This window comes from Vagococcus sp. WN80Y, assembly GCF_059621045.1.
This window is the reverse complement of record NZ_JCAQHY010000169.1, coordinates 1-57,671: the sequence shown is the minus strand read 5'-3', so window position 1 is coordinate 57,671 and position 57,671 is coordinate 1. Positions and strand designations below refer to the sequence as shown.

Annotated in this window: 60 protein-coding genes (1 of these 60 running past the window's edge); 30 read left to right on the top strand and 30 right to left on the bottom strand. The window is 38.4% G+C overall.

Annotated features, from left to right (window positions below):
- The 4 genes in view from AC5KOD_RS17490 to AC5KOD_RS17475 are tightly spaced (at most 4 nt apart) and all read left to right on the top strand, a layout consistent with a single transcriptional unit that may run on beyond the window.
- Window positions 1–346 carry the end of an ABC transporter ATP-binding protein gene (locus tag AC5KOD_RS17490; protein ID WP_496915871.1) on the top strand. The gene continues 374 nt to the left of window position 1, outside the view, so the window shows 346 of its 720 coding nt (coding positions 375–720); its start codon lies off the left edge, out of view; its stop codon occupies window positions 344–346.
- The gene (locus tag AC5KOD_RS17485) at window positions 343–1,041 is read left to right on the top strand and encodes an ABC transporter permease (RefSeq protein ID WP_496915870.1); all 699 of its coding nucleotides are present in this window, start codon (window positions 343–345) and stop codon (window positions 1,039–1,041) included. The genes AC5KOD_RS17490 and AC5KOD_RS17485 overlap by 4 nt, the downstream gene beginning before the upstream one ends.
- Window positions 1,042–1,045: 4 nt before the next feature.
- Window positions 1,046–2,296, top strand: a complete 1,251-nt coding sequence (locus tag AC5KOD_RS17480; RefSeq protein WP_496915869.1) for an MFS transporter — start codon at window positions 1,046–1,048, stop codon at window positions 2,294–2,296.
- A complete protein-coding gene (locus AC5KOD_RS17475) occupies window positions 2,297–2,539 on the top strand; it encodes a hypothetical protein (RefSeq protein WP_496915868.1) in 243 nt (80 codons plus the stop codon).
- A gap of 45 nt (window positions 2,540–2,584) precedes the next feature.
- Here AC5KOD_RS17475 and AC5KOD_RS17470 read toward each other — a convergent pair whose 3' ends face one another.
- Window positions 2,585–3,886 carry an NCS2 family permease gene (locus AC5KOD_RS17470; protein ID WP_496915867.1) on the bottom strand — a complete coding sequence of 434 codons (1,302 nt, stop codon included), beginning with the start codon at window positions 3,884–3,886 and terminating at the stop codon, window positions 2,585–2,587.
- A gap of 178 nt (window positions 3,887–4,064) precedes the next feature.
- Here AC5KOD_RS17470 and AC5KOD_RS17465 point away from each other — a divergent pair, with 178 nt between their 5' ends.
- From AC5KOD_RS17465 to AC5KOD_RS17455, 3 genes are all read left to right on the top strand, one after another.
- The gene (locus AC5KOD_RS17465; protein WP_496915866.1) at window positions 4,065–4,493 is read left to right on the top strand and encodes a MerR family transcriptional regulator; all 429 of its coding nucleotides are present in this window, start codon (window positions 4,065–4,067) and stop codon (window positions 4,491–4,493) included.
- Between the two features lies 1 nt (window position 4,494).
- The gene (locus tag AC5KOD_RS17460; RefSeq protein WP_496915865.1) at window positions 4,495–5,055 is read left to right on the top strand and encodes an NAD(P)H-dependent oxidoreductase; all 561 of its coding nucleotides are present in this window, start codon (window positions 4,495–4,497) and stop codon (window positions 5,053–5,055) included.
- Window positions 5,056–5,129: 74 nt separating this feature from the next.
- Window positions 5,130–5,567 (top strand): hypothetical protein, encoded by a 438-nt coding sequence (locus AC5KOD_RS17455; protein WP_496915864.1) that lies wholly within the window; start codon window positions 5,130–5,132, stop codon window positions 5,565–5,567.
- Window positions 5,568–5,597: 30 nt separating this feature from the next.
- Here AC5KOD_RS17455 and AC5KOD_RS17450 read toward each other — a convergent pair whose 3' ends face one another.
- The 6 genes from AC5KOD_RS17450 to AC5KOD_RS17425 all read right to left on the bottom strand — a co-directional run bounded on the left by AC5KOD_RS17450 (window position 5,598) and on the right by AC5KOD_RS17425 (window position 11,583).
- Window positions 5,598–5,981, bottom strand: a complete 384-nt coding sequence (locus AC5KOD_RS17450) for a VOC family protein (RefSeq protein ID WP_496915863.1) — start codon at window positions 5,979–5,981, stop codon at window positions 5,598–5,600.
- Window positions 5,982–6,047: 66 nt separating this feature from the next.
- On the bottom strand, window positions 6,048–6,659 hold the full coding sequence (locus AC5KOD_RS17445; protein WP_496915918.1) for a sugar O-acetyltransferase: 612 nt from the start codon (window positions 6,657–6,659) through the stop codon (window positions 6,048–6,050).
- A gap of 621 nt (window positions 6,660–7,280) precedes the next feature.
- Complete coding sequence (locus tag AC5KOD_RS17440) at window positions 7,281–7,892, bottom strand: NAD(P)H-dependent oxidoreductase (RefSeq protein ID WP_496915862.1); 612 nt, start codon at window positions 7,890–7,892, stop codon at window positions 7,281–7,283.
- 221 nt (window positions 7,893–8,113) lie between these two features.
- Window positions 8,114–9,319, bottom strand: coding sequence for an NAD(P)/FAD-dependent oxidoreductase (locus tag AC5KOD_RS17435; protein ID WP_496915861.1), 1,206 nt, complete (start codon window positions 9,317–9,319; stop codon window positions 8,114–8,116).
- Window positions 9,320–9,672: 353 nt separating this feature from the next.
- The gene (locus AC5KOD_RS17430) at window positions 9,673–10,848 is read right to left on the bottom strand and encodes an MFS transporter (protein ID WP_496915860.1); all 1,176 of its coding nucleotides are present in this window, start codon (window positions 10,846–10,848) and stop codon (window positions 9,673–9,675) included.
- Window positions 10,849–11,007: 159 nt separating this feature from the next.
- Entirely contained in the window at window positions 11,008–11,583 is a 576-nt protein-coding gene (locus tag AC5KOD_RS17425; protein ID WP_496915859.1) for a hypothetical protein, read from the bottom strand.
- Between the two features lie 334 nt (window positions 11,584–11,917).
- Between AC5KOD_RS17425 and AC5KOD_RS17420 the strand changes: the two genes are divergently transcribed.
- Together AC5KOD_RS17420 and manA are read left to right on the top strand one after the other, a co-directional pair.
- Window positions 11,918–12,934, top strand: a complete 1,017-nt coding sequence (locus AC5KOD_RS17420; protein ID WP_496915858.1) for a serine hydrolase domain-containing protein — start codon at window positions 11,918–11,920, stop codon at window positions 12,932–12,934.
- A 153-nt stretch (window positions 12,935–13,087) separates the two neighbouring features.
- A complete protein-coding gene (gene manA / locus AC5KOD_RS17415; RefSeq protein ID WP_496915857.1) occupies window positions 13,088–14,065 on the top strand; it encodes a mannose-6-phosphate isomerase, class I in 978 nt (325 codons plus the stop codon).
- A gap of 85 nt (window positions 14,066–14,150) precedes the next feature.
- Here the strand turns inward: manA and AC5KOD_RS17410 are convergent, their stop codons facing one another.
- Entirely contained in the window at window positions 14,151–16,223 is a 2,073-nt protein-coding gene (locus AC5KOD_RS17410; protein ID WP_496915917.1) for a KUP/HAK/KT family potassium transporter, read from the bottom strand.
- Window positions 16,224–16,693: 470 nt separating this feature from the next.
- On the opposite strand from AC5KOD_RS17410, the gene serC reads away from it, so the two are divergent.
- The 6 genes from serC (at window position 16,694) to AC5KOD_RS17380 (ending at window position 25,338) form a co-directional block, all read left to right on the top strand.
- Window positions 16,694–17,785 (top strand): 3-phosphoserine/phosphohydroxythreonine transaminase, encoded by a 1,092-nt coding sequence (gene serC, locus AC5KOD_RS17405; RefSeq protein ID WP_496915856.1) that lies wholly within the window; start codon window positions 16,694–16,696, stop codon window positions 17,783–17,785.
- Window position 17,786: 1 nt separating this feature from the next.
- On the top strand, window positions 17,787–18,974 hold the full coding sequence (locus AC5KOD_RS17400) for a 3-phosphoglycerate dehydrogenase family protein (RefSeq protein WP_496915855.1): 1,188 nt from the start codon (window positions 17,787–17,789) through the stop codon (window positions 18,972–18,974).
- 2 nt (window positions 18,975–18,976) lie between these two features.
- Window positions 18,977–20,224, top strand: a complete 1,248-nt coding sequence (locus AC5KOD_RS17395) for a DUF1015 domain-containing protein (protein WP_496915854.1) — start codon at window positions 18,977–18,979, stop codon at window positions 20,222–20,224.
- Between the two features lie 117 nt (window positions 20,225–20,341).
- A complete protein-coding gene (proB, locus tag AC5KOD_RS17390) occupies window positions 20,342–21,169 on the top strand; it encodes a glutamate 5-kinase (protein WP_496915853.1) in 828 nt (275 codons plus the stop codon).
- The gene (locus tag AC5KOD_RS17385; RefSeq protein WP_496915852.1) at window positions 21,169–22,413 is read left to right on the top strand and encodes a glutamate-5-semialdehyde dehydrogenase; all 1,245 of its coding nucleotides are present in this window, start codon (window positions 21,169–21,171) and stop codon (window positions 22,411–22,413) included. The genes proB and AC5KOD_RS17385 overlap by 1 nt, the downstream gene beginning before the upstream one ends.
- A gap of 252 nt (window positions 22,414–22,665) precedes the next feature.
- A complete protein-coding gene (locus tag AC5KOD_RS17380) occupies window positions 22,666–25,338 on the top strand; it encodes a YfhO family protein (RefSeq protein WP_496915851.1) in 2,673 nt (890 codons plus the stop codon).
- 73 nt (window positions 25,339–25,411) lie between these two features.
- Here AC5KOD_RS17380 and AC5KOD_RS17375 read toward each other — a convergent pair whose 3' ends face one another.
- The 4 genes from AC5KOD_RS17375 to mprF all read right to left on the bottom strand — a co-directional run bounded on the left by AC5KOD_RS17375 (window position 25,412) and on the right by mprF (window position 30,553).
- Complete coding sequence (locus AC5KOD_RS17375; protein ID WP_496915850.1) at window positions 25,412–26,170, bottom strand: ABC transporter permease; 759 nt, start codon at window positions 26,168–26,170, stop codon at window positions 25,412–25,414.
- Window positions 26,167–26,937 carry an ABC transporter ATP-binding protein gene (locus AC5KOD_RS17370; RefSeq protein WP_496915849.1) on the bottom strand — a complete coding sequence of 257 codons (771 nt, stop codon included), beginning with the start codon at window positions 26,935–26,937 and terminating at the stop codon, window positions 26,167–26,169. The genes AC5KOD_RS17375 and AC5KOD_RS17370 overlap by 4 nt, the downstream gene beginning before the upstream one ends.
- On the bottom strand, window positions 26,921–27,880 hold the full coding sequence (locus tag AC5KOD_RS17365) for an ABC transporter substrate-binding protein (RefSeq protein ID WP_496915848.1): 960 nt from the start codon (window positions 27,878–27,880) through the stop codon (window positions 26,921–26,923). Before AC5KOD_RS17365 ends, AC5KOD_RS17370 begins: the two co-directional genes overlap by 17 nt.
- Window positions 27,881–27,973: 93 nt before the next feature.
- Entirely contained in the window at window positions 27,974–30,553 is a 2,580-nt protein-coding gene (gene mprF / locus AC5KOD_RS17360; RefSeq protein ID WP_496915847.1) for a bifunctional lysylphosphatidylglycerol flippase/synthetase MprF, read from the bottom strand.
- 177 nt (window positions 30,554–30,730) lie between these two features.
- Between mprF and proC the strand changes: the two genes are divergently transcribed.
- On the top strand, window positions 30,731–31,534 hold the full coding sequence (proC, locus tag AC5KOD_RS17355) for a pyrroline-5-carboxylate reductase (protein ID WP_496915846.1): 804 nt from the start codon (window positions 30,731–30,733) through the stop codon (window positions 31,532–31,534).
- A gap of 219 nt (window positions 31,535–31,753) precedes the next feature.
- Window positions 31,754–32,524: a helix-turn-helix domain-containing protein gene (locus AC5KOD_RS17350; RefSeq protein WP_496915845.1), complete on the top strand. Its 771-nt coding sequence runs from the start codon at window positions 31,754–31,756 to the stop codon at window positions 32,522–32,524.
- 44 nt (window positions 32,525–32,568) lie between these two features.
- Here the strand turns inward: AC5KOD_RS17350 and AC5KOD_RS17345 are convergent, their stop codons facing one another.
- The gene (locus AC5KOD_RS17345) at window positions 32,569–33,543 is read right to left on the bottom strand and encodes an NADPH:quinone reductase (RefSeq protein WP_496915844.1); all 975 of its coding nucleotides are present in this window, start codon (window positions 33,541–33,543) and stop codon (window positions 32,569–32,571) included.
- 327 nt (window positions 33,544–33,870) lie between these two features.
- Here AC5KOD_RS17345 and lplA point away from each other — a divergent pair, with 327 nt between their 5' ends.
- The 4 genes from lplA to AC5KOD_RS17325 are packed head-to-tail and all read left to right on the top strand — an operon-like array spanning window position 33,871 to window position 37,138.
- Window positions 33,871–34,896, top strand: a complete 1,026-nt coding sequence (gene lplA / locus AC5KOD_RS17340) for a lipoate--protein ligase (protein WP_496915843.1) — start codon at window positions 33,871–33,873, stop codon at window positions 34,894–34,896.
- Window positions 34,889–35,623 (top strand): methionine ABC transporter ATP-binding protein, encoded by a 735-nt coding sequence (locus tag AC5KOD_RS17335; RefSeq protein ID WP_496915842.1) that lies wholly within the window; start codon window positions 34,889–34,891, stop codon window positions 35,621–35,623. Before lplA ends, AC5KOD_RS17335 begins: the two co-directional genes overlap by 8 nt.
- Window positions 35,620–36,297, top strand: coding sequence for a methionine ABC transporter permease (locus AC5KOD_RS17330; protein ID WP_496915841.1), 678 nt, complete (start codon window positions 35,620–35,622; stop codon window positions 36,295–36,297). Before AC5KOD_RS17335 ends, AC5KOD_RS17330 begins: the two co-directional genes overlap by 4 nt.
- A 13-nt stretch (window positions 36,298–36,310) precedes the next feature.
- A complete protein-coding gene (locus tag AC5KOD_RS17325) occupies window positions 36,311–37,138 on the top strand; it encodes a MetQ/NlpA family ABC transporter substrate-binding protein (RefSeq protein WP_496915840.1) in 828 nt (275 codons plus the stop codon).
- A gap of 42 nt (window positions 37,139–37,180) precedes the next feature.
- Here the strand turns inward: AC5KOD_RS17325 and AC5KOD_RS17320 are convergent, their stop codons facing one another.
- The 9 genes from AC5KOD_RS17320 to zapA all read right to left on the bottom strand — a co-directional run bounded on the left by AC5KOD_RS17320 (window position 37,181) and on the right by zapA (window position 45,421).
- Window positions 37,181–37,666, bottom strand: a complete 486-nt coding sequence (locus AC5KOD_RS17320; protein WP_496915839.1) for a Dps family protein — start codon at window positions 37,664–37,666, stop codon at window positions 37,181–37,183.
- 173 nt (window positions 37,667–37,839) lie between these two features.
- Entirely contained in the window at window positions 37,840–38,772 is a 933-nt protein-coding gene (gene efaA / locus AC5KOD_RS17315) for an Mn/Fe ABC transporter substrate-binding lipoprotein EfaA (protein ID WP_496915838.1), read from the bottom strand.
- The gene (locus AC5KOD_RS17310) at window positions 38,759–39,616 is read right to left on the bottom strand and encodes a metal ABC transporter permease (protein ID WP_496915837.1); all 858 of its coding nucleotides are present in this window, start codon (window positions 39,614–39,616) and stop codon (window positions 38,759–38,761) included. Before AC5KOD_RS17310 ends, efaA begins: the two co-directional genes overlap by 14 nt.
- Entirely contained in the window at window positions 39,616–40,404 is a 789-nt protein-coding gene (locus AC5KOD_RS17305) for a metal ABC transporter ATP-binding protein (RefSeq protein WP_496915836.1), read from the bottom strand. Before AC5KOD_RS17305 ends, AC5KOD_RS17310 begins: the two co-directional genes overlap by 1 nt.
- 189 nt (window positions 40,405–40,593) lie before the next feature.
- Window positions 40,594–41,223: a fumarylacetoacetate hydrolase family protein gene (locus AC5KOD_RS17300; protein ID WP_496915835.1), complete on the bottom strand. Its 630-nt coding sequence runs from the start codon at window positions 41,221–41,223 to the stop codon at window positions 40,594–40,596.
- 128 nt (window positions 41,224–41,351) lie between these two features.
- Window positions 41,352–41,660, bottom strand: coding sequence for a thioredoxin (trxA, locus tag AC5KOD_RS17295; protein WP_496915834.1), 309 nt, complete (start codon window positions 41,658–41,660; stop codon window positions 41,352–41,354).
- A 167-nt stretch (window positions 41,661–41,827) separates the two neighbouring features.
- Window positions 41,828–44,194, bottom strand: a complete 2,367-nt coding sequence (locus AC5KOD_RS17290) for an endonuclease MutS2 (protein ID WP_496915833.1) — start codon at window positions 44,192–44,194, stop codon at window positions 41,828–41,830.
- Between the two features lie 181 nt (window positions 44,195–44,375).
- Window positions 44,376–44,924, bottom strand: a complete 549-nt coding sequence (locus AC5KOD_RS17285; protein ID WP_496915832.1) for a CvpA family protein — start codon at window positions 44,922–44,924, stop codon at window positions 44,376–44,378.
- 44 nt (window positions 44,925–44,968) lie between these two features.
- Complete coding sequence (gene zapA, locus AC5KOD_RS17280) at window positions 44,969–45,421, bottom strand: cell division protein ZapA (RefSeq protein WP_496915831.1); 453 nt, start codon at window positions 45,419–45,421, stop codon at window positions 44,969–44,971.
- Window positions 45,422–45,631: 210 nt separating this feature from the next.
- Between zapA and rnhC the strand changes: the two genes are divergently transcribed.
- Window positions 45,632–46,549, top strand: a complete 918-nt coding sequence (gene rnhC / locus AC5KOD_RS17275) for a ribonuclease HIII (protein ID WP_496915830.1) — start codon at window positions 45,632–45,634, stop codon at window positions 46,547–46,549.
- Between the two features lie 66 nt (window positions 46,550–46,615).
- Here the strand turns inward: rnhC and AC5KOD_RS17270 are convergent, their stop codons facing one another.
- The 6 genes from AC5KOD_RS17270 to AC5KOD_RS17245 all read right to left on the bottom strand — a co-directional run bounded on the left by AC5KOD_RS17270 (window position 46,616) and on the right by AC5KOD_RS17245 (window position 49,840).
- Entirely contained in the window at window positions 46,616–46,942 is a 327-nt protein-coding gene (locus tag AC5KOD_RS17270) for a DUF1292 domain-containing protein (protein WP_496915829.1), read from the bottom strand.
- Between the two features lie 69 nt (window positions 46,943–47,011).
- A complete protein-coding gene (gene ruvX / locus AC5KOD_RS17265; RefSeq protein WP_496915828.1) occupies window positions 47,012–47,434 on the bottom strand; it encodes a Holliday junction resolvase RuvX in 423 nt (140 codons plus the stop codon).
- Entirely contained in the window at window positions 47,431–47,700 is a 270-nt protein-coding gene (locus tag AC5KOD_RS17260; RefSeq protein ID WP_496915827.1) for an IreB family regulatory phosphoprotein, read from the bottom strand. Before AC5KOD_RS17260 ends, ruvX begins: the two co-directional genes overlap by 4 nt.
- Before the next feature lie 176 nt (window positions 47,701–47,876).
- Window positions 47,877–48,896, bottom strand: coding sequence for a peptidylprolyl isomerase (locus tag AC5KOD_RS17255; protein ID WP_496915826.1), 1,020 nt, complete (start codon window positions 48,894–48,896; stop codon window positions 47,877–47,879).
- Window positions 48,897–49,061: 165 nt separating this feature from the next.
- Entirely contained in the window at window positions 49,062–49,412 is a 351-nt protein-coding gene (locus tag AC5KOD_RS17250; RefSeq protein ID WP_496915825.1) for a YtxH domain-containing protein, read from the bottom strand.
- Window positions 49,409–49,840 carry an HIT family protein gene (locus AC5KOD_RS17245; RefSeq protein ID WP_496915824.1) on the bottom strand — a complete coding sequence of 144 codons (432 nt, stop codon included), beginning with the start codon at window positions 49,838–49,840 and terminating at the stop codon, window positions 49,409–49,411. The genes AC5KOD_RS17250 and AC5KOD_RS17245 overlap by 4 nt, the downstream gene beginning before the upstream one ends.
- A 238-nt stretch (window positions 49,841–50,078) precedes the next feature.
- Here AC5KOD_RS17245 and AC5KOD_RS17240 point away from each other — a divergent pair, with 238 nt between their 5' ends.
- The 4 genes from AC5KOD_RS17240 to trmB all read left to right on the top strand — a co-directional run bounded on the left by AC5KOD_RS17240 (window position 50,079) and on the right by trmB (window position 53,785).
- Window positions 50,079–50,819, top strand: a complete 741-nt coding sequence (locus AC5KOD_RS17240) for an ABC transporter ATP-binding protein (protein ID WP_496915823.1) — start codon at window positions 50,079–50,081, stop codon at window positions 50,817–50,819.
- The gene (locus AC5KOD_RS17235; RefSeq protein WP_496915822.1) at window positions 50,819–52,039 is read left to right on the top strand and encodes an ABC transporter permease; all 1,221 of its coding nucleotides are present in this window, start codon (window positions 50,819–50,821) and stop codon (window positions 52,037–52,039) included. The genes AC5KOD_RS17240 and AC5KOD_RS17235 overlap by 1 nt, the downstream gene beginning before the upstream one ends.
- A gap of 178 nt (window positions 52,040–52,217) precedes the next feature.
- Window positions 52,218–53,003, top strand: a complete 786-nt coding sequence (locus AC5KOD_RS17230) for a phosphotransferase (protein WP_496915821.1) — start codon at window positions 52,218–52,220, stop codon at window positions 53,001–53,003.
- 134 nt (window positions 53,004–53,137) lie between these two features.
- The gene (gene trmB, locus AC5KOD_RS17225; protein WP_496915820.1) at window positions 53,138–53,785 is read left to right on the top strand and encodes a tRNA (guanosine(46)-N7)-methyltransferase TrmB; all 648 of its coding nucleotides are present in this window, start codon (window positions 53,138–53,140) and stop codon (window positions 53,783–53,785) included.
- 47 nt (window positions 53,786–53,832) lie between these two features.
- Here trmB and AC5KOD_RS17220 read toward each other — a convergent pair whose 3' ends face one another.
- Together AC5KOD_RS17220 and AC5KOD_RS17215 are read right to left on the bottom strand one after the other, a co-directional pair.
- A complete protein-coding gene (locus AC5KOD_RS17220) occupies window positions 53,833–54,168 on the bottom strand; it encodes a peptidase (protein WP_496915819.1) in 336 nt (111 codons plus the stop codon).
- 161 nt (window positions 54,169–54,329) lie between these two features.
- Entirely contained in the window at window positions 54,330–54,887 is a 558-nt protein-coding gene (locus tag AC5KOD_RS17215) for an NUDIX hydrolase (RefSeq protein WP_496915818.1), read from the bottom strand.
- A 152-nt stretch (window positions 54,888–55,039) separates the two neighbouring features.
- On the opposite strand from AC5KOD_RS17215, the gene pepA reads away from it, so the two are divergent.
- The 4 genes from pepA to ytpR are packed head-to-tail and all read left to right on the top strand — an operon-like array spanning window position 55,040 to window position 57,564.
- A complete protein-coding gene (gene pepA, locus AC5KOD_RS17210; RefSeq protein WP_496915817.1) occupies window positions 55,040–56,116 on the top strand; it encodes a glutamyl aminopeptidase in 1,077 nt (358 codons plus the stop codon).
- Between the two features lie 8 nt (window positions 56,117–56,124).
- Entirely contained in the window at window positions 56,125–56,436 is a 312-nt protein-coding gene (locus AC5KOD_RS17205) for a thioredoxin family protein (protein ID WP_496915816.1), read from the top strand.
- Between the two features lie 19 nt (window positions 56,437–56,455).
- Entirely contained in the window at window positions 56,456–56,917 is a 462-nt protein-coding gene (locus tag AC5KOD_RS17200) for a universal stress protein (protein WP_496915815.1), read from the top strand.
- 20 nt (window positions 56,918–56,937) lie between these two features.
- Window positions 56,938–57,564, top strand: a complete 627-nt coding sequence (gene ytpR / locus AC5KOD_RS17195) for a YtpR family tRNA-binding protein (RefSeq protein ID WP_496915814.1) — start codon at window positions 56,938–56,940, stop codon at window positions 57,562–57,564.
- The last annotated feature ends 107 nt before the right edge of the window (window positions 57,565–57,671 follow it).

Below are 57,671 nucleotides of genomic sequence, written 5' to 3'. Positions count from 1 at the left end.
AAAACCTGTTAAGAGCTATTCAACAGGGATGAAACAACGATTGGGAATTGCCCGAGCGTTATGTCACAATCCTGAGTTGTTGATTTTAGATGAGCCTATTAATGGATTAGATCCAACGGGAATCAAAGAGATGCGTCAGTTATTTATCGAACTTGCTAAAGAACAAGGAAAGGCTTTGTTGATTTCTAGTCATATTTTAACTGAGATAGAGCACACTGCGGATCGTGTTGCAGTGTTAGTTGATGGCAAGATTGCGTTAGATGCTAGTATAGAAGAATTGAAAGAAGCTCACGGAACTGACTTAGAAACGATGTTAATTCAAAAAATGGAGGGAATGAAAGGATGAAATTATTTAGATTAGAGTGTCAAAAAGTTAATTGGAGACCTTATTTATTGAGTGTTCTTGGAATAGCAGGTTTTTTATTAGGAATGATGTATTTAGTTAGTTTTGTATCAGGACAAGCGTTTATCGAGGTGCCTGGAGCGCCGGAATTTGAAACACTGGATGATTTATTTATGTTAGTTAGTATCACTGCAGCAGTCATCTTTAGCGTGTTGGCTGCAGTCTTGTTCTCAAGAACTGTGATTGAACCCTATGGAGGCCGTCAAGTTCAGTTGTTGTTTTCATATCCTGTGAAGCGTAGCCGCATTATTTGGCTTAAAATTGGTCTAGTTTATGGATTTGTGATGGTCACGCTAGTGGTTTCTTTAGGAATTAGCTTAGGTATTTTCTATCTGACTGAACAGTTTGCGCCTATTTTGACAGATAATACGATTCACTTAGGATCAATACTTAGTCAAACATTCTTGGCGCTATGTGTGGCGATTGCTATTAGTAGTATTGCTTTAAGCATTGCCTTTAAGAAGAAATCCGTTCAATTGACTATTGTTCTTACTATTATTTTTGCGGTGATTATCAGTAATGTTCTACAACTTAATGACACTTATTTAAATCTTGGTGCTGCGGTTTTTCTGATAGCCGGGACTGTGGTTGCACTTCTACATGTTGTTAGGCAAGTAAAAGTGATGGAGGCGAGCTAAGTATATGGATCAAAGTTTAAGTCAACCTTTATGGCATACGAATTTTAAACGAATTATTAGCGGACAAATGCTGTCAGTCTTTGCAACGTCAATCTTAAGATTTGCCCTCTCTCTTTATTTACTTGATCTTACTCAATCAGCCAGTACCTTTGGCTTTTTGATGGGAATCTCCTTGATACCGATGGCGATTTTATCACCACTTGCTGGTGTGTTAGCAGATCGCTGTCACAAACAAAAAATGATGGTCGCCATGGATTTGACTTATGGCATATTGGGGCTTTTACTTATTTTAGCTGTCGTATTGAAAAGTTCAGTTCCTGTATTTGCGGTGATTCTGATTGTTTTGTCAATTGTTAGTACCTGTGAAACCCCAGTCGTACAGTCGAGCTTACCTTTGATTCAAGCGGAAAGTAATCTAGTTAAGGCTAACGCACTTGTAAGTCAGGTGGGAATGCTAGGAAATTTAATCGGACCAATTTTGGCAGGTATTCTCTACGGCATGATGACCATTAAGTATATCTTTTTCTTCAGTGCGTGTTTATTTTTTCTGGCAGCATTGATAGAATTATTCATCAAAATTCCTTATGAAAAGCGGGCTTCTAGTGGGTCAGCTATTACGAGTATTAAATCTGACTTATCAGATTGTTGGACTTTTCTAACGAAAAAAGAGAAACCTATTTTAAATACGATTGTGATGATTGCAAGTATTAGTTTTTTCACTTCAGGATTGGTAACGGTTGGGGTCCCTTATATTGTTCGCTTGGTCTTTCAATTAGAAAGTCAGTATCTCGGACTAACAGAAGCTATGCTAGCATTAGCCGGCATTATTGGTGGCATACTAGCAGGAATTTTTGGTCGTAAATTTAGTAGCAAACGATTAAGTGGCTTGATGGTATTTGCTAGTGCGTGTTTATTAACTCTAGCGGCCCTCTTTCATTTTCAAAGCGGAACGAATTTGAACTATTTTGGCATGACAGGTGTGTTTATGGTGATGCAGTTAATCTTCACTATTTTCTCCATTTTGATTGTCTCTGATATTCAAGTGAGGACGCCTAACGAATTATTAGGTAAAGTAATGTCCTTTATGACCATGCTGATTATGCTGTGTCAGCCACTTGCTCAGGCGAGTTATGGTATTCTGTTTGAATGGGTCGGAACAAATGTTCAGCTGATATTTTTAGGAACAGGCCTTTGCCTACTAGTTGTTGCAGGCTGGTCAAGAAGTAAATTAATGACAAAAAAAGGAGACAAATAAATGATTGATGATGTAAATAAAAAAATTAACCAAGTGAATAAAAAATTAGGTGTACAGGTAACTTTGCCAAAAATGACAGAATCTAGATTGAGATTATCTAGCGTGACGAATTTTGTAGCAGGGACAGGCTTTATTGCCTTAGGAATTGCGACTAGTATGACAGGTGTGCTTGTTTTAGGGGGACTGGGGATCGCTAGTGGCTTGGTAATGAGTAATGAGGCAAGAAAAAAAGCTAATAAGTAAAAAAAGTCGCTGATTCTTACGAGTCAGTGACTTTTTTTGTACATCTTAATGCCCACCTAAGAGAAAGAGCTGAATGAAGAACAAGACAGCAAAGAGATAGATAAGTGGGTGAACGTCTTGTGATTGTTTTTTAATAAATTTGGTAATGGGATATGTCATGAAGCCAAGAGCAAGTCCAGTCGCAATGCTACTCGTTAATGGCATTGTAATAATAACTAAGAACGCTGGAAAAGCTTCAGAAAAGTCATCCCAGTTAATGTTTGCTGCCTCGCCAATCATCATACTACCCACGATTATTAGAGCAGGCGAAGTTATCGCAGGCACACTGGCTAAGACACTAACAATCGGATAGAAAAAGCTAGATAAGAAGAACAAAAAGGCTACGACAACGGCTGTTAAGCCTGTCCGACCACCTACGGCTACCCCAGTTCCTGATTCAATGTAGGCAGTAGTAGGACTTGTCCCAAAAATTGAGCCAACTGTTGTCCCAAGTGCATCAGCAAAAAGGGCTTGTTTGGCTCGAGGTAAATTACCATCCTTCATTAAGCCAGCGCGCTTTGCGACACCAATCATGGTACCCGTTGTATCGAAAATAGTAATCAATAAAAAGGATAAAACAGCCCCATATAAACTATGATCGACAACATCTTTAAAGGGAGTTAGTGGGTTAGTAATCATTAATTGATTGCCTAATTTTGGTAAGCTAACAAAGCCATCAAACGTGATTTGACCCGTTAAGAAAGCCACAATAGCAATTACCACCATACTCACAAAAATCGCCCCAGGAACATTTAGTAACAACAGGATAACAGTTAGCATCAAGCCAAATAGTGTTAATAAAACGCCAGGGCTATGTAAATCTCCAAGTTTTACTAAATTGACTGGATCAGCGACGATAACACTTGCAAGGCGTAGGCCAACGAAAGCAATAAATAGACCGATCCCAGCTGAGATAGCGGATTTTAAAGATTCAGGAATAGATAAAATTAATTTTTCTCTAAAGCTTGTAAGAGATAGTAAAAGAAAAATAAAGCCGGCAATAAAAACAGATGAGAAAGCTGTTTTATAGTCGACACCAGACGCTACAACTGAGACAAAATAAGCATTTAGGCCCAGTCCTGGTGCGATTGCAATAGGGTAATTGGCTACGAGGCCCATCCAACCAGAAGCGATGACAGCCGAAATAATGGTGGCCATGAAGACCTGATTGGCTGGAATCCCAGCAGCCGTCAAAATAGCAGGATTAACAATGATGATGTATGACATTGTTAAGAAAGTGGTAAAACCAGCGGCTATTTCAGTCTTAACTGTCGTGCCATTTTCAGTTAATTTAAACAAACGATTCATAAAGTTCTCCTTTTCCAACTAATAATTAAGAATAAACATACCTCTGATATCCTATCAAAGAATAACAGGATAAGCAATGGAAAGCCGGTAAAAAGTGAAGTGAGTCATTTAATTATGTTTATTTTGTCTTGACCTTACACCATAGTTCAATGTTATCTTAAAGAGGTGAGGTGATAAGGTGTATACAATAAAGGAATTTGCAACCAAATTAAATGTCAAAGTTTCGACTATTCGTTATTATGAGCGAGTTGGTTTATTACAGCCGCAACGAGCAGATAATAGTTACCGATTTTATACAGAGGCCGAGTTGGTGAAGGCGCATTATATTTTGGTTATGAAATACGCGGCTTTTTCAATCGATGAAATCAAACAAATGTTAGAAACGATGGTGGTACCTCTGACACAAGATTGTGAATTTAAATCTGCTCAACTTTTATTGGCTAAGGAAAAGGAGATTGAGCATAAAATTGCTCGCTATCAAGAGGTGTTGTTATTATTGGCGAAAATTCACCCCTTAGCCACAGCGGCAGATTATGAGGCGGTTGAGCCAGAGATTACGGCGACAATAACGGGTATTTATGAAAAGATTAGAGAGGAGTTAAGCTAAAATGAAGACAACTATAATTTTTGCCCACCCATGGTCGGGAAGCTTTAATCATTATTTATTAGAGCGCTTGATTGACAGCTACCCAGACGCTACAGTCATTGATTTGTACAAGGATAAGTTTGATCCAGTAATGAGAGAGGAAGAGTTGGCACTTTTTTCAAAAGGGGAGTGCTTAGATCCATTAGTTAAAAGCTATCAGGATATTCTAATGAACACGGAACAACTTTTCATTGTTTTCCCGATTTGGTGGTCTGGGATGCCGGCCATATTAAAGGGATTCTTTGATAAGGTTATGCTTAAAGAATTTGCCTACAGTGAAAGTCAATCGGGAATATTGATTGGAAAATTAACTCACATTAAATCAACCAATGTCGTAACGACCTCGCAATCACCAACTTGGTTTCTTCGTTCATTTGGCGGTAATCCAATAGGGAAAATCATGATTAGACGGGTATTAAAAGATATTGGCTTGAAAAAAATAACATGGCAAAATCAAGGTCAGATTGCTACCAGTTTAAAAACTAAAAGAAAGGCGTTTGCTGATCGAATTAGTAACCTTTAATAATAGGTTAACCCTCCTTTTTTTTATTGGCGAGGGCTGACAGATATGCTAAGCTTATCTCATGAGGTGATCTGATGAAAAGTAAAGCTTTAAAAATCGGGATAGTCCTTATTGGAATAGCGCTGATCTGGTTAATTTATCGCTATAATGATAATAGCTCGATTATACGTGACCTCCAAGGGAAATGGTATTCGACGGCTGTCGAAGTTAATGACGGCAAAGTAATCCCTTTATCTGATCAAGAGGTTGAGATAGAGCTGACGAGCAAAGGAGAATATCTTATTAATCAGCGTAAGGAATTTGATTATCGATTTACTCAACGTTACGGCCAGCTTTATTTGCAGCTGTTTCAGCGCGATAACGAGGACAGGGCAGCGGTGGATTTTGATTATCTGATTAAAAAACGTGGAGAATACTATACGTTTACTCACAATGAAATGTTGCTATCAGGGAAAAGAGTTACCACAGGTATGGGGGTACAAAAAAGCAGCAAACATCTGATTGAAAGATGAATTTGCTGCTTTTTATTATGACACTAAAGGTTAAGCGGTAATTTCAATTTGGTTATTTTCAGGGTCCAAGACGCAGCTCTCATAATAGCCGTCTCCAGTTGTTCGCGGCCCACTAATGACTTGAAAACCAGCATTTTTTAAGCGAGTAGTTAGGTCGTCAACTGCCTCTTTACTACCAGTAGCAAAAGCTAGATGGGTTAAACCAGTTCGATATAAGGCTTTTTCGGCCTCTATTCTATCAGGCCGAGTCATTAATTCTAATCGACTGTCCCCTTGAAAGCGTAGAAAATAAGTTTCTAATCCAGTTGTTGGATTATGATACTTATCATTAGGAATGGCCTCAAAGTAAGTGACATAAAAGTCTTTCATTTTTTCTAAGTCATTAACATACATAGCGCTGTGTTCGAGTTTCATTTCATTTCCTCCTTCTAATTTGTTGAAAGTTTGCTAACCTCTATGAATGATGTTGCGGGTCGATAGTTAATAATCAGTGACATCAAATAGACGATCACGGTAATAAAAATCACGATCAGCTTCAGTGACTTGTCTAATTACTTTGCATGGGTTTCCAACAGCAATCATGTTGTCAGGAATATCCTTTGTGACGACACTTCCTGAGCCAATCACCACATTGTTTCCGATTGTTACCCCTGGATTAACCACCACATTACCACCAATCCAGACATTGTCGCCGATTGTGATTGGTATCCCGTATTCATAACCAGAATTTCGTGAAACTGGATGTAGAGGATGGCCAGCCGTATAAAGTGAGACATTTGGTGCAAACATGACATTCTCACCGATAGTAATCTTGCCGACATCGAGCATTACACAGTTGAAATTAGCAAAAAAGTTATTCCCAACCTCGATATTTGAACCGTAGTCACAACGGAAAGGCGGTTCAATCATAATGGCTTCTCCGGTTTTACCAATAATCGACTTGATTAAAGCGGTCATCTCTTCATCGTTACCAGGGATGAGAGTGTTGTATTGATGTGTTTTTTTACGAGAAGCGGCGCGTTCGTCGCTTAAACCATCTAGCCAAGCTTTGTAGGGTAACCCCGCTAGCATACGTTCTTTTTGATTCAAAATAGGACCTCCAATAATTTGCAATAGGTTCGTTTCACTATCTATTATACCATGTCTATTAATATCTGACTAAGTAGCATAGGGGACAGTTAAGGATCACCAATTAACCAATAATTGCGAAAACATTGAGGTTGTGTTATACTTAAGGAGTATTAAAAATAGGTATAAGTATTTACGCAATTGATTTTTAGGAAGTTTATTCACACTGGCGCAATTTAAGGATTGCAAGGATTTAATAGTTGGTAGGGATTAAGTCGTTTAAATGAGAAACAATATCGCTGTAACAAACAAATAGTTTTATCGGAACAAAAACCTTATAAATATTTATTTTTAGTTAGAAAGCCACTCATTAATTTGAGTGGCTTTCGTCAATTTTAGAGATAAAAGGAGGCGTGACATAATTGTCGCGCCTCCTTTCCATTTCACGTATATTGTACGATAAACGCGTTCCAAAAGTCTGCTCACTACGTTTTACTACGCTACGCTTCGTTGTCCTAAACTTCTAAGCAACTAAAGTTGCAAGCCATCATTCTTTGGGCTTTAGCCCTTAGAAATGAGGGACATCGAAGTTTACGTAGTGCTCGGAGCAAAACGACTTTACGTCCCAGCTTCTTGTTTCACTTATTATTTTCCTGCTAAGTAGGCTTTAGTAATAGTCAACAAACGTGTTACTTGATCTGCTGCTGCCGCTTTTACATTATCAGCATTTAACATCTTGCCTTCGCCATCAATTGTTGCACTTGTGCCATAAAGATTTCCACCAGCTGCAAAGGTTGAGCTATTGACATAGCCCGCAGGTACAATCACTGTGCCCCAATGTTGCATAACAGTGTAGATCCCTTGAATCACTTGTTCTTGTCCACCATTTGGGTTTTGAGCAGATGACATAGCTGTCACAAATTTATTAGCTAGCTTCCCTTGAGCCCACATTCCACCTTGTAAATCTAAGAATTGCTTCATTTGACTAGCCATCACACCAAAGCGAGATGGAGAGCTTAAAACAATTGCATCTGCCCATTCTAAATCATCTGAAGATGCAACGGGAATATCTTGGCTTTCATCAACATTTTTCCGCCATAATGGATTAGAATTAATGGCAACATCAGGAGCTAATTCTTGTACCTTACGTAATCTAACTTCTGCACCAAATGACTCCCCAGCTTCTTTTGACCATTTTGCTAATTGAGTATTACTTCCTGTTGAACTGTAGTATACGACTAATAAATTTAATGACATGATAAATGTCCTCCTCTAATTTTATACTTATTTTATGTAAGCAACTTACATCTATTATACTAACATTTAGTAAGTTACTTTACAACAATTTTAACTCATCTTTTTTAATTAAGTTAAATCTTCTGTATTTCCTACTATAAAAAATGACTTATCCCATCCTCATTCGCGACAAAAAAGAGGAAGACGATTGTCTCCCTCTCACAATTAGTATATTGAATTGTTTAGTGCCAAAAATCAAAGCGACCTTTTTTCATTAAGATAGACGGTGTGCCTACTTGTAATAATGACTTATCAACAATCCCTTTTTTCATAACAGAAGCTGTCCAGCCCTTCCAATCTTTGTTAAATGAATGACCGATTCCTTCGTTGTTTCCAAGAGACGCCACAGTACCTAAAGAGTTGAAAACAAATGGCTTCAATTCTTTCCCTTGAATAGCTAATTCCATATTTTCAACTACTTGATCAGCTTGACCAAGGGCAATCTGAGCTGTTGTCGGATAAGGACGACCATTAGCTTCATCCATCACTGCACTAACATCACCTATCATGAAAATTTCAGGATGTCCAGGAACAGTTAGATTCGCCTCAACCATTACTCGGCCACGACGCTCCTCAAAGCCAGAAGCACCAATGACACTACTACCACGTACCCCAGTTGTCCAAATAATCGTACTTGCCTTAACCTCTTTCAGTTCACCTTCTTCTTCATAAACAACTGAATCAGCTTTAATTTCCTTAATCGGCGTGCCAACGATAAAATTAACGCCTCGTTGTTTCAAGACGCCAACTCCGTAATCAGACAAGTTACTAGAAAACATTGGCAGTAAGCTTGGCATTGCTTCGATACACGTAATCTTTATTTTATCAATTGGGAATTTATATTGATCCGCTAGTTTTGGTAAGCGATTTGTAATTTCACCAAGATACTCGATACTTGTGAAACCTGCGCCACACACCACAATGCTCAAATCTTTTTCATCTAATGATTGCTGATAATTGCTGATATTTTTGTCCAACTGCGCTTTTGCCGCTTCAGCCGTCTTAATATCCACTAGCGGCCAGCCAAATTCATCGACCCCTTTAATACCAAATGATTCGGATTCAAAGCCAAGTGCCACCACAAGATAATCATAATTAATCGTTGAGCCTTTTTTCAAGTTAATTTGTTTGTTTTCTTTATCAATTATTTTGACTGTATCCTTAATAAAGGATACTTTGCTTTCATTAATAACTTCCTTGACATCAAAGCTGATTTTCTTTGCCGGTTGGGTACCAGCTGCAACTTCATGTAATTGTGTTGCTTCATAATGATAATCATTTTTGTTAATCAGTATTATCTCAGCATTTAGATTTTTTTTCTGTAATCCTTTCACTGTTCTTAATCCTGCATAACCTGCCCCTAAAACAACAATTTTCGTTTTACTCATCTCATCGGTTCCTCCCAAATATTAATGCTGCTTTCGATTTAAAGACGGTTTTTTGAAACGTCTTTTATTCACACATTTACTATTAAAACATATTTCACAAAATAACGACAATAATCTGTTTGGCACTTTTTATTTTTCGTCATCTGATTCACTTTACACTCTCATCATAACACAGTTTTAAACACTTACACATAGATTTTATAAAAAATAGTGGTGACTAGTAATAAACGCCACTAGTTTGTGAAATACTTTTCTATATAGCTGTTTTTCTCATCAAATTCTTAGTAATTATACAATTAAATAAACAATAAGACAAAAAAAACCCATTGACTCACACAGTCAACGGGCGCTTACTACGCTTCATTTGTTAATTCTTGTGGATGTTGTTTCCAAAAAAGAGTTAGCCCAAAGGATAATGCTAAGATTGCCACTACCACAAAATAAGGATAGTGACTGTCAATATCGAGTAGCGTTCCTGATAGAATCGGTCCTACTATATTACCAACACTCGTTAAAGCAGAATTTATGCCACTGACCGTTCCCTGATTTTCCCCAGCATTCTTAGATAAAAACGTCGTAATAGCTGGTCGAATCAAATCAAAGGCCAAAAATACTACGAAAGTTGAAATTGAAACCGTCCAATAACCCGTTGAAAAAACAATACCAGCTACAAAAATGGCACTCAAGAGTAAACAAATTCGAATCAATCCAACCTCACCAAGTCGTTTCACCATACCATCAAAAAAGACTAGCTGGGCTATTAGGGCAAGAATGCCACTAACCGTGATAACAATCGCAATATCTCTCACAGAAAACCCAAAGTTCAGATCAACATAAATACTGTAAATTGACTCAAAAGCCGCTAAACCAAAAGCATTAATCAAAATAATTAAAAATGGAAAAGCCAAGACAGGCGTCAGTAACACATCTTTCATGTTGGTCTTCACTTTTACTTGAGTTGTTTTCGCTCTCTTTGGCTCTTTTAAAAAGACCCAGGCGAAGATAAAACCGATAAATCCTAGACCACCAGCTACAAAGAAAGGCAATCGTGTTGAAATATCGCCTAAAAAACCACCTATTCCAGGACCAATAATAAAACCACCGCTAATCGCACCAGAAACCCACCCCATCGCTTTGGGACGTTCTTCGATTGTAGTTACATCAGCTACGAAAGCCATCACAGAGGGCATGATTAATGCCGCTCCCAAGCCACCTAAAAGACGTGAAACATAGAGAATTGACACCTCTTGACCAATTCCATATAAAAATTCTGAAACGCCATAAACTAACATACCAATTACAATCATTTTCTTTCGACCGAATAAATCAGACAAACGTCCAGCAATTGGCGAACAAACGAGCTGTGCAATCGCAAAAGCGGCCACTAAGTAGCCCATTGTTTGACCCGATAAATTCATTTCATGCATAAAGGTTGGCATAACAGGTATTACTAAGCCAATCCCTAAAAAAACAACGAATAAATTTGCAATAACAATTAATAGCATGCTCATCGTTTGTTTATTTTTCATACAAACACCCCTAACAGTAATCTTTACTTTTTATGACTTGTTTCTAACTGGTGAGCAAGTAAGAAGTCGGCCATTCTTTATAGAATAATAGATAAACGTCTTTTTGTCTATGAAAAAAGTATCCCTCACGCTTCAATAGCTGTAAGAGATACTTATCATTTAATAAACAACTGCCGGTTTTTCCCATCTAACTGGATAACCAAATTTAGCTAATTCGTTCAGTTCTAAGTAGCTTGAAATCAGTCCTTCGTATACGAACTCCATTTCAACTAAGCTAGTCATATCCTGAGGTGTCATGAAATTGACTTTTTTAGGTAAGTTAATTGCTGTCGCTTCTTTCAAAATAGTCGTCGCAAATTCTGAGCAAAAATAATGATTAGGCCGCTCAATTTCAAAGCCCCATGATAAAAAGATCAAGCCTAAAAAATTATATTTTAGCTCATCACGTCGCTCTTCGAAATCCGCCAAAAGCTCTCTCATCTGATTGTACTCGTCAACAGTCACGCTCATCCGGTAAATTTGACAATTTGCGTCAGCAAAGAGCCCTGTACTCATGTCTTCTCTCACAAAACCGCCGATCAGTGGGTTATGGATTTGTTTGCGTCCAAAACTATAGACCTCAGATAATTCCTGATCGAAACTGATTGACACGTGATTATATTTATTTTTTGTATAAAACCCAATCGACCGCGATAATAGTGAAGTCGTTGATGAGTGAATAAAATAGATGTACATACTACTCTCCCTTACCTTTCAAAACGTCCCTTAGTCAAACGTTCAGACTACCAAATTAATTTATTAACCTTGTGGCTGTTACTCTATAGCATTATTTTAATTTAAAGTCTTAGAATAAGCATCCCTCTTTGGTCTGATTTTTTTCTAAACTTTTTCTACGAACTAATCCCAATAATCAACTAGATTCATTGTACCTGTTGAAGCGAGTAACAACAACTGCTTTTTACTTACAATATCGTCAGCTTCACCGCTTGACTAACACCTCTCTTAGATTTTTGATACAATATGAGTGACGATTAGTCGAACTCATCCTGTACTAATGAAAGGACTTCCTATGTATCCAAAGACCACTCAACTAATTTTAGATTACTTACATGCAGGGGTTTACCCCAGTACCTCCTTCGCTTTTATTAAAGAAGGACAACTCGAACAGTCAACTTTTGGGTATGCCCAACTTGAGCCTAAGCGCTTATTAACTGCCGACACGCTTTTCGATATGGCTTCGTTAACTAAAATGATTGCGACAAATTCATTAATTTTGCGCCTAATTGAAACTGACAGAATCCAAATTGATCATCCACTAAAGAGCTATTTACCTTCTTTTAGCGATCCGGCAGTTACAATTCGTCACTTGCTGACCCATACCTCAGATATTAATCCATATATTAACAACCGCGATACCTTAGGAGCCGCTGACTTAACAAACGAATTATTAGCCTTAAAATCTGGTTCTGAGATTGGTCTAAAAGTTGCTTATACTGACACTGGAACAATTCTTCTGGGATTTCTCTTAGAAGAAATTTACGGGATGCCTCTGCAATCGCTCTTCCAGCAAGAAGTTCTAGCTCCTTTAGGCATGACTAATAGTAGCTTTTCTCCAATACCTGAGAAATGTGCAACAACTGAAATCCATCCTCAACGAGGCCTGATTTGTGGGCAAGTCCATGATCCTAAAGCCTTTGTTCTGGGGGAGCACTGTGGCAGTGCTGGCTTATTTTCAACAATAGGCGACAGCATAATATTTGCTAGGATGATGTTAGCCGGTGGCCTAACTCAGAGCCGCGCTCGTTTTCTTAAAGAAGAAACAATCGATTCCTTATTTACCGATTGGACACCAACAGCCACACTCAAGCGGTCACTCGGCTGGGACTTAAAATACTCCTACGATTCTCGTCCTCTTCTTTTCCACACAGGATATACTGGAACGTTTATGCTCCTTGACAAATTAAAGCAAGAAGCGTTTATCTTTTTATCTAACCGTGTCCACCCTACCGATAAAAGAGTCCATTATTTAGAGAAAAGAGACCACATACTAGAGGTTTACTTGAATGAACAAGCACTTTATCAGTAATATCTGCTATAATATTGAGTGTAGAAATTGAACTCGCAATAAGACCAATATGCCTCAAGCGCTCTAATGAGGGTGGATTTGATTGCCTGCTCAAATTAACTATGACTGTCTCACGGATTATCATAGACACGATTTTAATAAGGAGGAATACACTTGGAACAACCATTATTTTTAGCACCTGTTTTTCAAGAAAAAATTTGGGGAGGCGACAAGCTACATACGGTTTTCGGCTATGAGCTACCCAATGATAAAATTGGTGAATGCTGGGCTATTAGCGCTCATCCCCATGGAACTTGCCATGTTGTTAACGGGCCGTATAAAGGCCATAAGTTGGATGAGCTGTGGCAAAACCATCGAGAATTATTCGGTAACGCTAAAGGAGATGTTTTTCCTTTATTAACTAAAATTCTTGACGCAGAAGATGATTTATCTGTTCAAGTACATCCTGATGATGCTTACGGCTTGAAGCATGAAGGTGAACTCGGAAAAACCGAGTGCTGGTATGTCATTGATGCCGATGATGGCGCTGAAATCATCTATGGACACCATGCAAAAACACGCGAAGAGCTACAAGAGATGATTGAAGCTAGCCAATGGGACGAGTTATTGCGTCGCATCAAGGTTAAAAAGGGTGACTTTTTCCATGTTCCAAGCGGAACAATTCATGCAATTGGTGCTGGGATTATGATTTTAGAAACTCAACAAAGTAGTGATACTACTTACCGCGTCTATGATTATGATCGTAAGGGTGACGATGGTCAACCTCGTGAGCTACATGTTAAACAATCTGTTGAAGTAACAACTGTTCCTCATGTGGACCCTCAGCTTAATATCATTCAGCGTAATCAAGGAAACTCTAGTGTAACCGAGTATGTCCGCACGCCTTTCTTCAATGTCTATGAATGGCAAGTGGCTGGCAGCTTATCACTTACTCAAGGGGGGCTATACACTCTTGTCAGCGTGATTGACGGCAGTGGGAAACTTATTATCGAAAACCCCAACACAGTCAATTCTGCTGATACTTACGAGTTATCTAAGGGTACCCACTTTATCCTGCCAAACCAATTGAAAAAATGGCGCTTAGAAGGTGACATGCAGCTCATCGCCTCTGAACCAGGTAGCCAGGCTTAATCTAACCATCTTTCTCAGATAGTTGGCGCAAAAAAAGAGTAGGGGGAGACCAATGAGTCTCCCTCTACTCTTCTATTTTCATTAACTATACTGCTGTTATATCCTCATCATCATTCATATCAGTTTCTTCTGAAGAGAAATCCTCTACTTGTACTTGAGTCAAAGGCTCGCATTTGATTCGTTTACGGCCAGCTAAACTCAATGGCACATGCTCGATTATCACATCACTATATTCCAACCCATACCAACGAGCTGGACTGGTTGTAATAGTTTTAATAGCCAATTTAGCTTGCATGATCAAACGATCTAAATTACTTAAGTCTGTCACTCGTGATAGCTCCTCACGAATTAAAACAAAACAGAAGTCGCCTACATCCCGACCAGGTGTAATCGTGTATTTTTGAGGCTGACGAGGTAATTTTCCTTGATCCATTAAATCATGAACAATATGGCGCAAGTAAATGTTAACATCCTGATTCATTCTAAAGCCCAAACGCAACTGAACATTGACAATATAATCCGTGTTCATCATATCAACATGGTATTCTTTTGTAAAAGGATCATCTGTAACAAACACATTGACAAACCAATAAACTTTGGCTTTTTTAGGTTTTTTATCCAAAATTGAATACATAATCTCACGGCCAATTTTGTGTTTTTTCAGATTGTTAGTTAAGAAAACCACATTTGTTTGATAAAGCTGTACCGTCTCGTCTTTACGAAGCTCATCAATTTGATCAACATAATCATACAAGGATACTCGGTTACTCATTCGCTCTTGAATAAGTGATCCTTTTTCCCAAATTACCATGACACTTAAAATAATTAAGGCAATAAGAACTGCCACATAACCCCCATGGAAAAATTTGGTTGCACTTGAAATAAAGAAGATACTCTCTATCACACTGAAAAAGATAAAAATACCACCAGCTAACACTCTTGGTACACCTTTTTGTAATAAATAGAAGAATAATAGAATAGTCGTCATCAACATGGTTACAGTAATCGCCAAACCGTAAGCTGCCTCCATGTGGGCAGATGTTCTAAAATAGAGAACAATTGCAATACACGTAACAAATAGAATCGTATTGACTACGGGAATATATAATTGGCCTTTTTGATTCGTTGGGTAGACGATTTTAAACCGTGGCAAAAGACGTAATTTAACTGCTTCTGATACTAATGTATATGAGCCAGATATTAGAGCTTGTGACGCAATCACGGCCGCAATTGTCGCAAAGACTACCCCAATAACAGATAACCACTCAGGCATCATTCTAAAGAATGGGTTTAACATTTCAATGTCTTGGTAGTAGGCACTGTCTTTGACAGAAATAATCCAAGCCGCTTGTCCAAAGTAATTAAGTAGTAGGCAAATTTTAATATAAGGCCAGCTGCCTAAAATATTCATTCGACCAACGTGTCCCATATCAGAATACAAGGCTTCCGCCCCAGTTGTTGCTAAAAAGACACTACCGAGAATAAAAATTCCTGCCTTATTTTCAGAACTTGTTAATAATTGAAACGCATAGTAAGGATTTAATGCTTTGATTACACTTGGGTTGTCAAAAAAGTTCCACAAACCAACTGCTCCGATAAAGGTAAACCATCCAAGCATGACAGGACCAAATGCTCGTCCGACTCGCTCTGTCCCGAATCGTTGAATCAAAAACAACAGACAGATGATCGCGATGGTGATAATGATAATCACATTTTGATCATTTCCAAAGGTATTGAAGAAGGTTGGAATCCCTCGCAACCCTTCAATTGCAGTTGTAATAGTAACCGCTGGTGTTAACACACCATCTGCAAGTAGTGCCGCCCCACCAATCATTGCTGGGATAATCAAATACTTACTTGCTTTTCTGACTAAGGTGTAAAGTGAAAAAATCCCGCCTTCACCATGGTTATCTGCCCTTAAGGCAATCATGACGTATTTGACAGTTGTCAATAGTGTTAACGTCCACACAATCAAAGAAACGGCACCGATAATAAAGCTTTCTGAGACATCGGCTAAGCCCCCATTTCCTTCAATGATAGCTTTCATTACATAAAGTGGGCTTGTTCCAATATCTCCGTAAACAACCCCCATTGCCACTAAGGCTCCACCAATTTTAAACTTATCCATGTGCTGGTGGCCTTGACGCGCTTTTTCCATTTTCACTCTTTCCTCCTAAGGAGCTCATTTTTTTAGCCATAAAAAGGGACCTGCATATTAGACGGGAGCCCAATACACAGGTCTTGCTATTTCATTTTAGACCAGCACCTTTAATGGTACTTGTTGTTGGCCTAAACACATAACCCTCTTTTTATAAAAGACTGTTATGTCAGCTACTCCCCTATGATTATCAATTACTGATAGAGCTCATTATATGCTTTTTATAGCAAAAGTCAATCATCTTTTATTTTATTTCTTATAATTTTTTTTTAGTCTTTTTTCTCATGTTTATCTCATTAGTTAAAAGTGGTTGAAAACGCCTTTAAATCTAACTTTTAACTAAAAAAAACTTTTCCACATAAAAATAATTCTTTTTGTTTTTTAATCTTTTTTTAATCTTATAACTCTGGTATAATGATTAGCAACTTCTTTTCTGAAAATAAGAAGAAAATACTGAGAGGTGTGTTTACATGAAAGAGATTTACAATTTTTCTGCTGGCCCGGCTGTTTTACCTAAACCAGTCCTTCTGAAAGCCCAATCTGAACTTATTAATTACCGAGATAGTGGTATGTCGGTTATGGAATTAAGCCACCGCTCCTCCTTATTTGAAGAAATTATTCAAGAGGCTGACATTCTACTACGTGAACTGATGGCAATTCCTGATAATTATCACGTCTTATTTTTGCAAGGTGGCGCCAGTCTACAATTTACAATGGTTCCTTTAAACTTAGCAAAAAATCAGCCAGTCGGTTATGTTAATACTGGAACTTGGTCAGAAAAAGCAATCAATGAAGCAAAAAAAATTGCAGGCCTTGATGTTCAGGTACTCGCTAGTAGTCAAGAAACTAACTATACGACTATTCCTGAGCTAAGCCAGTTGGATGTTCCACAGGATTTAGCCTACTTACATATAACAACTAATAATACGATTGAAGGAACCACTATTTACAACTTACCGAACACTGGCGATGTGCCGTTAGTAGCAGATATGTCTTCTAATATTTTATCGACTAATTATAACGTATCTGATTTTGGTTTAATTTATGCAGGGGCTCAAAAAAATATCGGTCCTGCTGGCTTAACTGTCGTCATTATTCGCGATGATCTGTTAGCCAAACAAGAGGTAGCAAGCTCGATGCTAGACTATGCTGTACAAGCTAAAGCCAAATCCCTCTACAACACGCCACCAACCTATGCAATATATATTGCTAAGCTAGTTTTTGAATGGATCAAAGAACTTGGTGGAGTCCCTACAATGGAAACTCGTAATCAAGAAAAAGCTCAGCTACTTTATGATTATTTAGAACAATCAGCTTTATTTAGTTCACCCGTTGCCACCGCTGATCGCTCACTCAACAATATTCCTTTTGTCACTGGACAGCCTGAGATAGACGCGCAGTTTGTAAAAGAAGCTGAAGCAGCTGGCTTTGAAAACTTAAAGGGGCATCGACTCGTTGGTGGAATGCGAGCGAGCTTATACAACGCATTTCCAATCGAAGGCGTTCACGCTTTAATCGCTTTTATGGCAAACTTTGAAACACAACATGGAGGGACTAATTAAGATGACTTTTAACATTCAAACTTATAATAATATCGCTGAAGAAGGACTGAAACGCTTTAAAAACGGTCCTTACGCCATTGATACTGAGGCTACCCCAGATGGGATTATGCTACGTAGCCAAAACCTACATGATAGTGAATTTCCGGCAAGTGTCAAAGCCATTGCTCGAGCTGGTGCTGGTGTTAATAATATTCCTGTTGAAGCATGTACCAGTGCTGGGATTGTCGTCTTCAATACACCAGGTGCCAATGCCAATGCTGTTAAAGAACTAGTATTAGCAAGCTTGTTACTGTCTGTTCGCCCTATACTAAAGGGTGCGGCTTGGGTTCAAACCTTGACCGGTTCTGATATTGACAAACAAGTCGAAAAAGAAAAGAAACAGTTTAGTGGCTTTGAATTAGAAGGGAAAAAACTGGGGGTAATTGGATTAGGCGCAATTGGGGCAATGATTGCCAATGATGCTTATCGTCTAGGCATGGACGTTGTTGGATACGACCCATTCGTCTCTGTCGATACGGCTTGGAATATTTCTCGTCGTGTCAGACGAGCACTGACTCTTGACGAAGTTTTTCGCGACTGTGATTTCATTACGATCCATGTTCCTTTGAACGATAAAACTCATCACTTAGTTGGAGAAAAAGAATTGGCCATGATGAAAAATAGTGCCACCCTTTTAAACTTTGCGCGAGGCGAATTAGTTGATAATCAAGCACTTGTTACTGCCATTAAAGCAAATGAAATTGGGGAATACATCACTGATTTTGCCGATGAAGCGTTACTTCATAATGAAAAAATTACTGTTCTACCTCATCTAGGTGCTTCAACAAGTGAGGCGGAAATCAACTGTGCTAAATTAGCTAGTAAAAATTTAAAACTATTTTTGGAAACGGGGAATATTCAACATTCAGTCAATTTCCCGACAGTTGAATTAGCCTTTCATTCACCCTATCGTTTGGCTATTTTCCATAAAAATGTGCCAAACATGCTTGGAGCCATCTCAAGTAAAGCTGCTGAGCTGGGAATGAATATTGATAATTTGATCAACCGTAGTCGTGACGAATTTGCCTATACGCTCTTGGATTTATCTGAAAGCGAGCTGACTAAAATTGAGACGTTACAAGCAGCCATCACAGATTTGAATGATGTTATTCGGATTCGGACGATTCAAAACCTAGAGGAGGGAGTGTAACAATGGTAGTTATTCGCCCTTTTAAAGCTATACGCCCAAAAGCGACACTTGTTGATCAAGTCGCGACCCATCCTTACGATGTTCTCAATTCTCAGGAAGCTGCTGAGCTGGCCGCAGATAATCACTATTCTTATTTGCACATTGATAAAGCCGAAATCGATTTAGCCAAGGATCTTTCCCCCTACGATGAACAGGTTTATCAAAAAGCTGCTAGCAACTTGGCTGACTTTTTATCAAAAGGCTGGTTCATTCAAGATTCACAACCGGCACTTTATCTATACGAACTAACTATGGAAGGGCGTGCCCAAACAGGAATCGTCGCAACAACTTCGATTGATGATTATGCTACTGGACATATAAAAAAGCATGAATATACTCGTCATGAAAAAGAAATCGATCGGATTAATCACATTGACTATACGGATGCCAACACTAGTCCAATCTTTTTAACTTATCGTCAACAACCAGATATTCAATCTACTATAAAAGATTGGCAACAAACCCACTCGCCGATTTATGATTTCACCAGTTTCTACGATGTGACTCATCGCGTCTGGATAATTACCGATCCTGAGGTGATAAAACAATTAGAAGCGAGCTTTAAGTCAATTGATTCTTTATACATTGCAGATGGCCACCATCGAACTGAATCGGCTGTTAAAGTTGGGCTCAAGCGCCGAGAGGCTTTTCCTGATGCACCTACTGATGCTGCTTTCAACTTTTTCTTATCGGTAATTTTTCCAAAAGAAGAACTGGCAATCTGGGACTATAATCGAGTACTGAATGTCCCATTGCCAACTGATTTAATTACTCAATTAGCTGACTCATTTGATATCACAGCATTGTCTGAACCTGCCTACTCCCCTGAAGAAGAAGGCACTTTCGGCATGTATCTAGAAGATACCTGGTATAAGCTAGCGATTAAGCCTGACTTAATTCCTGATGATGCCGTTGGCAAACTAGATGCCGCGCTCTTACAGCGCTATGTGTTTGAAACAATCTTTGGTATTAACGATATTAGAACAGATAAGCGAATTGATTTTGTGGGTGGAATTAGAGGAATCAAAGAGTTAGAACGCCTAGTTGATTCTGGCGCCTTTACATTAGCTTTTTCTCTCTACCCAACTTCAATGGATCAACTATTAGCAGTAGCAGATGCCAATCAAGTAATGCCACCAAAATCAACTTGGTTTGAACCAAAATTACTGAGCGGACTATTTTTACATGATTTAGAAACACCAACTAACTAATTAGAGACTAACAAACGGGATCACTTAAACCACATTTAGTCCATTTTAAAGAGCAAGACAAAGGTATTTTTTTACGTTTGTCTGCTCTTATTCATTAGAGACAGGGAGAGAGTTGTAGTGAGGGAAAAATTAACTAAAGCAAAACGGATTGTCGTAAAGGTTGGGACAAGTACCTTAATGTACCCTAATGGCAAACCAAACTTACAAGCTATTGACGAATTAGCTTTTGTTTTAAGCGACCTAATCAATCGAGACAAAGAGATTATTTTTGTTTCTTCTGGTGCTATTGGGATTGGGCTAAATCAATTGAAAATGAGTCAACGACCCTCGTCAATTCCTGAACAACAGGCGGTTGCTGCAATTGGTCAATCCGAACTAATGACAATCTACACTCGCCGATTTCAAACGTTTAGTCAGCTAATTGGGCAAGTTCTGTTAACACGTGATGTTGTTGATTTTCCAGAAAGTCGCCAAAATGTCATTAACACCCTTGAACAGTTAATTCGAATGCAAGTCGTGCCTGTTATTAATGAAAATGATAGCGTTTCTGTTGATGAATTAGACCACCTAACTAAATTTGGAGATAATGACTTCTTATCGGCCGTTGTCGCTCAACTAATAGAAGCCGATCTACTCATTATGTTATCGGATATTGACGGCTTCTATTCAGCCAATCCTGTGACTGATTCAACCGCCGTTCTTTACGAGCATGTCTCAAAGATTGATTCAGATTTGCGCAAACGAGCAGAAGGAAATGGCAGTGGCAGTCAATTTGGCACTGGTGGAATGCTGAGTAAACTAAATGCCGCTGAACAAATTTTGCTAAATGGTCAAACGATGGTTTTAGCTAATGGTAAGCACCCTAAAGTTATTTTTGATATTGTCAATGGTCATAATGTTGGCACATTATTTTGTGCCTCGGAACAATTGAAAGGAGCAAAATAATGACACTTTTAGACCTAGGTAAACAGGCTAAATTGGCCTCATACAGTTTGTCTCAAGCAAGCACACAGCTAAAAAATGACTTACTAATCAACATGGCGACGGCATTAGAAGCAGAAATCGATGTAATCTTAACTGCTAATGAAAAGGATTTGACCAATGCTACTGAAAATGGCATTGGAGATACCATGCTTGATCGACTACGTTTAACCCCCGATCGTATTCGTGATATGGCAGAAGGTATGCGTCAAGTTGCCTCGTTAGCTGATCCTATTGGAAATGTCGATCATATGTGGAAAAATGAAGATGATCTAACAATCGGTAAACGACGTGTTCCTTTAGGGGTTATTGGGATTATCTATGAGTCTCGACCAAATGTTACCTCAGACGCTGCCGCACTTTGCTTTAAAACAGGAAATGCTGTTATTTTACGAGGAGGAAAAGAAGCTTTTTTTTCCAATCAAATTCTTGTAACCATCCTACAAAAAACACTTTCTGACAGCCCGCTTTCAGAAAACTGTATTCAATTTGTCAGCGATACCTCTCGTGAAACAGCACGAGAGCTCATGCAGCTAAACGATTATTTAGATGTGTTAATTCCACGTGGTGGAGCTAATCTAATTAAAACTGTTTTGGCGACTGCAACTGTGCCTGTTATTGAAACAGGAACAGGGAATTGTCATATCTATGTTGACCAACACGCTCAATTAGAGATGGCTAGAGATATTGTTATCAATGCAAAATGCCAGCGACCTTCTGTTTGTAATGCAGCTGAAACCCTTCTGGTTCACGAAGCGATTGCTGCAACCTTTTTACCTTTGGTCGCAGAAGCTTTGGCGGTCTATCAAGTTGAGCTAAGGGCTGACGAACGAGCCTGTCTTTACTTACCGCAGGCAAAAGTCGCAACAGAAACAGACTGGTCAACGGAATTTCTTGATTTCATCCTTGCGATCAAAGTGGTCGATTCAACTGATGAGGCTATTCTACACATCAATTCCTACAATACTAAACACTCGGAAGCGATCATCAGCGACAACTACTTTGAGACACAAAAATTTCTGGATAATATCGATGCTGCAGCCGTTTATGTGAATGCCTCAACTCGTTTCACTGATGGCTTTGTCTTTGGGTTTGGCGCTGAAATCGGCATTAGCACACAGAAACTTCATGCCAGAGGACCAATGGGACTTAACGAACTAACCTCTACTAAATACGTTATCTATGGTGAGGGACAAATTAGAAGCTAACTAAAAATAGCTAACAGAGAGTAGGATAAACGTCTCACTCTCTTTTTACTTCACGTATCTTAATGTGACAACCGACTTTATGTCTCAGTATGTTTTAGGAGGTACACCTCACCAAACAATTCATGAAGTTTTGATGTCTTTTTCGCGTGACCTTTTTCTTTCTGAGATGAGTATGCTAAAATTAGCTTTAGCATTACTTCTAGTCACGTCAATGAGTGACTATTGAAATACTATTCTATAGGAGATCCTTACATGAAAGAAAAATTATCCGCCTTATTAAAAAAGGAAAAACGTTACGGCTTAGCTGCTTTTTTCATTCCTTTCCTCATAATGGCCATCTGTTATGCAATGATAGGTATTTATTGGGGAAGTGATCGAAGTGTTCTAGCAAGTGACGCGTTTTCTCAATTCTCTAATTTCCATGCGAGTTTTAACAATGTTCTTCATGGAAAACAAAGTCTCTTTTACTCATGGAATACCTCTTTAGGCTTAAACTATTATGCCTTAATTTCGTATTATTTAGGCGGCATCTTCACCCCTCTGGTCTTTTTCTTTAAAAATAGTCAAATGCCAGATGCCCTTTATTTATTAACCTTGATAAAAATTGGGTCAGCAAGCCTTGCCTTTTGGTTCTATGCTAAAAATACCTTTAAAATTAATCCATGGTCTCACGTCTCACTTGCTGTTGGCTATTCCTTAATGTCTTTCGTGACTGCTCACTCAGAACTGATTATGTGGCTTGATACGTTTGTCTATCTGCCTCTGATTTTCTTAGGTATCGACCGCGTTATCGACAAACGCAAACCACTGCTTTTATTTGTATCCTATTTCTTACTTTTCATCTCTAATTTCTATTTTGGCTTCATGGTTGGTATTCTATCCTTTATGTACTTTTGGGCACGAGTCGTAATTGATTGGCAAAAAGGAAAAAAAGCGATCATTCACTATTTAATAACATCTCTTCTAGCAGGAATAGCCTCAATGGTGATGATCTTACCCACTATTTTGGATCTAAGCTCTAATGGCGAGACACTTAGCGAAGTAACTAGATGGAAAACAGAGGCGACGGCTCTCTGGGATGTTGTCATAAAAAATATGGTAGGAGTCTATGATACTACCAAATACGGGTCAATCCCCTTTATCTATGTCGGGCTATTACCCTTGATTTTTTGTCTGTTCTATTTCGTTAGCAAAAAAATACCACTAAAGAACAAACTGGCTTACGGGGCAATTTTTGCACTCATTACAGCAAGCTTTTACTTCGTACCACTCAATCTATTTTGGCATGGCATGCACGCTCCTAACATGTTTTTATTCCGTTATAGCTTTACCTTCTCCTTCCTAGTGCTAATGCTGGCTGGCTATGGTTTAGAACAATTTACTAAAGAAGATAGTGCTGTTTTTACTAGCTCAACTATCGTCCTAATCGGTGTTTTTATCATGGCCTATATGGTTCGCTCAAAGGACAGTTATAATTTCCTAACAGATCGTCATTTCTTAGGAACTCTGCTACTTTTATTACTATATCTAGTTGGCATTATTTTTTATCAGTTTTACCAGCCTTATAAAGATAAAAAAACAAGCAGACTGAATTCACAGCAGCTTGCTATTCTATTATTAATTATGGTTTCTATCGAAGCTACCATCAATACCAACGCGATGTTGAATGGCATCTTAGAGGATTGGCGCTACGCCTCTCGCAGTCTCTACGAAGACCCATACAAAGATTATAGCGACGCAATTGACACGACGAAAAAGAAAGACAACGATGCGTTTTACCGCATGGAAACTTTAGATCCTGTGTCTTCTAACGATAGTATCAATTACGCGTTCAGCGGTGTCAGTATGTTCTCATCCATCCGCAATCGTAATACCTCAACCGTTATGAACGACCTCGGCTTCCGATCACGAGGAACGGGACTAAATATCCGTTACCCAAATAACACTTTGCTGATGGATTCGTTATTTGGTATCAAGTACAATCATGCAAAAACAGATCCACAAAAATTTGGATTTGAACGCAGTTATCAAAATAAGACTTACGGCATGTATCAGAATGAGTTCGCAGCCTCACTTGGTATTTTAACAGATCAAGCAATTTCTGATGTAAAATTTCCTGCTAATGATAACTTAGCAGCTCAGACCAATCTTATCAATCAGCTCGCTGGTACAAATGAAAACTTCTTTACTTTTTCTACACCAGACCTGATAAATTTGACTAACACGACAATGACAGAGCAGAATGGCAATATAACCTTCACCGAGGTCGAATCAAATAGCTCTAAAGTTGTTAACTGGGAGATTGATATCCCCGCCAATAAACAAGCCTATTTGAGCCTTTTTCCGACGAATTTTGGTGAACTAAAAAGCTCTACTGCTGAAATTACAGTAAACGGTCAAAGCAGAAAAACTCAAATAGATATCACTGGTCAATACTACAATCTAGGTTATTATCCTGAAAGTACTCACATCAGTTTCTCTGTTGCTTTTTATGGAACGAGCTCACTGACATTAATGAAGCCACCAGTAATTTTGCTCGATATTCCTAGCTACGAACGAGCCTTTGAAGCTATTCAACAACGAGAGGTACCATTCACTGCAACTGGCAGAACCGCTACGGCTGAAGTTAATGTAACCAAAGATAAACAGGTCCTGATGACCACCATTCCTTATGATAAAGGCTGGTCTGCTTATGTTGATGGTAAAAAAGTGGCAATTAAACCATTAAAAAAAGCCTTTATCACCATTCCTTTAACCAAAGGGACACATGATATTAAGCTAACATTCTTGCCTCATGGTTTTACGTGGGGACTGCTTGGCTTAGTTTTAGGAATTACGCTCTTTAGCGGTTATCTGTATCTTCTAAAAAAGTATCCACTAAAAGAAACTTCCAAAAAGCGTGTAAGAAAGAAAAAAATAGATTAATTAAAAGAGTAGATGGCAAGACTAACGTCCCCCACCTACTCTTTTTCGATTGCTAATGTGCTAAAAGACTTTATTAAACAGAACCTCTTGTTTGCCATTTCATTGTTGTCACACTCAATAAATCAATCAACAAGAAAAACACGAATCCAATACCACTTAACATTAATATAGCACCATACATCATCGGATAATCCATACGGGTCCACGCATCCATAATAAAGTAACCCATTCCATACTTAGTGCCGTAGTTTTCTGTAAAAAATAAAACCGAAATAGCTGTCCCTAAGGAAATACGACTCGTACTGAGGACCGCAGAAAAACTTGCTGGCAACGTAATTTCTTTGAATTTTTGCCAAGAGCTTGCTTGCATACATTGATAAATATCATAAAGATGCTCCGGTATTCCTTGCACAGCATCACGGACTGATAAAACAACTTGTGGGAAAACAATCAAAATAATTAAGGTGATTTTGGATAGTTCTCCTAAACCAAATAACAACATAATCATTGGCAAAAGAGCCAATTTAGGAATCGGATACGTCAAGTAAATAATTGGATCTAATAAATTATTCCAGTTCTTTGACCGCCCCATCAGTAGCCCCAATGCTGAACCACTGATGAGGGCCAAACTCATTCCAATAAAGATTCGTCGTAAGCTGACAATAATATGCCAACCAAGCTGTTGCTCAAATAGGCTACCGAATGCTTGATAGACGGTTACTGGACTCGGTAGAATCGATTTATTAACCCATAGACTTGCGAAAAACCAGACTAGATGAATGACTAGCAAAGCAAACATAATACCGATTATCCGCTTTTTTAAACGACTCATTTACCTGCCAACTCCTTCCGCAACCCTCTGACTTCCTCATAAAAGCGCTGATTCTCTCTTAAATCAAGCAACGCTCCTTCAGATTGAGCCAAAGGATTATCAACAACTTTTAGAATTTCTCCTGGTTGACCTGCCATTAGAATTATTTTTTGACCGAGTAGTACCGCTTCTTCAATGTCATGTGTGATAAATAACGTGGTCTTTGGCTGTTGTAACCAAGTCTCACGAAATAATTCCTGAGCTCTTTCACGAGTGAAGGCATCGAGGGCCGAGAACGGTTCATCCATCAATAGGAAATCAGCCTTAATAGCAAAAGCTCTGGTAATTGACACCCGTTGCTGTTGTCCACCACTCATCTCATTAGGATAGGCATTTTTCAATTCACTAATCGCCATTGCACTAAACAACTTATCAATCATTTCTATTTGTTCAGCCGATAACTTGGCTTTTTTTTGACTAATCTTAACAGCACTTGTCACAGCCTGCCATGCTGTCTGCCAAGGGAGTAAGCCATAATTTTGTGGAACTAATCCTATCAATTGTTGACTCGCCTCGTAAGTATCTCCTGCTAATTGCACAGAGCCATGGCTAATTTCCTGCAGCCCAGCAACCACTCGAAGTAACGTCGATTTCCCTGTCCCAGATGGTCCCAAAATCGTGTAGATCGTCCCAGGCTCTAATGAGAGGTTCAACCGATTGAGAATAAGTTGTTCACCAGCTACAACACTGACCTCTTTAAATATTAAGGACTTATTTAAAATAGACATCACTAATAACTTCTTCCGCTTTTATTTCCTGCTTCAATAGACCTTCTTTAGTTGCCCAAGCAAATGCTGAGTCAACATCAGAAACTTTGACCTGCTCTATTTTGCCATAATCAGGTACCTCAATTTGCTCTTTTAACGTTTCTGGAAAACCAACATCAGCAATGAATAAATCAATATATTCAGACTTATCTGTGTTTTTAAAGTAATCTGCTGCTTGGTTATACGCGTCAAACATGCCACGAATTGCTTCCCCTTGCTTATTAACACAATCCGTTGTAAAGGCAATTGCAAATGGATTAATGCCAATATCTCGAGTTGATTGAACCACGTGCATCTGATTAGCTTTAGCCATCGTCACAAACGGTTCAGGTAAAATCGCTCCTGCTGCTTTCTTATTAGTCAATAACTCTAGACGTGCTGGGACTTGTGGGACTTCATTAACTTCAATGTCCGCCATTGTTAAATTCGCTTTTTCAAGCATACTATCCACCGCATAAGCCGTTCCCGTTCGCGTTGAAAAAACAACATTCTTCCCTTTTAAATCGGCAACTGTTTTGACTGAATCATCACCCGATACTAAATCAAATTGATCGTAAGGTGCTGCCACTACCTTAACATCAAAATCCGCTTGACGGTAAATCGCAACAGCAACCAAATCCGTAATCACGCCATCTAACTTGCCTGCCTGAAAAGCAGCATCGCGATCATTCGCACTTTTAAATACCTCTAACTCAAGCTTGACACCATGCTCTTTAGCATAGCCTTCCTTTTCAGCAATCAAAAAAGGAATATTATCCGTCGAAGGCATAACTCCTAAGCGCAAGACAGTCTCCTCAGTTCCACTTTCTTTCGTTGAACTTTCTTTTTTCTCCTCTGGTGCACATCCAGTCAAACCTAAAGTAACCGCCAGAACAATGACTAAACTACCCAACCATTTTTTCACGTATCAAAACCTCTTTCTAAATTTTATCGCGCTAATAATTCCTTCGTCTCTCATTGTAATTGATTTTAACAAAAAGTAACAGCCTCTCTGTTCTTATTCAATCATCATTCCTTCCATCGGTCGTGGACGTCGACGTTTCCCTCGATCAATCAATAAGTAAAGTTGTATCATCAAGAACCACTCATTACTCTTTTGGTAGGAAATATAACGAGGCTCCCAATCCGTTGCAAATTCAGCTTTAAAACTGCGTACATCCTGAAAATTTGAAACGGCTGAACTATAAGTATAAAAAGCGTTGACTACCCGTTCTTTTATAAATGAAGTCTCTGCTTCGCCAACATTTGCCAACGGAGCCAATCCTAAATCAAAAAATTCTCCGCCTTTTCCTTGGTACAAATCAATCACATTAGAAACCATAAACACACCTAAATCTGTAGGTGCCGATGTTTTATACCGCATCAAATCATACCCCAACTCAATTGAGCCATTGATTGGCTTCAATGAAACAAACGCAACAACTTCTCGGTGCTCACTGTAGACAACCCCAACAGGAGCTTGATTTAGATACTCTCGCTTGAAGCGCCCATTTGAAAAGTAACGTTCACCATTTAACTTAACCCAACTATCCGATACTTTTTCTAGTTCAACAAGTAATTCATTTGAAAGAGGTGGCTCATACAGCTTAAACTGATAGCCTTGTCCTTCTAAACGTTTAGTCTCCGTCCGATTAACCGCAATTGTTTGTTTCTCACTCGCAGATCTTAATCTTATTTTCCCCTCTTCACCTAGTTTCATAAAATCAAACCCTAAGTCATGTAATAAGAGTGAAAAATCGGCCGTTATTCCATAAAATACGAGCTGGTAACCTAAACGATCTGCGTAATGAATAAAAGCAACGCTGGCTTGTTTAAAATAACTCTTCTCTCCAACTGGATCCCCCAACACAAACAACTTGCTTCCCTGTAACTCAAAAGTAAACATCACTTTATCCCAATTATCCTCACGAAAATAGAAATTACGCTTATCTTTCAAATACAGTAAATGACTATAGTTAGTCCCGCCATAGCGCTCTATCAGCCAGCTTATGCGACTTTCATCAAAGTACAAACCAGCTCGCTCAGAGGAACCCAAGTAATGGTAGAGCAAAACAATAGTAACAGCCGCAAGAATTAGACCAGCTAAGCCTTGAAGCCAGACAGTTTCTGATGGAAAAAGTAAAAAATTAGATGGAACCTCACCATGCTCTAGGCGATTAGTCGAATAAAAACCAACAACTGAGTACAGAATGAAAAGAGCGCCATAAAGCACACCATCAAAAACCAGTGATTCCCATGAAAAAACTAACTGCTTACGGTAAAATTCCTTTCTCGACCAATAGATACAGATAATCAGGAATAAATAGAAAATGATTAAACTCCATGAAACGGTTCTTGAAACAGTGTTTAAGATACAAAAAGCTAAAACAAGAATCGTTGGCAGATACGCCTTTCTCACTCGATTGGCCACCCCCCTAGCTAACCCAATCAGTAGGAAGCCAATCATCATGTTTAATGTTTGATCTAAAAAATCAAAGGAAAATGGCAATAACTTACGGAAAACCTGACTCAAATTAGATAAATTAGGCACAGTTGATAAGAGAACCATTGTTATGCCCGCAAAATAGACCATACAAACCAAGACAAAATGAGCCGTTTTCTGAGCAAATACTTTTGGTAAATCATCAAAAAATTGATTAATTTTAGCACTCGTCTGATGTAAAAATGACACTAGACCTGTTAGGAATGGGACTATGTAATAGAAAATTCGGTAGTAAAGTAGCCAAGCAACTGCTACTTCTTTTGGCAAACCGACTTGTCCCAATCCAACAATCATCAAAACATCAAACGTACCCATCCCTCCTGGAACCATTGAAATCATGCCAATAAAGGTTGCCGCTATAAACAATGGATATACCTGAAATACATCAACTGAAACAGACAGCAGTTGACCAATTAGTAGAAAGGCCCCTAAAGCACCTGCCCACTGCCCAAAGGAACCCAAATAAAGCTTCAAGACACGTTTCAGTGGAAAATCTGCAAATAATCGCTGGCGTCGTAAACGCGTAAATAGAAACAATCCTGGTGCATATAAACTACCCGCTAATAACCAAATCCAGTAACTGCGATACGGATTATCTGGTCGAATAAAAAAAACATCAATGAATGTCACTGCACATAATAGAGACAAACCAGACAGCATAAAAATAGCGACCTTCGACACAGTTGTAACGACTTTCTTTGTTTCAACCTCTTGACCATAAAATCTTGCTCTTAAAGTTGCGCCTATCACCCCACCAAATCCAGCTAAATTATTCAGTGTATTAGTCGTCCATGCAGAGGTAAAAAGCGTATTCCGTGGCAAATGAGGCTTGCCATTTTCTTCTAAAATCTCAACTGTCACCCAATCATAGAGTAGCATTGGTAAGACCGCAACCAGACCAATTATCGTCATTAACAGCAAGGTTTGTTTACGCTGAGAAGCTAAAACGGCCTTTAAATCCTCCCAGGTCATCCCTTGCAAAATCGAGGTCATCTGATTGACCACAAATAACAACACAGAAAAAAGGAAAATAATCTTTAACCAATTAGCGTGTTTTCGAACCCAATTACTCAATGTTCTTATTGATTCTCTCATCTATTCTCACTCCTGTTAAAACAATCCATTAAAAGGCCACACTTGGCACAACTAATCACTTTATATTTTACCACACATCCCGCTAACACACGCAAACAACCCTATCGGTTTTGTTTGCACTCTGATAGAGATACGAGTAAGATAAGAAGTATCTCTAACTTGAAAGAAGGAATCTTCATGAAATTAGGCTTTATCGGCGCTGGCAATATGGCCACAGCTATTATTAAAGGGTTATTAGCAAGTAACTACTTGCCTCAGACTGACCTCTACATCTCTACTTCTAATTTCGCCCATAGCCAAGCAATAGCGGAAACATCAGGTATCAATGCGAGCCAGTCTAATACAGACTTAATAGCAGCAGTTGATGTGGTTGTAATTGCAGTTAAACCACATATCGCACCAATTATTTTACACGAACAGCGAGAACAATTAACGAAAAAGCAGCCTCTCCTTATTTCAATTGCAGCTGGCTTATCTTTAGACAACCTACAAGAACTAACTCATCCAAACCAAAAAATTGTCAGAGTGATGCCCAATATGAATATCGCAATTGGCCAAAGTGTCTCTGCTATTTGTCATAACCAAGCTACATCTGACGCGGAATTAGCTGAGGTTGTCAACCTATTCAACGTAGTTGGTTCTAGCTATATTATTGAAGAAAAGGATTTTCGTAATTTTACCTCTTTAGCGGGATGCTCACCTGCCTACACTTATCTTTATATTGATGCCATGTCGCGCTCTGGTGTTAAGAATGGGTTACCTAAAAAACTCGCCACCAAAATTGCAGCTGAAGCAGTTAAAGGTAGTGCCCAAATGGTCCTAGATTCCGCTGAGAGTCCATGGGACTTAATCGATCAAGTCTGTTCTCCAGGTGGGACAACTGTAGCCGGTTTAGTTGCTTTGGAAGAAGAGCATTTTATGGCAACTGTCATCAAAGGTCTAGAAGCAACTATTAAACGCGACCAAGAATTAGAACATTAACAAAAAAAAGCGATTCTGAACCGTCAAATTCAGAATCACTTTTTTGACATTTACTAAAGAAAATAAACGAGGAAACACTGATAAATCGCTGTTGCAAGAAATACTTGCTACCTTTTTCGCGATAAATTTAGTAAGGTAAATTCAGTAAGACATATTAACTAATGCTTCTATAACTTTGTAGTAGCAATCTTGGTAGGTCTTCAACTAAGGGAGGAAACTATGACAATTGGTAAAAAATTACAAGCTCGAAGGAAAGAATTAAACCTAACCCAAGAAGATGCCGCTCAACAATTGCATGTGTCGCGACAAGCCATTTCCAATTGGGAAAACAGTAAAAATTATCCCGATCTTGAAACGATTATTGTCATTAGTGATGTTTATCAAATTTCCTTAGACACTTTACTGAAAGGGGATAAATTAATCGTGAAAGAAATCAAAAAGAACATCCATGTAAGTATCATTAAGAGAGGGATTGCTTTTCTCGGTTTATTAAGTATTATGATCTGCTTAATTATCGATTTGGCTATCTCACATCGCCTAACCTGGTCACTAATTCCTACTATCAGTCTAATAGCTTTAGGGATAATTTGGCTAAGCTATGACAAAACAACTAAACAACGACTAGTCAAAGCAAGCATTTGTTTCAGTTTATTGTTAATTCCCTATCTATGGCTACTAGAAAAAATAGTGATTACTAATCACTATTTGAGGAACGAATGGTTTTTAGCCCCCGCCTTGCCAATCAGTCTATTATGGCTAAGCATTGTTTGGTTAGTCATTATTATCCACCTTAAAACTGCTTGGAACTGGTGCTACTCGCTTGCCTTATTGAGCCTAATTTCTATTGGTGGCAGTTATATCATGACCCTGATTCTAGGAGACTCTGATTCTTTCTTAACTATCATTACTACCACTATTTCTGCTGGAACATTTTCACTTATTTTCTTTTTCCTAGGCAACTATCTTTCTCGCACAACTCAATCTAATTAACTGGCTCCCCTACTGATTTTATCTTTCCTATCAATCAGTAGGGGTTAAGTCATTTTTAGGATTATCTTCCCCATAGAACCTCTTTGTTCTATGACCTTATCTTGAGCTTCCTGAGCCTCTGACAGTTTGAATGTCTGATCAATGACAGGTCTCACCCCTTGACTAAGGGCAGCCACTAAACGGTAATCGTTTTGTTTCTTTTGAGACGCTGTCATATTCATCAACATCATGCCACTAATTTGAATGTCTTGATTCATAATCAACCGCGGATTTATTTCTATTTCACCACGATTCCCCACAACAATAATCTTTCCCTGTAGCGCCATCAGTTTGAGGTCTTTTTGAAGATTGACATTAGCCAACATTTCAATAATCACGTTCACTCCCAGTCCGCCAGTGACTGCCATCGCATCTGCCAAATAATGCTCTGCATGATGATTGAGTACCACATCTGCTCCTAATCTTTTCAACAGTTCTAGTCCTTTTTCGCTTCCTGCAGTCGCAATTACGACTGCACCTAGTTGTTTTGCCAACTGAACGACAAGACTTCCAACTCCACCAGATGCCCCATGAACTAAAATAATATCCCCCGGTTGACAATTCGCCTTTTGAAAAAGAGCTTGAATTGCCGTTAAGCCGCTCGAGCCAATCGCTGCCCCCTCCTCAAAAGAAAGTGTCTCTGGTAAGGCGTACACACATCCCATATCGCACACTACCTTCTCTGCATAAGTACCCGTTCCATATCCCATTAAGGTTGAAACATACACACGATCGCCAACTTGATACTCCGTCACATCCTGTCCAATCTCATCAATAATTCCTGCTCCATCACTACCTGGTATGTATGGAAGAGTGGGAAGATTTTTATACGCCCCAGCACGGATGTAAGTTTCAACTGGATTGATCCCCGTCGCATATAAACGAACTCTCACTTGATTCTGCTTTGGCTTTGGTTCTGGTATATCTGTATAAGTTAAAACCTCTGACTTTCCAAACTCTGACACTACAATTGCTTTCATTAATTACCTCTCCTTCTCTTCGTTCTACACACAGTACCTATAGTTACAATTTTATACCTATAAAAGACTATCGTCAATTTCCCTACTGTATATAAAAAACAAAATTGTTTTTATTTTCTTTTAATATTTTTATCAAATTTTAGCAAAATCAAGTAAAAAATACCTATTCCAATACGCTTTAACTAAGGTTGATCCGCCAAATTTAAAATACTCCCTCCACTCATCACTCATTAATTTTTGTGAAAAAAGACAGAACCCTTTGAAATTACCATGTAAATCAGCGACAATAATGATGCCTTACCTCACAGAAAAGGAGATTGAAAAATTATGTACTACCTCTCCATGGCCAGCCGAGATATTCGGGTTAACCTTGCAACTGAAGACTATTTATTAAGTAAATGGAATAAACCTGAACCACTTATTTTATTCTATATCCAAGAACCCTCTATTATCATTGGGAAAAATCAAGATTATTATGCTGAGCTCAATTTACCTTACGTCCTAAAACATCAAATCACGGTCACCCGACGCTTATCTGGAGGTGGCGCAGTTTATGATGATTTAGGAAATCTTAGCTTTAGTATTGTCACTCAAAAGGGAGCTCACTTTGGTCAATTCAAAGAACTAACTTATCCTATTTTGACTGCCCTTCACCAACTTGGTGCTACTGGTGCTAGCCTAACAGGTCGCAATGATTTAGTTATTGATGGCCGAAAATTTTCTGGCAATGCCATGTATCAAAGTGGTCAGAAACTTTTTTGTCACGGAACACTGATGTACAATGTTGATTTAGCAGTACTTCCTAAGGCCTTGACCGTCTCACCAGAAAAATTACGTACCAATAAGGTACAATCTGTTCGTAGTAGAGTAACTAATCTAAAACCCTACTTATCACAAGAGTATCAGCATTTAACCACGGAAGAATTTAGAGATAAATTGATTTGTCAGATGTATGGTGTCGACACACTATCAGACATCCAAACCAGTCTCTACTCGCTAACCGCTGATGAAAAGCAAGCGATCAACAAGCTAGTCGAGGACAAATACGCCAATCAACAATGGATCCAAGGACATACTCAACATTCACAGATTAGCCGCAAACGGCGATTCCCTATAGGAACTATTGAAGTTCGATTTGATTTAAGTGAAACTCATCTACAAAATGTGAATGTCTATGGTGACTTTTTCAATCAAGCCGATGTTTCAGAACTTGAAGATGCATTAAATCAAATTAACTATAGCTTTACTTCTATCATGAGCGCACTAAATCCATTCAACTTAGCTCATTACTTTGGGTCAATTACAGCGACCGAACTCGCACAATTAATTTTAAAGGATGACACTGATGATTAAACTGGAAGGCATCACAAAATACTACAAGCAAGAGCAGCATTCAAAAAAAGCTTTATCCAACATTTCATTAGAAATACCGACTAACGACTGTTTTGGCATAGTTGGGCCTAGTGGATCAGGAAAATCAACACTTTTGCGGTTAATTAACCAACTAGAGCAAGCTGACAGCGGTAAACTTTATTTAGATGGGCTTGATATTGCCACCTTATCTCCTAGAGAACAACGACTCAATCGACAAAACATAGGGATGATTTTTCAACAGTTTAATCTACTCAATAATAAGACCGTCTATGATAATGTGGCACTCCCGCTTAATCTACAAGGAAAAGAAAATCGGCAAATAATTAATGACATGATGGATTTCGTCAAAATAAACGACCTTGCTCAGCAATACCCACAACAATTAAGCGGCGGTCAAAAGCAACGAGTGGCGATTGCTCGGGCCCTCTCATTTACGCCATCGATTCTTCTTTGTGACGAGCCAACCTCCGCGCTTGATGAACAACATACAGAGGAAATAAGTCAGCTATTGAAACGAGTTCAACAAACCTTTCAAACGACTTTGGTGATTGTTAGTCACGAATTTTCAGTCATCCGTCACTTATGTCAACAAGCCGCGATTTTAGAGCAAGGAGTCTTGCTTGATGTTATTAAAGTGGCAGAACCAACCATTGAATCTAGCTACAACAATTATTACGATCGAGCACTGGAGAGTCTAAGCCAATGAACCTTTTTTTAGAACGACTTACTTATTACCAACCAGAAATGACCAAGGCACTCTGGGAAACAGGCTACATGCTGATTGTTTCGACTCTAGCCGCAATTATTTTTGGGCTGCCACTAGGTACCTATCTCTTTCTTACGGGTAAGCGAGGCATTTCAGCCAATCGCTTCTTATCAATCAGCCTAAACAGCTATGTAAATATTGTGCGATCATTTCCTTTTCTGCTGTTTGTGATTGCTCTAATCCCTTTCACTCGCTGGCTTATTGGAACATCATTCGGAACCTATACTGCAACTTTACCGCTTAGTTTGGTCGCAATTGCTATATACGGGCGCTTAGTTGAACAAGTTTTGCTCGATATCCCCAGCGATACAATTGAGCTCGCTCACTCCCTCGGCGCTACTAAAAAACAGCTAATCAGTCAGTTTTTATATGTCGAAGCTCGCTCTGGTTTAATCCTTAGCTTAACCTCCTTAATGATCAGCATGGTTTCATATTCGACTGTCATGGGAGTGATTGGCGGAGGAGGAATTGGCGATTTTGCCATTCGTTATGGCTATCAACGATACGAATACGATGTTATGTACACCACCATCATTATTATGATTACAAGTGTCATGCTCATTCAGCTACTCGGCACGACCATCGCAAAAAAAATAGATAAACGAAAAAAATAGGAGCGTGTCAATTATGAAAAAGAAACTTATTTTGTTAGGATTACTCAGCTTGTTTACCGTAGGATTAGTCGCTTGTGGAAGCAATAGCCCCACTGCAAAAGAAGCTAAAGCTGAAAAAAAAGTAGTCAAAATCGCCGCACACTTACCCTCAATGGTTGATATAATTAAGATTGCGACCCCAGTTATGGAAAAAGATGGCTACACCTTGGAGCTTGTCCAGGTCAATGATAATATTCAATACAATGAGTTATTAAAAACAAAAGAGGTTAATGCAAACTTCGCCCAACATGAACCCTTTATGGAAAAATTCAACGATGAGCGTCAAGCAAATCTTGTTGCGGTTCAAAAAATTTACGATGCAAAAGTTGGTTTCTATTCGAAGCAAGCTAAATCAATCGCAGATATTCCCAATGGTTCAAAGGTCGCTTTACCAAGTGATGTCTCTAATGAGGGACGCGCTTTAGCCATCTTAGCAGATGCCGGCTTAATCAAATTAAAAGACGGTGTCGGATTTGAAGGAACTCTAAAGGACATTGAAGAAAACCCTAAGAATCTCGAATGGTTATCAGTTGATTTGTTGAATCTTTCAGAAGCGTACGATGAAGCGGATGTTAGTCTTGTTTATAACTACCCTGCTTATATTGCCAAAATCGGTTTAACACCAGCAGACGCTTTAATCTTAGAGAAAAAAATTGATCAACACTTTGCTATTAGTCTTGTCGCACGTGAAGATAATCAAGATTCACCTGAAATTACAGCTTTAAAAAAAGCCATGACCAGCCCTGAAGTCAAACAATACTTAGAAGATGAGCACGGTGACACTACTGTTCCAGCATTCTAAAAAAGGTCGCAAGTTATGTTAACTTGCGACCTTTTATTCTCATTATAAACCTGGTTCACGACCTAATTTTGCAGTTAACATCCAAACTTGTTTTTCAACAATTCCTTTAAAATTGATAAACATGTCTTCTGTCACATTGTCACCTTCTTCACTCGCTACATCAATTCCCTCAGCATAAAGAGAAGCTAGATAACGGTAACCATCAACCAAACGTTCCATCCGTTCAGGAATTGATTTTTCGTATGTTCCTGTTTCATCGCTTAATTTAGTGTTTTCTGCAAATTCACTCAATGTTGAAAAAGGAGCCCCACCAATTGTAATTAAACGTTCTGCAACTTCATCTAATTGATCGTTAATCCCATCCATAAAAGTATCCATTTGTGGATGTAATGTTAGAAAATCATTCCCACGCATGTACCAATGTGTTTGATGAATAATCACTGAAAATTGACTTAAATCGGCCACCAATTGATTCAAAACTTCTTTAGTTTTTGCGCCTGCAACTTTTGCTTCTTTCGTATAACTCATCCTAATAGTCCTCCTTCAATAGACAATCTACATGGTATTACTCATGCAATACCTTACTACTTCATGGTATAGCTTTCTCAATAAAATAGCAACTCTTCTGCATATAACTGAGAGCTTTTCTCAGTTATATACACAAATTAAAACTGAGCAATGAATCAAGTAAATAAGAAGGATTACTTAGTCGATAAGCCATCATGGATCTTAGTTAAATTCCATTCCATCATTTTATAATAACTGTCACCATCTTCTCCCTTTTTAGCAAGTGAATCTGTAAAAATCCGCTCATAAATCGGAATTCCTGTTTCATTTGAGACACTTTCCATACTCCGGCGATCCACACTCGTCTCAACAAACAAACTTGGAACCTGTGTTGTTTTAATTTTATCAATGATCTGACTCATTTGATCAGGTGTTCCTTGACTCTCAGTATTGATTTCCCAGATGTAAGCTGCTTCTAACCCATAAGCTTTGGAAAAATACTTAAACGCCCCTTCACTCGTCACAAGTAACGCTTTTTCTTTAGGAATCGAACTAAACTCTTTTTTGCCTTTAGTATCCAGCTCTTTTAACTCTTCGATATATAGTTCTGCATTCTTTTTAAAAGACGCAGCATTTTCTGCATCTTTAGTTGACAAAGCTCGCTCAATATTCTCCACGTATTTAATCCCATTAGCTATGTCTAACCACGCATGAGGATCTTGCTCTGACTCTTTTCCATTGCCAGTCAAGTATAAGGGAGTGACGTTCTTACTCACCACAAAATAATCCTCTTCCGACTTTTTATGGGAGGTTTCCATCAATTTTGAAAACCAACCATTTCCACCTGTTTCAAGATTCAGTCCATTGTAAAAAATAAGATCGGCTTCAGTTGATTTGGCAATATCTTCAGGTAAAGGCTCATATTCATGAGGATCTGTTCCAACTGGCACAATGCTATGAACTTCTATTTTATCGCCTCCAACAATTTGTGCCATATCAGCTAAAATAGAGTTTGTTGCTACCACTTTTAGCTTATCCGATTCCGTCTTGTTTGTTGATACGTTCCCACAGGCACCAAGCATACTTATAGCAAATAGACCCATGACTAATAATTTAATTTTTTTCATCTATCATAACCTCTTTCCGATTAAATACAATTCCTTGTTTGGGAGAAAATACGAAAGCAAGACTAAAGAAAACCGCCGCAGTCAAAACAATCGCTGCTCCTGATGCAACATTAAAGCTGTAACTGAAGAACAAGCCAATCACTGAACAAACAGTGCTCAATACAGACGAAATGACGATCATATGTGATAGCTTGTTAGTCAATAGAAATGCCGTTGCGGCTGGAGTTATTAATAAAGCAACCACTAATACAGTCCCAATAGTTTGTAAAGCAGTCACCGCAACTAGCGTTAGGCCAAACATCAAGCCATAATGAATCACATTAACATTAAGGCCATATGCTTGAGCCATTGTTGGGTCAAAAGAACTTACTAACAATTCTTTGTAAAAGACGATGACAAATACAAAAACAATTACTGCTACAATTGCTGTGATAATAATGTCACTTTGTCTAACTGCCAAAACATTCCCAAATAAAATATGATACAAGTCTGTTGAGCTCTTTGCCAAAGAAATTAGAATAATTCCTAGAGCAAAAAATGAGCTAAAAACAATGCCTATCGCCGTATCACTTTTCAATTGACTCTTTTGAGTAACAAAACCAATTAGCATCGCAGCAATTAGACCAAAAACAGATGCCCCTATAATAAAATTAGCGCCAACCATATAGGAAATCGCTACCCCTGGTAAAACAGCATGAGAGATAGCGTCTCCCATTAGCGACATGCCTCTCAAAACAATAAAACTGCCTATTACACCAGATATTAGCCCCACAATAATACACGTTATTAAAGCATTTTGTAAAAACTGATACTTAATCAATCCATCAATAAAATTGGCAATCATTACTCTCTCACTCCTTTTATCACAATATCTCCCATAGTGCTACCATACGCCTTTTGAATATTCTCAGTTGTAAAGGTCTCAGTAACAGGTCCGTAACTGATGAGTTGTTTATTCATAATAATCAACTCATCAAAATACTCAGTCACTTTGTGTAGGTCATGATGAACAATAACTACCATTTTCCCTGCTATTTTTAGCCTCTTTAGTACATCTACAATGACTTTTTCACTCGTCATATCAATCCCAACAAAAGGTTCATCTAAAAAAATAATCGCAGCATCTTGAGCTAAAGCTCTAGCAATGAATACCCGTTGCAATTGTCCACCTGATAATTCACCAATTTGTCGTTTACAAAACTCGTCCATTTTAACTAATTTTAAGCAATCCAACACCTTATCCTTATCAGCTTTTTTAGGTCGTCTAAACAATCCAAGCTTAGGATATGTTCCCAGTAATACCACTTCTTCGACCGTAATTGGAAAGGTCAAATCTATTGCACTACGCTGTTCTACATAAGCAATATGCTTTCTCGCTTCCCTAATCATCACTTCTCCAATGGTCGTGTTGCCACCAGTTGTTTTTACTAAACCAACCATCCCTTTCAATAGAGTAGACTTTCCTGCACCATTCGGCCCAATAATTCCTGTGATAGCTCCTGGCCTAATCTCTAAAGTAATATCCTCAATAGCCTTCTTCCCCTGATAAGATACGCTCAATTGATTGACTTGTATAGTTTTATCGCTAAATTGATCAGCGGTAGCTAAAGTTATTTTTTCATAAACTTCCATTTTGATTCCTCCTATTTTAGGTAACCCTAAATTAATTATAAGTCTACCAGAATTATATGATTAGGTCAAATTAATTATCATTTTAACAACAACTTAATCTGATGCAACAAAAAAAGACCCCCTTCACGATTTTGAAGGGAGACACTTTGGTTATTAATCGTAAACATATTTAACGACTGCTTTTTAACTCTATTTCATTTCAACTACAAAACGACCTAAACAGCCTTCATTCAAAAACATCTCGACTTGATCCTCATCAAGTAACGAACCAACCCCAGCAGGAGTTCCAGTAAAAATAACATCTCCGGCCTTTAAATCAAATTGTTCCCAGCAACTAGCGAGCAACTCTTCTAATTTAAAAATCATCAAACTAGTCGTTCCTGTCTGAACAACCTGATCGTTTATTTTCAATTGGAACATCGTTGCATCAAAGTCCTCTAAACTACTATACGGCACACTTTCAGTCAATATCGCACTATTTTTAAACCCTTTAGACCGCAACCAAGGTAATCCTTTATTTTTCAACTCACTTTGAATCTCTCTTAAAGTCAGATCAAGCCCCAGAGCCACCGATCCAATCAAATGATTCAAAGATTGATTAGGAACATAATCAGCCTTCATTTGGACAACCAACTCTACCTCATAATGAACATCTCCACGATTTTCTGGCACAATCACGCGTTCATTATTTTCCGTAAAAATCACACTATGAGTCGGTTTCATAAACCAGACTGGTTCCTTTGGTCGCTGATTATGTAATTCATCAATATGAGCCTGATAATTCCGTCCAACACAAAATACATTCCCTATTGCCTCCATCCAAACCACTCCCTTTTATTTATTACTTTAGAAAAAAGAGACTGCGACATTTATCTGTCACAGTCTCCTCGTCTCAAACTATTTATATTGAGACGAACGTTTCTGTTGCCCCAACTTGATTAACACGACTAAGCGTATTTACTCAAAATAGAGGTCAATTGTTCTTTACGATGAACCCCCACTAAAGTTTCAACAACTTCTCCGTCCTTTTTAACAAGTAATGTTGGAATACTTTGAATCCCAAACTGAGCAGCCGTTGCCGGATTTTCATCAACATCCATCTTAGCAAATGTCACATCAGACATTTCGCTTGCTAATTCATCAATAATTGGTCCTTGCATCCGACATGGTCCGCACCAAGGCGCCCAAAAATCCACTAGAACAACCCCACTGTTCGTGTCAGTTGCAAAGCTATTATCTGTTACTGTTTTTACCATAATTCTTTTCCTCCTATTTTGAAAAGCATTCTAAACTCACTGTGCGGTAGCAACAGGGGGCCTACCGAGTAAGTCAACCATATATCAACTGAATAACTCTCTTTACACTATTGATTATAACAAAGGTTTTTTAATTTCTCTAATAATTGGATTGATGATTCCTATCATCATTTAAATTGAACAATAGTGGCGCCACTTCCGCCTTGGTTATGAGGTGCTAGCTCAAACTTCTTAACACTTCGGTGATTTCTTAAATAATCAGTAATCCCTGTTCTAAGCGCACCCGTTCCCTTACCATGAACAATTGTTACTTGCGAATACCCTGCCAAGATAGCTGCATCAAGATACTGGTCTACCTCTTGCAGTGCATCTTCGTATCGACGTCCTCGTAGATCTAGCTGAGTGGAAACACGTGGACCACCCGTATTTCTTACAGTTGCTATCGTTTTTTGAGGTACCTCTTTCTCAGGTTCAACTAAAGTCATTCCATCTTCATTGACATTCATTTTCAAAATGCCAAGTTGAACTTGCCACTCTTTATTGCCAACCTTCTCTAACAAAGTACCTCGTTGGCCAAAAGCTTGAACAAGCACATCATCACCAGCTTGAAATGTCTTCTTTTCTTTTGCTTTCTGTAAGACTTTATTTTTCTTTAAATGACCTTCATCTTGATACAGCTCAGAGATCTTCGTCCGAGCAGCAATTAATTCATGCTCTTTAACCCCTGTATTGCCACCTGTTAATTGCAATTTGCGAATATCAGCAATAATTCCTTCCGCTTTCTCTTCGGCTTCTTTAACTAGCTCATTGGCCTTTTGTTTAGCAGCTGCTAATTCCTTCTCACGCTCTTCAAAGAAATAGCCGTAAGCATTTTGTAATTCTTGATGCAATCGCTCTGCTTCTTCAACATAATGACGAACTTCTAAATATTCAGTCTCTGCCATTTTACGACGATTTTCTAAATCCGCAATCATTTCATTTAAATCTTGACTCTCACCATCAATTATCTGCTTGGCCTCATCAATCACACTCGTATCCAGTCCTAATCGTTTGGATATTTCAAAAGCATTGCTTCTACCAGGTACACCAATCAATAATTTATATGTTGGGCTTAAAGTATCGACATCGAACTCCATGCTTGCATTAACCGTCCCAGACCGATTATAACCATACACTTTCAGTTCTGGGTAATGTGTCGTTGCCATCACATAAGCGCTCTTCGCCCCCACATGATCCAAGATAGAGATGGCTAAGGCCGCTCCTTCTTGAGGGTCTGTTCCCGCTCCCAACTCATCAAATAGAACCAGACTGTCACTATCAATCTTCGTTAAAATATCGACAATATTCGTCATGTGAGATGAGAAGGTACTCAGGTTCTGCTCAATTGACTGCTCATCACCGATATCAGCGTAGATACCAGTGAAGACGGCAATCGTACTTCCTTCTGCCGCTGTAATCGGTAACCCCGCTTGCCCCATCAATTGTAGTAGTCCCAATGTTTTTAAGGTAATTGTTTTCCCACCAGTGTTCGGTCCAGTAATTAGTACCGCTTGATACTCTCTACCAATCGATATATCATTTGCTACCACTTTATCAATTGGGATTAACGGATGGCGCGCCAAATGCAAGTGAACCTCTTTCTCCAAGCTTAATTTCGGCACAACCGCTTCATAGTTTTTACCAAACTCTGCCTTTGCTTCTATGAAATCCAACTTGCCTAAAACATAAGCATTATGTAAAATCTCCTGACGATATGGAGCTAACTCATTAGACAATTCGGCCAAGATACGTTCAATTTCTCTCCGCTCAGCAATCTGATGTTGACGCAGTTTGTTGTTTAATTCAACGACTTGTTTCGGCTCGACAAACACCGTCTGACCAGAAGCACTTTGATCATGCACCACTCCACCAAATACACTACGATACTCAGATTTCACAGGAATAACATAACGATCATTCCGCATGGTAACCAGTGCATCACTCAAATATTTAGCATTTTTACCGCGAATCAAACTATCAAGTTGCTCGCGAATACTTTGTTCATTTCGTCTAATTTGTGAGCGAATCGCTTTCAGCTCTGGAGATGCTTCATCCGTTAAACGACCGTCTTCCTCCACCGATTCACGAATTCGTCGTGATAAACTAGGGATTGTGACCATTTGTTCCGCCCATTCATATAATCGATGTAGCTCGATTTCAGCATCTGCTAAATCTTCAAAAAAACGAGTCAATTCTGAAGTCGTTTGCAAGACTCTGCCAACTTGAGCAATCTCTACGCCATTTAACATTGCCCCAATTTCTATTCGTTTCATGTGTGGTCGAATGTTTTCTAATTTTGGGATCGGAATCCCGCCACGCAAACGCAACACCTTAGCGCCATCTTCAGTTTCCAATAGCCATCCAGCGATTGTTTCTCTGTCGCTAACCGGTTCTAGTCCCAGAACTTCTTCTTGCCCCAATGCTGTTCGAGTTAATTCTTTTAACAGAGCTTTAATTTTTTCAAACTCTAACGTCTTTAATATCTTTTGATTCATTTTTTCACATCCATTTCTTATATGAGATACTATAATTTATCAAAACCTAGCACTCACGATTATTATAACAAAAGCAGCCTACTCTCAAGTTATCAGTCGGATATAGACATTACTTCTGTTACTCCTAATCGATTTTAGAGGGTGAGGCAAAAGTAAGTTTCACTTTCATCTCACCCTCTTACTATTTTCCTACCGTATTGATCCACCAAATAACCACTTGATTAGAAAAATAAGGCGTACGTTCTACCATAAAACGAGCAATCCCACTGCCTCTAAATAAATTTTGAATAAAATCCACAGGAATCATTGCCAAGACAGATAAAGCAAAGAAAATCCCCAAATAGACAATCACAAAGCTTAGAATTCCACCACCAAGCGTGTTAGCTTGCTTTACCAATGGAAAGAAAGTCAAATTGTGACATAGAATACCAATAAAACGAGTCCCTAACCAGCCTACAAATAGAATTAATAGAAACGCTAGACCCGCATAAAAAGCATTATCCAGTTTGAATAAACTATTCCCTTCAAAAAAGACTAGTTTACTATCTGCTGTAGGCGCTGGGTAAGGAACAATCAACTCTATTTTTTTAGCCAGAACCAGATAATATTTTTTTGCCATAGCAAGTGAAATAACATAACCCACTGTTAAAATGAGTTGCATCACAAGACCACGTCGAGCACCTGTGTAAAATGCGATGGCTAGTGCAATGATAATGACTAATGTTAGCATATATTTAACCTTTTCCTTTTTAAGTCTTTGTTAGAACAGCAGCTTTACCCTTTTTTATTGGATACCTTAGCCGCATTCTGTTGAATCTTCTCAATTACTTGTTGGTTCATTATTTTTTGGACATCTAGTGGTGAAATATTTTCCGTCTCTTGTCCAGAACTTGCCAATGCTTTTCTCGCTTGGCTCTCCATTTCATCATAGCGCTTCAAACGATTTTCTAGCTCTTCCACATGAGCGACTTTCTCTTCTAGTTCGGCGATTTCCTTTTCTAAAAATAAAAGTCTCTCTTCTTTTTTTAATTGATCAGAAATTGAATTAACAGCCAATAATATTGATGCTTGAGATATATCAGTATTAGGTGACAAAGACATAATTTCCTGTAACTGATCATTTGCAAGCTCCGTCACAATATCCATATGCGTTTTGCTTTCTGTTCCGATAATAGTATATGTATTATTTGCGATTTTCGCTTTATATCTTTTTTTCTCTTGAGACATGCCAAATCCTCCATTATTCTATCTACCCATAGTTTACCATGAAATATAGCAATAATTGAATGAAAAACCTTAAATTACGCTTATATTAAACCTCTATCTATTATAAATTAGATTAAATGAATTTACAAACCCTATTAGCCTATTTGAGATTTCCACAAAAATTGTTTAAAATAGAACAGAAGCCCAATTAACTATAGAAGAGGAATTAAAATGGCAAATTCAAATGTTATTAAAGTCTCACCTGCAACTATCAAAAAAATGGCCACTCATTATCAAAGCAGCATCAAAGAAAAAACACCTCCCTATGCAGAATTTTCTGCAAAAGTTGGCGGTCTAACTATCACAGCTTACACCTCAGGTAAAGTGATGTTTCAAGGAAACGGCGCAGAAAGTGAAGCTAGTAAATGGGGTGACACAGCAAGCGCAGCACCTTCAAAAAAAGTCACAAGCAATCTCCTGCCAAAAGATTTTGCATCATGGTCCGTAATTGGCAGTGATGAAGTCGGTAACGGTAGCTATTTTGGACCTGTCGTCGTCTGCGCGACCTACGTCGAAAAAAAACAAATGCCACTTTTAAAAGAACTAGGCGTACGAGATTCTAAAGAACTGACAGATAAACAAATTCGCTCAATTGCACCTGATATTAAACTCGCAGTCCCTTATCATGAATTAATTGTCACACCTGAAAAGTACAATCAAATTCAACCAGACTACAATGTCAATCGAATGAAAGTTGCCCTCCATAATCAGGCAATCTATCTCTTATTACAAGATATTGCGCCAGTTAAGCCCGAAGGTATTTTGATCGATCAATTTACGCCTGAAACTAACTACCGCAAACATTTAGCTAGAGAAAAAAATCAAGTAAAAGAAAAAATTTACTTTACAACTAAAGGAGAACAGTATCATCTCTCCGTTGCTGCTGCTTCAATTATTTGTCGAACAAGTTTTTTAGAAGCCCTAGACCAAGCTAGTAAAGAACTTGGCATGGTCATCCCCTCTGGCGCAGGCCCAAAATCTGATGCTGCAGGAGCTAAATTACTTAAACGAGGTGGCATGGCGCTTTTAGGTAAATACGCCAAGCTTCACTTCGCTAATACACAAAAAGCTCAAAAAAGACTCAATTAATTGATCTTTCTTGCAAAAAGGAGACCACACAGCTCAAAATAAGCGTGCGGTCTCCTTTTACTGTTATTAAGCTTGTTCTTCTTCTTCGATAAAGGCATTGAAAACTTCTTCAATCATATCCCACTCTTCATCTGTTTCGATGTTGCGCAAGTCGCCTTCCGTACCTTCTTCGGCTTCGATGTACTCATAAGCTAATAATTCTACTTCTACTTCCTCGTCATCTTCTTCAACACCTGCCGGGAAAAGTAAAACGTATTGTTTGTTCGCAAATTCTTCTTCACCATCAATCGTTAATAAGATTTCAAATAAAGATTCATTGCCTTCCTCATCAATTAGAGTAATATATTCATGGTCATGATCGTGGTCATGATCATGGTTATGATCGTGTGACATGTATTTTCCTCTTTTCTAGTCGTTACTTCAGACTATATTATAGCCTAACTTAGACGATTTGCCTATCCATTAGCTAGAATGTTTATCTAAGTAATTTTGTAAAATCATGACTGCAGCCAATTTATCAATCACTTTTTTGCGCTTATTACGCGAGACATTCCCCTGTTCTACTAACATCCGTTCAGCCTCAACTGTAGTTAATCGCTCATCTTGATACGCAACAGGTAAGTTAACTAGAGCCTCTAATTCAGCCCCATAAGTCATGGACGCTTCGGCTCTTGGCCCAATCGAATTATTCATATTTTTAGGCAAGCCAATAACAATTTGTTTAACTTGATACTCTTTAATCAATTCTAGCACACGGGCAAAACCAAATTCGCCCTCATTTTCATTGATTCTTATGATTTCAATTCCTTGAGCAGTCCAACCAAGAGGATCGCTAATTGCGACCCCAACGGTTTTCGAACCTACATCTAAGCCAATGACTCTCATTTAATCTCAATTCCGTGATCGGATAAATAATTTTTTACTAATTCTTCCATAATCTCATCTCGTTCGTGACGACGTATGAGATTTCTGGCGTCTTGATAACGCGGTATATAGGCCGGATCTCCTGACAATAAATACCCCACGATTTGATTAATAGGATTATACCCTTTTTCTTCTAATGCTCGATAGACAGTTGTTAATGTTTCACTCACCTCTTGTTTACGGTGATCATTAAAATCGAAACGTACAGTTTCATCTGTAAAACTCATCCATCTCCACCTCTTTTCTTTAAATAGTCATCTTCATTCTACAAGAAACGACACTAAACTACAAACAATATCTCAATCTTCAAGCAGTTTGACCAGAACCTTAGTCAAAATTTAGACTTTTAGTCCCAGTATTTGTCTAAAAAAGCCAAAGTTTTCCAACTTTGGCTTTATACTTATTATTTTGACTCTTCAGTTGAACTTTCTTTAGTTGAGCTCTCTTTTGTCTCTTTAGTTGAACTCTCTTTGGTTTTGCTTTCTTTAGTAGCACTTTCTTTAGTTGAGCTAGCCTTTGTATCCTCTGTAATGAACTGAGAAAGCACACCTTTCAAAGCATCATCCTTAATCTTAACATTGGCTTTTTCTAACTCTTTACCAATAGTTTCCATATAGAATGTTTGGTCTTGTAGCTTAGCATCTGTAGCAATTTTTTTGATTTCTTTCTTGAATGGTTCCATGTCGTTACCTTTATCTTGTGGTTTAACCATTTTAACAATGTAATATGTACTAACATCAGCCATACCATTGTTAGCAGTCACAGTGATTAACTCAGAAATGCCATCTTTTTTCAGTTTATAAGCAGCCTCTTTAACTTCTTCTGGAACAATATTAGCAGCTGTTGTTGAATCAAATTTAACAGTTCCTTTATCTTCGCTTGAAGCATCTGTTGAATTTTCTTTCGCTAATTTAGCGAAGTCATCGCCTTTTTTAGCTTTTTCTAGAACTTCTTTTGCTTTAGCTTCGTCATCCATTGAAATCAATTGAACTTCAACTTCCGGATGGAATGTCTTCCATGTTTCTTTCAAGTCTTCATCTGTCAATTTAACATGTGATTTCAACATGGCATCAAGAGCTAGATTTTTCTTAAGATTAGCTTTATAAGAAGCTTCTGTTAAGTTAGCACCTTTTAGGGCATCTGCAAATCCATCGCCATATTGATCAGCTACTTCTTTGTACTTAGCATCAATGTCTTTTTGATCAACTTTATCACCAAAACCTTGTTCAGCAACCTTGAATATAATAGACGATGTTAAAGCTTGCTGGTTAGCATCTGATGTTTTAATTTCTTCAAAGAATTCTTCAGTGGTAATTTTACCACCCTTCATCGTTACTAAATCAGTGCCTCCATTTGAACAGGCTGCTAACGTAGCCACACTTAGTAAACCTACAATAGCCAAAGCTAATTTCTTTTTCTTCATTATTGCACTTCCATTTCATTTTAATTTAATCCTAGTAAAAATAATTCCACCTCAATAACTATACCATAAATGAGTCCAGAAACAACTACCTCTCTAATAGTTTTAGAAGGAAATCAAAGAAAATTCACGAAAAAGCTAAATTTAGCTACAAAATTCATAAATAGATTATGAATGTGAGCTAGACTTCCCTTTTTCAAGCTGTTGTGTGATTTTCTCCACTTGCTTATTAATTTCAACAAGCCTCGGTTCAGCCTTAAATTTATAAGTTGCCACTGATTTTTGCGTCTCTTCTTTAAAGGCAGGCAATACTTGACTCGCAGTTTCCTTTAAATTAGCGAGTGACTCTTGAAAATTTTTCAAGCTAACTGTCAAGTCCTCTGTCAAATTCGTAGCGTCATCCACTTCATCAACTAATCTACGACGTGTCTCACTGCCACTTTTAGGAGCAAATAAAAGACCTAAAGTCCCACCAACCACTGTTCCAAATGCTAAACCTTTAATAAACCGTCCGATCATGAGCGACTCACCTGCTCATTGATTTTATCCGCTAGAGCAGCCATATCTGCTGGTGTATAATCGCCACTATTGTCAGCAAAGCGCATGCTGAAATCATCTTTTTTGCTATAACGAGGTAACAAATGAATATGAGAATGGAACACAGATTGATACGCCATCTCTTTGTTATTATTAACTAAATTTAACCCAGCCATATCCGGAAAAGCCTTCTCAATTGCACGAGCTATTTTAGGTACTCGCGCAAACAACTCCCCAGCCGTTTCTTCATCATACTCAAAAATATCAGTCACATGTTTCTTAGGAATCACTAACGTATGCCCTTTTGTTGTCTGCGTCAAATCAAGAAAAGCATAAACAGCCTCATCCTCATACACTTTATAACTTGGAATTTCTTTATTAACTATTTTACAAAAAATACAATTTTCCACTGTCAATCGCTCCTTTTCCACTTTGCTAACATCACATTACTTCTAATGATAAAGGATAGCTCTAGTAAAAGTCAAAAACTAATCATACTTAGAAGGAGATTCTTATTTTTTTCATACTTTTTACGAATATGTTTTTCATTCGACTATGTTATAATAAATAGTGAAAAATTTTAAGGCATGTCTTGGAAGGAACCTCTCCTTCCTGAGCATTCTAGAAAAAATAAACGGAGGCAATTGTATGAGCTTAGTAATAAAAAATTTAACTGGCGGCTACGGTCATATTCCAGTTTTAAAGGATATTAGCTTCGAGGTCAATAAAGGTGAAATGGTCGGCTTGATTGGACTTAATGGTGCTGGTAAAAGTACGACAATCAAAAATATTATTGGACTACTCACTCCTCAGCAAGGTCAGATTAAGATTGATTTTGAAACCTTACAAGCTAATCCAGAAACTTACAGAAAAAAAATCGGTTATATCCCAGAAACCCCTTCTTTATATGAAGAACTAACTCTCAAGGAACATATCGAAGTCACAGCTATGGCTTATGATATTCCGGTTGAAGAGGCCCATCGCCGAGCCGCTATTCTTTTAAAAACATTTCGTCTAGAAAATAAGCTAGAGTGGTTTCCTGCTCATTTCTCTAAAGGGATGAAACAAAAAGTAATGGTTCTCTGTGCCTTTTTAATTGAACCCAGTTTATATATTATTGATGAACCCTTTTTAGGGCTCGATCCCTTAGCGATCCACGCCTTACTAGAATTAATGAATGACATGCGACAACAAGGTGCGGCTATCTTGATGTCGACCCATATTCTTGCCACTGCTGAAAAGTATTGTGATCGTTTCGTCGTCTTACATGAAGGAAAAATTAGAGCCATTGGGACCATCGAGGAGTTGCGCCAAGAATTCAATTTACCTGACTCATCACTGGATGACATCTATGTAGCTCTGACTAAAGAAGAAGGAGCGACGGCCTAATGCAACACTTTTATAAAGAACGCCTAAATCGTCATCAAACGATGCTTACGCGTTATTTAAAATATGTGCTTAACGATCATGTCGTCTTAATCTCATTTTTCTTATTAGGAGGATTTGGTCTCTATTATTCGGAATTAGTAAAAACCTTAGATAGTCAGTTTGTCTTGGGGAAGCCCCTAGTAGCCCTTGTCTGGTTACTGGCGTTATTTAGTGGACGCTTAGCTACTCTAATGAAAGAAGCTGATAAAGTTTTCTTACTGCCAAAAGAGAGACAAATGAGTGGCTATTTGAAATCAGCCTATCGTCATTCATTATTATTACCGCTTTGCTTTCTATTTGTTATTATCGGTGTAACCATGCCGCTATTAGTTGCTGTTGCTCGCTCATCTATTTTAGACTTTGCCTTATTCACTCTGATGCTCTGGGGGCTAAAAAGCAGTCACCTCCTCCAACAGTTTAATCTGTTCTTTTTGGCAAATCAGGCGCAACAAAGAAAAGACTGGGGAATTTGGTTTGCAATAAGCCTTATGGCGATTATCAGTGCTTTATTTGTTCATAGCGCTCTCGGTCTAGTTCTTACCGTAGTAAGTATTTTTTACCAATCGTTAGCTATAAAACAAACCTTTAGTGCCAAAAACTTAGACTGGGAAGTCATGATTACTCAGGAACAACAGCGGATGAAGCGCATCTATCAATTTATCAACCTATTTACCGATGTGCCTGGTATTTCTGGAAAAGTCAAACGTCGAAAAATCTTTGACAGCCTGTTAAATAAAATCAAACGAACCCATCAAAATACTTATCGCTATCTCTATAGTCGAAGCTTTGTTCGTGGCGCTGAATACAGCGGTCTCTTTCTTCGCTTAACACTAGTTGGTACGCTAATTCTCGTTTTCTTAAACGAATTTTTCTTAGTTCTAGTTGTTTCTTTGGTGATTATCTACTTGATTGGCTTCCAAATGATCCCAATCTATGGACAATTTGACTACATGATTATGACCGCTCTTTATCCTCTCGCAAATAAGGATAAAAAATCAGCTGTCAATCAGCTGGTAAGGTTACTTTTAATCTGTGTTGGCTCCATTTTCAGCCTCTTAGCACTGATTGTTTTACCAAACAAACTCGATAGTTTAATTGTCATTGGCGCGATCTTTGTGGAAATTTTACTATTTACACGCCTTTATCTCCCAAGTCGACTGAAAAAAATTGATCGCTTTTAGCACAAAGTGGCTTCCTAGCTTGACGAAGTAGGTCTGGGGTTTTACAATGAAAGATACTAATAATAATAAAATTAAGCATACTATTTTTAGACTAAATTAGCGTTACCGATCGTGCTAGATAAACGATTCCCCATTATTAGTCAGCAGTTACTCGAGATCAATGTTAGGTGGAGAAGCTATGGTTGCCAATTTTCAATTTGATAAAAACTGGTCTCTCCAGCCCATCAAAGGAGATACTGGTAAAGCATATATGGGGATAAACAGAGACTCTGAAAGAATTTTTATTAAGCGAAACTCTTCGCCCTTTCTTGCGGCTTTATCTCTTGAAGGTATTGCGCCTAAACTAATCTGGACGAAACGAACTGGCAACGGTGATGTCTTAACCGCTCAAGAGTGGTTGGATGGCTACTTGTTAAATCCTTCTGAGGTTGGCCAACGCCTTGATGTTATTCAAATTATGCAACATCTGCATCAATCAGAATCTTTAAAAAATATGCTATATCGTGTAGGGGGGCAAGAAAAACAAGCCTTTGATTTTTTAAGTGCCTACGCTCATGAACTTCCACTAGAGCTAAAAAAGAATCACTATTTAAAACGTGTCTTTCGTTATTTAGAAGACCATCTTCCTGATTCAGTTGAGGTTCAAGCCTGTCACGGAGATCCGATTCATCATAATTGGTTGCTATCTGAAAGTGGCAGACTTTATCTAGTTGATTGGGATTCCACGATGCTTGCTGATCCAGCAGCTGATCTTGGCACTATCTTAGGACGATATGTCCCACTAGATGACTGGCCTCGTTGGCTGACTTCATATGGCATCCAAGAGCCCTCGGAAAGTATCGAGCGCCTCTACTGGTATAGTGGCATGGATTTTTTACAACGAATCAAAACAGCTTATCTCAAGCAAGATTTCAAGCAAATGAATCAAGAAATTCTTTTACTAAAACGACTTTATAATTACTGATACTCATCAAATCCGGCACTCTCAAAATTGAGAACCTGCTAACTTAAAAAAAACAACCAACACCCTAAGAGGGTGGGACAAACATCCCACCCTCTTTTAATCTGATCAACTAAAAGAAAAAGGAGCGTTACATTATGCGTGTTAGAAACAAACCATGGGCCAAGGAAAAGGTTGATGAATTTCCACAATATGTGGTATCTGAGCCAGCTATTTGGCGCGGTCGATGGCAAGAACGTTTTGGCAATCAACAGCCACTTCATATCGAGGTTGGCTCTGGTAAAGGACAATTTATTTATGGCATGGCAAAAGCTCATCCCGAAATCAATTACATTGCCATTGAAATTCAATTGAGCGTCCTTATTGATATTTTAGATAAACAAATCGAGGAGCCTTTAGCTAATCTTCAAATTTTACATGTAGATGGTGGTGCTGTGACGGATTACTTTACCCCTCACGAAATTAGTCAAATGTACTTAAATTTTTCTGATCCATGGCCTAAAACACGACATGCTAAGCGACGCCTAACTTATCAAACCTTTTTAAAAGGTTATGAAACGATCTTACCTCCCAATGGTGAGCTTCATTTTAAAACAGATAACCGCGGCTTATTCGAATATTCACTTGCTAGTTTTTCTCAGTATGGAATGATTTTGAAAAAAGTTTGGCTTGATTTGCATGCCAGTGATTTCGAAGGCAATATCATGACTGAATATGAACAAAAATTTGCTGCAAAAGGACAGCCAATTTACCGAGTAGAAGCTTACTTTCCAGCGAAAAAATAAAAAAAGTTACTAACAAGTCAGCAAATTAACTTGTTAGTAACTTTTTTCTATAGACGATAAATATCTAAAACCGTCCCTGTATAGGCATCTGCAATAAACTCATACTGCACCATGTCTAAATCCTCTAAGCGGGTGATCCCACCTGTATAGGTTTTAGACTTAATCGCAAACTTCTGTAACGGTTGTTTACTAAATTCGATCCACGAGCCTTCAATCGGACCTTCCTTCAAAAAGGCAGACTTAACTGATTCTAAAACAACATCAGCATTCATTGTTTTCTTCTTTTTGTACCAATTAGTAGCAACTATCCCACCAATTGTCCCTAAAATAAGTCCACTAACTAACCCTGCACCTAAATAATCATACTTATCATCCTCAAACATTCTTTGCCCCTCCTCTATCACTAAAATCATTTTATAACATTGAACTTATTGTAGCATAATTTTTCAGTTGCCACCTTAATCACACCATATTTTAGCCTCAATCACCTTTTTTGAGCACTTTTACATGTCTAGCTGTCGATCTTGATGACTAATTAATACAATCAGTTAGCCTCAATAAATGCTAACAATTTATTGTAGATGGGCACCATCTCGGCCTCTCCACTTAGTTCAGCAATTGTCTCAAAGGGAACCCACTTAATCCCATTAGTTTCCAGTTTATTTTGAATCAACGGTTCTTTTTCATCCGCCACTATCACATAAGCAACTGATAGATGCTGATGAGCCGAGACCCAGTTACCATGTTTTAAATGACCAATAACAGGAATAATATCCAAACTAGCAATTTCATCTGACAACAACACTAATTCCTTTAGTCCAGTCTCTTCCTCAGCCTCTTTTAGCGCAACCTGACTAAAATTTGAATCACCATCTACATGACCACCAGTCCAGCACCAAGCATTGTAAATTTTATGATGAATAAACAAGGTCTTTGTCCGCTCTTTGTTAATAATAAAGCCTGAACTACTAAAATGAGCAATCGTATTTTCCCTAGTTAGCAAGTCCTTAAACAATGACATATAACTTAATATCTGACGCTGATCCTGTTCTTCCTGCAAACAAGTTGGCTCATACCCACGAATCATTTCAATTGGCGTCATTCAATCCCTCCTAAAAATGGAAACTTCTTTTCTCTAATTGTAGCACAGTTTCACGTCTCTCAAGAGAAATCCATGAAAAAAAACGCTGCTTGCGTTATAATAGTACTAACAAGTGAAAGTGAGGTGGGGCTCTGCAAATTGCAGAGACATTTATGGAAGAAAAAACATTTCAACTGATAAAGAAAATGACAGAAGTTCAAGGAACAAGCGGTTTTGAAGACGATATTCGCGAGGTCATGAAAAAGGAAATCGCTCCTTATGTGGATTCAATCGAATTTGACGGCTTAGGTGGCGTTTTTGGCATAAAAAAAAGTAAAGCTGAAAATGCACCAAGAGTTATGTTAGCCGCGCATATGGATGAAGTTGGCTTTATGCTGTCACAAATTACAGAGAACGGTCTGTTCAGAGTTGTGCCATTAGGAGGTTGGAATCCTTATGTCGTTTCAGCTCAACGATTTACATTAAAAACACGTAAAGGAAATTATCCAGTCATCTCCTCTTCAGTTCCCCCTCATTTACTGCGAGGAACAAATGGTCAAGCGAAAGTTGAAGTCACAGATATTCTCTTTGATGCTGGCTTTGACTCAAAAGAAGAAGCTGAAAGCTATGGTGTTCGTCCTGGTGATAGTATTGTTCCTGATGTAGAAACAATTAAAACTGCCAATGGGAAAAACATCATCAGCAAGGCTTGGGATAACCGCTACGGTTGTACTCTCGTAATCGAAACTCTTGAAGCGTTGAAAGATGTTGATTTGCCATTCACCTTAATTGCTGGTGCTAATGTTCAAGAAGAAGTTGGATTGCGTGGCTCTCGGCCGTCTACTCACAAATTTAAACCTGATTTATTCTTTGCGGTTGACTGTTCACCTGCTAATGATTTAGAAGGTAAAAAAGACACTTTTGGTCATTTAGGCGAAGGCTTCTTAGTTCGTATTTTCGATCCTGGCATGATTACTCTTCGTCGGATGCGAGAATTCATTCTTGAGGTTGCCGAAACGAATAATATCAATCATCAATACTTTGTTTCTAAAGGTGGTACCGATGCTGGTGCAGCTCACATGATGAATGATGGTATTCCAAGTGCTGTGATTGGCGTTCCTGGTCGTTATATTCATACCCACCAAACAATGTTTAACATCAGCGACTATGAAGCTGCCAAGGACATGACTATCACAACGATGAAAACTTTAAATGCCGATACCATCAATGAGATTATTTACGGAAAGTAGGTAGCGAGATGATTATCCCCAAATCTTTAGAGGAATTGGCCAGTTATGTTGAAACTGGTAAGCACGTTTTTTTCTTCACAGCTGACTGGTGTGGCGATTGTGTCTACATTAAACCGGTTATGCCTGAAATTGAAGCTGAGTTTCCAAGCCACGACTTCGTTCAAGTTGACCGCGATGCTTACATCGAACTATGTTCTCAATGGGATATCTTTGGCGTCCCAAGTTTTGTTGTAATTGAAGAGGGCAAAGAAATTGGGCGGCTAGTCAATAAACAACGTAAAACAAAAGAAGAAATCCTCACATTTTTAAACAGTCTCTAAATTAAGGAAGGTGAAGAAAATGTTAGATTCACAAGAATACCAAGCCATATTAGTCGGCATCGATGGCAGTGATCAAGCCCGCGAAGCCTTTGACAAAGCACTTGCTGTTGCCAAACGAAATCAAGCTAAAGTAGTAGTAGCTCATATCATTGAGAATCGACTTTACGGCAATATGGGTTATTCTCTAACCAATGCAGAACTACTTCAACAAGAGACCGACCGTTCAAAAGAAATGCTCGATGACTATAAAAATTACGCTCATTCAAAAGGCTATGACAACGTAGAGACACTTCTAACTTTTGGCTCTCCTAAAGTCTTGATGGCAGAAGAATTACCAGCAAAATACAACATTGATTTAATTATGGTTGGACAATCTGGACTTAGCGCTGTGGAAAAACTCATGATGGGTAGCGTCAGCGATTATGTAATTCGCAACGCCCCATGTGATGTCCTAGTAGTCCGTCCAACCCTAAATGACTAACACAATAAAAGGAGCTTAACATGATTTTTAGTTACAACAAAGAAGCCGTTGGCGATACCTTAATGGTCATCGTCGCAAACGCTAAAGGACAAGAGGTTGATAAAGAATCTCGCGGGAAAATTACCCGTATTTTTATCAAAGAAACAGCTGAAACAGTTGGTTGGAATTTTTTCTCAATCTCAACTAACTTACCAGACTTAACTGGCCAAGGGCAAGTTCACTTAACTGATGAACAGTTGACTACTATCAACCAATTACTAGCAACAGAAGGTTTTGCTGAACAAATCAGCGATGATCGCTTACCCAAAATCGTGACAGGTTTTGTAAAAAGCTGTAAAGCTCATCCAGATTCAGATCATTTATCCATTACCCAGACAGAAGTTGACAATGGCGATGTCTTGCAAATTGTCTGTGGCGCACCTAATATCAAGGCAGGTTTGAAAGTAGTCGTGGCCAAGCCAGGAGCTATGATGCCTGATGGCTTAATAATTTGGCCTGGCGAATTACGCGGGATTGAAAGTCAAGGCATGATCTGTTCAGCACGCGAGCTACAAGTTCCTAATGCTCCTAGCGTTCGTGGTATTCTTGAATTGCCTTTCGACACCGAAATCGGTGAAGCTTTCGTCGGCAGTGAGTACACGCTATAAAAAACATAACTAAAAGAGGGTGGGACAAAACTCTCTTAAAACAGAAAAATATCTTGGTGACAATCAGAATAACTGATAATCGCCAAGATATTTTTTGTGCATTGAGT

Excerpts from the sequence above, each read along its gene's own strand:
- AC5KOD_RS17485 (WP_496915870.1), top strand. The coding sequence starts at position 343 with ATGAAATTATTTAGATTAGAGTGTCAAAAAGTTAATTGGAGACCTTAT.
- AC5KOD_RS17480 (WP_496915869.1), top strand. The coding sequence starts at position 1,046 with ATGGATCAAAGTTTAAGTCAACCTTTATGGCATACGAATTTTAAACGA.
- AC5KOD_RS17475 (WP_496915868.1), top strand. The coding sequence starts at position 2,297 with ATGATTGATGATGTAAATAAAAAAATTAACCAAGTGAATAAAAAATTA.
- AC5KOD_RS17470 (WP_496915867.1), bottom strand. The coding sequence starts at position 3,886 with ATGAATCGTTTGTTTAAATTAACTGAAAATGGCACGACAGTTAAGACT.
- AC5KOD_RS17460 (WP_496915865.1), top strand. The coding sequence starts at position 4,495 with ATGAAGACAACTATAATTTTTGCCCACCCATGGTCGGGAAGCTTTAAT.
- AC5KOD_RS17455 (WP_496915864.1), top strand. The coding sequence starts at position 5,130 with ATGAAAAGTAAAGCTTTAAAAATCGGGATAGTCCTTATTGGAATAGCG.
- AC5KOD_RS17450 (WP_496915863.1), bottom strand. The coding sequence starts at position 5,981 with ATGAAACTCGAACACAGCGCTATGTATGTTAATGACTTAGAAAAAATG.
- AC5KOD_RS17440 (WP_496915862.1), bottom strand. The coding sequence starts at position 7,892 with ATGTCATTAAATTTATTAGTCGTATACTACAGTTCAACAGGAAGTAAT.
- AC5KOD_RS17435 (WP_496915861.1), bottom strand. The coding sequence starts at position 9,319 with ATGAGTAAAACGAAAATTGTTGTTTTAGGGGCAGGTTATGCAGGATTA.
- AC5KOD_RS17430 (WP_496915860.1), bottom strand. The coding sequence starts at position 10,848 with ATGAAAAATAAACAAACGATGAGCATGCTATTAATTGTTATTGCAAAT.
- AC5KOD_RS17425 (WP_496915859.1), bottom strand. The coding sequence starts at position 11,583 with ATGTACATCTATTTTATTCACTCATCAACGACTTCACTATTATCGCGG.
- AC5KOD_RS17420 (WP_496915858.1), top strand. The coding sequence starts at position 11,918 with ATGTATCCAAAGACCACTCAACTAATTTTAGATTACTTACATGCAGGG.
- AC5KOD_RS17410 (WP_496915917.1), bottom strand. The coding sequence starts at position 16,223 with ATGGAAAAAGCGCGTCAAGGCCACCAGCACATGGATAAGTTTAAAATT.
- serC (WP_496915856.1), top strand. The coding sequence starts at position 16,694 with ATGAAAGAGATTTACAATTTTTCTGCTGGCCCGGCTGTTTTACCTAAA.
- AC5KOD_RS17400 (WP_496915855.1), top strand. The coding sequence starts at position 17,787 with ATGACTTTTAACATTCAAACTTATAATAATATCGCTGAAGAAGGACTG.
- AC5KOD_RS17395 (WP_496915854.1), top strand. The coding sequence starts at position 18,977 with ATGGTAGTTATTCGCCCTTTTAAAGCTATACGCCCAAAAGCGACACTT.
- AC5KOD_RS17385 (WP_496915852.1), top strand. The coding sequence starts at position 21,169 with ATGACACTTTTAGACCTAGGTAAACAGGCTAAATTGGCCTCATACAGT.
- AC5KOD_RS17380 (WP_496915851.1), top strand. The coding sequence starts at position 22,666 with ATGAAAGAAAAATTATCCGCCTTATTAAAAAAGGAAAAACGTTACGGC.
- AC5KOD_RS17375 (WP_496915850.1), bottom strand. The coding sequence starts at position 26,170 with ATGAGTCGTTTAAAAAAGCGGATAATCGGTATTATGTTTGCTTTGCTA.
- AC5KOD_RS17370 (WP_496915849.1), bottom strand. The coding sequence starts at position 26,937 with ATGTCTATTTTAAATAAGTCCTTAATATTTAAAGAGGTCAGTGTTGTA.
- mprF (WP_496915847.1), bottom strand. The coding sequence starts at position 30,553 with ATGAGAGAATCAATAAGAACATTGAGTAATTGGGTTCGAAAACACGCT.
- proC (WP_496915846.1), top strand. The coding sequence starts at position 30,731 with ATGAAATTAGGCTTTATCGGCGCTGGCAATATGGCCACAGCTATTATT.
- AC5KOD_RS17350 (WP_496915845.1), top strand. The coding sequence starts at position 31,754 with ATGACAATTGGTAAAAAATTACAAGCTCGAAGGAAAGAATTAAACCTA.
- AC5KOD_RS17345 (WP_496915844.1), bottom strand. The coding sequence starts at position 33,543 with ATGAAAGCAATTGTAGTGTCAGAGTTTGGAAAGTCAGAGGTTTTAACT.
- lplA (WP_496915843.1), top strand. The coding sequence starts at position 33,871 with ATGTACTACCTCTCCATGGCCAGCCGAGATATTCGGGTTAACCTTGCA.
- AC5KOD_RS17335 (WP_496915842.1), top strand. The coding sequence starts at position 34,889 with ATGATTAAACTGGAAGGCATCACAAAATACTACAAGCAAGAGCAGCAT.
- AC5KOD_RS17330 (WP_496915841.1), top strand. The coding sequence starts at position 35,620 with ATGAACCTTTTTTTAGAACGACTTACTTATTACCAACCAGAAATGACC.
- AC5KOD_RS17325 (WP_496915840.1), top strand. The coding sequence starts at position 36,311 with ATGAAAAAGAAACTTATTTTGTTAGGATTACTCAGCTTGTTTACCGTA.
- AC5KOD_RS17320 (WP_496915839.1), bottom strand. The coding sequence starts at position 37,666 with ATGAGTTATACGAAAGAAGCAAAAGTTGCAGGCGCAAAAACTAAAGAA.
- efaA (WP_496915838.1), bottom strand. The coding sequence starts at position 38,772 with ATGAAAAAAATTAAATTATTAGTCATGGGTCTATTTGCTATAAGTATG.
- AC5KOD_RS17310 (WP_496915837.1), bottom strand. The coding sequence starts at position 39,616 with ATGATTGCCAATTTTATTGATGGATTGATTAAGTATCAGTTTTTACAA.
- AC5KOD_RS17305 (WP_496915836.1), bottom strand. The coding sequence starts at position 40,404 with ATGGAAGTTTATGAAAAAATAACTTTAGCTACCGCTGATCAATTTAGC.
- AC5KOD_RS17300 (WP_496915835.1), bottom strand. The coding sequence starts at position 41,223 with ATGGAGGCAATAGGGAATGTATTTTGTGTTGGACGGAATTATCAGGCT.
- trxA (WP_496915834.1), bottom strand. The coding sequence starts at position 41,660 with ATGGTAAAAACAGTAACAGATAATAGCTTTGCAACTGACACGAACAGT.
- AC5KOD_RS17290 (WP_496915833.1), bottom strand. The coding sequence starts at position 44,194 with ATGAATCAAAAGATATTAAAGACGTTAGAGTTTGAAAAAATTAAAGCT.
- AC5KOD_RS17285 (WP_496915832.1), bottom strand. The coding sequence starts at position 44,924 with ATGCTAACATTAGTCATTATCATTGCACTAGCCATCGCATTTTACACA.
- zapA (WP_496915831.1), bottom strand. The coding sequence starts at position 45,421 with ATGTCTCAAGAGAAAAAAAGATATAAAGCGAAAATCGCAAATAATACA.
- rnhC (WP_496915830.1), top strand. The coding sequence starts at position 45,632 with ATGGCAAATTCAAATGTTATTAAAGTCTCACCTGCAACTATCAAAAAA.
- AC5KOD_RS17270 (WP_496915829.1), bottom strand. The coding sequence starts at position 46,942 with ATGTCACACGATCATAACCATGATCATGACCACGATCATGACCATGAA.
- ruvX (WP_496915828.1), bottom strand. The coding sequence starts at position 47,434 with ATGAGAGTCATTGGCTTAGATGTAGGTTCGAAAACCGTTGGGGTCGCA.
- AC5KOD_RS17260 (WP_496915827.1), bottom strand. The coding sequence starts at position 47,700 with ATGAGTTTTACAGATGAAACTGTACGTTTCGATTTTAATGATCACCGT.
- AC5KOD_RS17255 (WP_496915826.1), bottom strand. The coding sequence starts at position 48,896 with ATGAAGAAAAAGAAATTAGCTTTGGCTATTGTAGGTTTACTAAGTGTG.
- AC5KOD_RS17250 (WP_496915825.1), bottom strand. The coding sequence starts at position 49,412 with ATGATCGGACGGTTTATTAAAGGTTTAGCATTTGGAACAGTGGTTGGT.
- AC5KOD_RS17240 (WP_496915823.1), top strand. The coding sequence starts at position 50,079 with ATGAGCTTAGTAATAAAAAATTTAACTGGCGGCTACGGTCATATTCCA.
- AC5KOD_RS17235 (WP_496915822.1), top strand. The coding sequence starts at position 50,819 with ATGCAACACTTTTATAAAGAACGCCTAAATCGTCATCAAACGATGCTT.
- AC5KOD_RS17230 (WP_496915821.1), top strand. The coding sequence starts at position 52,218 with ATGGTTGCCAATTTTCAATTTGATAAAAACTGGTCTCTCCAGCCCATC.
- trmB (WP_496915820.1), top strand. The coding sequence starts at position 53,138 with ATGCGTGTTAGAAACAAACCATGGGCCAAGGAAAAGGTTGATGAATTT.
- AC5KOD_RS17220 (WP_496915819.1), bottom strand. The coding sequence starts at position 54,168 with ATGTTTGAGGATGATAAGTATGATTATTTAGGTGCAGGGTTAGTTAGT.
- AC5KOD_RS17215 (WP_496915818.1), bottom strand. The coding sequence starts at position 54,887 with ATGACGCCAATTGAAATGATTCGTGGGTATGAGCCAACTTGTTTGCAG.
- pepA (WP_496915817.1), top strand. The coding sequence starts at position 55,040 with ATGGAAGAAAAAACATTTCAACTGATAAAGAAAATGACAGAAGTTCAA.
- AC5KOD_RS17205 (WP_496915816.1), top strand. The coding sequence starts at position 56,125 with ATGATTATCCCCAAATCTTTAGAGGAATTGGCCAGTTATGTTGAAACT.
- AC5KOD_RS17200 (WP_496915815.1), top strand. The coding sequence starts at position 56,456 with ATGTTAGATTCACAAGAATACCAAGCCATATTAGTCGGCATCGATGGC.
- ytpR (WP_496915814.1), top strand. The coding sequence starts at position 56,938 with ATGATTTTTAGTTACAACAAAGAAGCCGTTGGCGATACCTTAATGGTC.